This is a genomic window from Priestia sp. Y58 (genome assembly GCF_029522095.1).
Taxonomy (GTDB): Bacteria; Bacillota; Bacilli; order Bacillales; family Bacillaceae_H; genus Priestia; species Priestia megaterium_E.
Window position 1 is genome coordinate 568,057 of sequence record NZ_JAKWFL010000002.1, and the last position, 56,595, is coordinate 624,651.

Consider the following 56,595-nt stretch of genomic DNA (forward strand, 5'->3'; position numbering starts at 1 on the left):
AGTAAAAGGAGACTTTCTGATGAACAACTATCAAGAACTTACAAAAAAACAGCTTTCATTCTTTAATAGCGGTAAAACAAAAGAAGTTGCGTTCCGTATCGAAACGCTAAAGAAATTAAGAGAACTTGTTGTGCGTCATGAAGACGACATTTTAAAAGCAGTAAAAGCTGACCTTAACAAACCAGAATTTGAAGCAAAACGTGCGGAAGTTGGTCTTGTGCTAAGCGAAATCGACTTTGCAGTTGAGAATCTGGCAGAATGGGCAGCGCCAAAAGAAGTAGAAACACCATCTACTCACGCAGGAGCAAAAAGCTACATTTATCAAGAGCCATACGGTTTAGCTCTAGTGATTGCACCTTGGAACTATCCGTTCCAACTTGCTGTATCACCAGTAGTAGGCGCGATTGCTGCAGGTAACTGCGTGGTGTTAAAGCCTTCTGAATTAACACCTCATACGTCAAGCCTTCTTGCTAAGATGTTTAATGAAAACTTCCCTGAAGAATACTTGACGGTAGTCGAAGGTGAAGTGGAAACAAGCACGGCTTTATTAAAAGAAAACTTTGATTACATCTTCTTTACAGGAAGTACAATGGTCGGCAAAATTGTAGCAGAAGCTGCAGCTAAACATTTAACGCCTGTTACGCTAGAACTAGGCGGAAAAAGTCCTACAATTGTACACGAAGATGCTAATATTGAAGAAGCAGCCAAACGCATTGCGCGCGGTAAATTTGCAAATGCTGGTCAAACTTGCGTAGCGCCAGACTACATTCTTGTTCAGCGAAATGTAAAAGACGAGCTGCTAGCTAACCTAAAACAAGTCGTAACAAACACGTACGGCGAAGATGTTTCACAAAATCTAGACTTCCCTCACGTAGTGAGCGAAAAGCATTTTGATCGCCTTAACAGCTTCTTAACAAACGGAGATATCGTTTTTGGAGGCAAAACGGATCGTTCTCGTCTGTTTATTGAGCCAACTGTTCTTGACAACATCTCATGGGAAGACGATGTGATGCAAGATGAAATCTTTGGACCAATTCTTCCAGTCATCGTATACGATGAAATCTCAGAAGTAATCCAAGCAATCGTAAAACGTCCAAAACCATTGGCACTTTATCTTTTTTCTGAAGATGAAGCAGTCCAAGATCACATCTTAAACAGCGTGTCATTTGGCGGCGGTTCTATTAACGATACAATTAACCACATGACGTCTCACTACCTTCCATTTGGCGGCGTTGGTGACAGCGGAATGGGTGCGTATCACGGAAAAGCAAGCTTTGATACATTTTCACATGCAAAAAGCATCTTAAAGCGTTCAAATAAATAAAGAAAAAGCCGAAGTCAGCGCCTGACTTCGGCTTTTTTATTCCTTCATTTGTTTGGCGATTTGGTCATATTGCTCTTCTTTTTTTGTAGAAACCGCTAAATCACAAAGAATATGTAAAAAGTACTTTTTATCTTGAACAAATAAATACTCTTCTTCAAAGCCTTTAGAAATGTATACGGCAAACTCCCAAATATCGTCGTAATAAGCCGGTCCAATGGCCTCAGCGAGATTTCCGAGCGTTTTGAGCAGCTCCATCGTAATGATGATATTCCGTCTCGCATAGTGCCGGATATTAGCGAATCCATCATATAAAAAGTCCTCAAACTTTTTGTCAGGGATCACCATTCGTATCACGCCGCTGTCATCCACTAAATAAGAAGAAAATTGACTAGCTTCACAAATTTCCCGAAGAATATCGCTAATTTGATGAATGGAGTTAACCGCCGTTTTGAAATCATCATTCCCTAGTGATTTAACTGCCATCTCTACAAACTTCGTAATGATATACGTCGTGTCTTGAATATCAGTCTGAGATTTCCCTACATGGATATATTGGTGAAAGACGGTACAGTCCATTTCATCGTGCTCCGTCGAATCTCTATGCCAATAGTAAAACAATACGGTTCCGCTGAGCACATAATCCCCTACTTCACGCTCCATTTTTATCACTAAATTATGCTCTTTGGCACAGTGAATCAATTGGCTGTAGTTCAGCGTTTGAATATAGCCGGATGTTTGAATACATACCGGCTTTTTCTCTCCTTGTGGAAAGGAAAATTGTTCGCTATGACTAGACTGCGTTCGATGAATCTCCAGTTCCTCGCGAATCGTTGTTTTAATCGCTTTTATGGACGCTGTTTTCATCGATTGAGTCATATGATTTACTTGCAGCCACTTAACAGAATGATTAATGAAGTAGACAAACGTGCCCGCACTAAAAACAGACAGGGCTGTCGTCACAAACGGAATCGCAAAATATCCGTCTACTTGAGAGCTGTTTAAAAAAAGAAAGACAAAAAGTGTATACAAAAAACTCCCTATAAAAATACCTAAAATTCGCTGAGTAGACTTAGAAGAAGCAAAGTTTTTTAACACGCGAGGAGAAAACTGAGCTGCAAATGATGTAAACACAACAAGCATTAAATTAAAGGTAAATGTGGTAATCGATAGAATCCCGGGCATAATCGTACTCACTAACGTATTCGTTAAATCCATGTTGATTGAAAAAAATGACGGAACCTTCTCTCCTACTTTGCAATAATAGTCAAGAAACAGCGTCAGTGCAGCTAAAAGAACAGAAAAGAAAGCATAAATTAAGGGACTAAACCAGATTTGACTAGTTAACTCATCTTTAAACGCACGAGGAGAAAGCTGTTTCCTTGCAGCTATCCATCTAAATGTATTCATATAAAACCTTCCTTTTTATTTGTAAATCTCTAACTTTTTTCTTAGTTCCCTAATTTTTTTTGATTATGCTTATACAATGGAAAAAATCTATTTTTTAGCTATAAACATACAAACAAAAAATCCGAACGCGTTGGATTCTCAATCAAGAATCCATCTCGTTCGGATCTGCTTTCAACTAACCTAATTTTATCTCAGCCTCTTTTTACTCTTATCTGTTTACCAGCCCCGGTTCGCTCCGCCGCCTCCAGAGCTGCCGCCTCCACCTCCTCGAGGACCGCTTCCACTGCCGCCACCTCCGCCGCCTCTTCCTCCAAACATCACAAGGAAGTTTAGAAGAAATTGCGTAATTGCTCCTTTAAAAAAGACGAAGTCAATGATAAGTAAGCCCACAATAACGGCTGCAATCAGCAGCGTTTGAAGGGTTGTGAAATGAACACCGCTATCAGAAGGAGGAGCTGCTTTTGGCACTTTTTGTTCAAAATCTGTTCCTAAATCATACTCTTTTACGACTTGGTTATAAACAGCTTTGTATGTGCTTTCTAGCGCCGTATCGTATTTTCCGTTTTTTAAGTTAGGAATAGCATAAGAGTCAATGATTTCTCCAGATTTGATATCGGTGATAGCTCCTTCTAACCCATACCCTACTTCGATTCGAATTTTTCGTTCTTTTTTAGCGAGCAAAATAAGAACGCCATTGTTCAGCTTTTTATCACCAAGTTTGTACTTTCGAAACGCTTCATTTGCGTACTCTTCTACATCCGAATCACCTAATGAATTCACCGTAAGAATCGCTACTTGAGCTTTCGTTTCATCATCTAACTTTCTGCCCATTTGATTGATATCCGCTTTTTCCTGGTCATTTAACAGATGAGCAAAATCTTGAACGTAAATATCGCCTACCGGATTTGGGATATCAGGTGCAGCAAAAGCAACGCTTACCGTATTACATAAAAGAGATAATAATAAAGCAAACGAAGCAAGAAATTTCATCACTTATCGCTCCCGAAATCAACTTTCGGCGCTTGTTTTTCTTCATTTGTTACTTCAAAATATGATTTTTCATCAAACCCAAACGTGCGCGCGAACATGTTTTTAGGAAATCCCTTAACGGATTTATTATATTTTGCAACTTCATCATTATAGTCTTTACGCGCTACAGCGAGTCGATTTTCCGTTCCTTCTAAGCTATCCATCAAGCTTCTGAAGTTTTCATTTGCTTTTAAATCCGGATACTTTTCAACCACTACAAGCAGGCGATTTAATGCGCCGCTTAATTGCTGATCCGCATCAGCTTTATCTTGAGGCGTTTTCGCTCCCGCTAGCTGCGCTCTTGCCTGAGTGACTGAATCAATTGCTTCCTGTTCATGCTTAGCGTAGCCTTTTACCGTTTCCACTAAGTTAGGAATTAAATCAGATCGTCTTTTTAGTTGGTTATCCACTTGGGAAAATTTATTATCTACATCTTCCTCTGCGCTAACGAGGCCATTGTAAGAGCTTACTCCGTAAATTACAATGAGCACTAACACAACAATCGTAGCGATCAAACCTTTGTTTCTCAATGTATTACCTCTTTTCTTCATCAAAATTATGTATCTATTTACTAGTACGAATCATACCCTAAAAAGATTCATTTTTTGCCAATTTTATTAAGGTTAAACAGATGAACTAGCATTATAATGTGTCTAGAGCGCTTCTTTTTATAGTTTCTCCTCTTCCTTGCACATGTCATACCTTACCACCTTTTTATCACTAATATAAAGGAATTAGTTTTATCGTACAACAATGAAAAAGTTCAGAAGCTTGTCCAGTATGCGCCTAGAAAAAAGACAAGCTAACAAGCAGCTTATAACCTTATCTGGTATAAGCTGCTCATTTCTATATCTGATTGCCATATGCGTTATCAACATTCGCAACAGCGGTTTGATCAAATATATCTGCATCCATATTTGTGTTTTTCATTCGCGCACAAGCAGCTGAAATGTCTCCGTATGTTGAATTGATTCCAACAGATTTAACATCTGCCGTGTGTCCGTTGTGAAGCACTTCTCCAAAATTCATTGACCCGTTTCTTGCCATGCCATTAATTCTTGTGTTACAGATATTAATAACTCCTGCCATGACCATACCACCTTTTCTTCAAGTGAATTCGTACATCGTATGCTGTGACAAGCCTATGTGTGAAAAGTTTTCAAGAAGCGAATAGCAAGGTACAAATACTAGTGAAATTATTCAATTTCCCCTGCATCACCCAAAGTTTCCACATGTTTTTACGCTTTTTCTGTTACAATAAATGCATAAGTTATTTTTCATCCATATTGTTTGAAGGAGGATACGTAATATGGACGAACCAAAAGATATTCAACCTAAAGTAGAAAAGAGTTTTGAACTTATTGGAAAGAAGTGGACAGGATTAATCATTTATGTACTGATGAGCGGTCCTAAGCGCTTTAGTGAATTAAATGAAAGTATACCAGCCTTAAGCAGAAGGCTTTTGACAGAACGCATTAAAGAGCTTGAAGACCACGGAATTGTTGTCCGAAATGTCATTCCGGACCGCCCTATTCGTTCTGAATATTCGCTGACTCAAAAAGGAACAGAGCTAGGCAAAATATTAGGGCCGATTAGCCAGTGGGCAGAAAGCTGGGTCCAAGATTAATAAAACTACTCCATAGAAAGGATGAGCATCATGGCAAATGTTCTCTATATTACTGCACACCCTTTAGCTGAAGACGAATCACTTAGCATGGCTGTTGGGAAAGAATTTATTGACGTGTATAAACAAACACATCCAGAAGATGATGTGGTTCATTTAGATTTATATCAAGCAGATATTCCATACTTAGATGCAGACGTATTTAACGGCTGGAAAAAGCTTCGTTCTCACTCTTCCATCCAGGATTTATCAACGGATGAACGATTAAAAGTGGGACGATTAGCTGAACTAGGCGGACAGTTCGTACTCGCTGACAAATATATTTTTGTCACGCCAATGTGGAATTTCTCCGTTCCTGCGATTATGAAAACGTACATTGATGCGATTACCGTGTCAGGTAAAACCTTTACATATACAAAAGAAGGCGCTCAGGGATTGCTTAAAGGAAAAAAAGCGATTCACATTCAGTCTCGCGGAGACGTGTATTCCGAAGGCCCTGAAATGGCAAGAGAAATGGGTCATCGCTATTTAGAAATTATGATGGACTTCTTTGGAATTGAAGCCTTCGAAAGCATTATTATTGAAGGCCAAGTAAAGTTTCCAGATCAAGTTCCGCAAATCAAAGAAAACGCCATCCAAAAAGCCCATTCAATGGCCAAGACGTTTTAAATTCAATAGAAATCAAAAAGACCTCGAAGCAGATCGAGGTCTTTTTCTTTACCCTTCCCTCCTTTATATTTCCCTTGAAATAATCCTCTCCTTCCTGCTCGTTTCACGCTGAAAATAGGTTTAAAGGAAAGATGAAACGCTGCGTTTTTTTGTTACTATTCATAACGTAGGTTATGTAAATATATGTTTTCTTTTTTAAATTATTCACTTTCAAAAAAAGATATTTATTTTCAAATCATAACATTTAAAATCGTACCGCAAGACTTCTAAACCCTTTTTTTAAAAAGGGTTTAGGCATAAAAATAGAAAATATGTTATCAGCAAAAAAAGTTTTAAAAATGATAAAACCCAATAAAAAACCTTTGACTAAATTTATTACGTAAGTTACTATTAATAACGTAGTAGATGTTTTCGAACATATTATCTTTAATTCATGAAACAACATTTATATATTGAAGACGGAAAGGTGAAAAAAATTATGGCAAAAGTATTATATATTACAGCAAACCCTAACGATGCTACGCAATCATTCAGTATGGCTGCGGGAGACGCATTTATTAATGAGTATAAAGAAGTAAATCCAACGGATGAAGTAGTTCACGTTAATTTATATCAAGAACATATCCCTCACATCGACGGCGATGTATTCAGCGGATGGGGCAAACTTGGAAGCGGCGCAGAATTTGACGCGCTTACTCCTGAAGAACAGCGTAAAGTTGCTCGCTTAAACGAGTTAAGTGACCAATTTGCTCAAGCAGACAAATATGTATTTGTTACACCAATGTGGAACTTCTCATTCCCACCAGTGATGAAAGCATACTTAGATGCTGTAGCAGTAGCTGGAAAATCATTTAAATATACAGCAGAAGGTTCTGTTGGTCTATTAACAGATAAAAAAGCGTTCCATATTCAAGCAAACGGCGGTATTTATTCTCGCGGCCCTGCTGGTGAACTGGAAATGGGTCACCGCTATATGCGCATTATGATGAACTTCTTCGGCGTTCCATCTATCGGAAGCCTATTTGTAGAAGGACAGGCTGCAATGCCAGATAAAGCACAAGAAATTAAAGAAGACGGCATTGCTCGCGCTAAAGAAGCTGCACGTACGTTCTAATAACAAATATAAGCATAAAAAAAGGAACATCTCCCCGTGTTCCTTTTTTTATGCTTGCAATTATATCTTTGCTTCCTCGCGCAGCAGCGAATAAACATATGTATCAAACGGGATATTGTTTTGGTACAGGTACTCTCTTAACGTCCCTTCTTTTTTAAATCCTACTTTGCTTAACAAAGCGCTAGATCCGCTATTTTGCGGAAATACAATCGCTCATATACGATTTAATTGAAGTTCATGGAAGCCATAAGAAATCGCTTCATGAACGGCTTCTATTGCGTATCCTTTGTTCCAATACTCCGGAAAAAGAGCATAGCTTACGTTTGCTTTCTTATGCCCAGGAGACCACTATTGAAACCCTATTGTTCCAATCAGCTTCTCTTTTCCTTTTAGCTGAATCCCCCATTTAATTAATTGCTTTTCTTCGTATTCTTTGGAAAAATTCTTAATGATCTCCTTCACTTGGTTGATCGATTCTAAAGCTTCTTGCCCGTAATAGCGCAGCACCTCTTCATCAGAAAAGCATTCTAAAATTTCGCCCGCATCATCTTCTACAATTTTTCTTAATATCAGCCGTTTTGTCTCTAATTCCGGAAACATTTTCTTCCCTCTTTTCTGCGCAGCTTATCTATCTACTGTAAACCATACTATTCTCCTCTCAACTAGCAATATCCTGCTAAAACCTCATCCAGGAGGACTCATTTCCTATCCAAATAGTCGATTTACAGCGGAGATAGTGGTATTTTATATAGTGGGCATAAGTTGCTTTTTATCAACACAGAGGCGGTGAACTCAGAAATGAACCAAGATAAAGAATTGCTGTCTACGATACACGCTCTTCAAAAAGAGCTGCAGCAAGAAAAAGAAGACCGTGCGTATATGCAAAAAGATATGGACGAACTAAGAAGCGCTTTATTACAATCAGAACAAGTAAAACAAAACTTAATTGATCAGCTAGAAAAGAAAGTTGATTTGATTTTAACGTTGATTCAAAAAGGAGACGCATAAAGGAATGGATTTTTTTAAAAACAGCAAAATACTATACACTATTGTAGCACTTGTGATTGCCCTCATCGCTGTATTTACCAACAACTCGCCGATTTCCCTCATTCAGCAGCATGAAAATTCAAGCAGTACATCGAGTAGCACATCGGACGCTACATCAAGCAACGAGTGCTCAGCCGAGACTCAAAGCGACAGGTTATTTACCGGCAAAGAACTTGTTTTACAAGAAGGAAATGATAAATACGGATATTGTCACATCGTCGCTCATATGCAACAACCAGGCGCAGACAATTACCACGGTAAAAGCCAGTTCAGCAAATATTTAAATGAAAAACAAGCGATGTCGATTGCTGAAGAAGTGATCAATGAAGGTGACGACGGCACCAACAATAAATCTGGCAACTACGTTAAAGAAAAGTATATTAGTTCTTTAAACCAAGAAGTTAGAGTTGTGTATACCGACTACAGAGGTAAAGACTACGACTACAGCGTAACGACTATGTATCCAATTGGTCATTAATAATACTACAGTGAAAAAAAGCAGGCGCATGCCTGCTTTTTTTGATTTTACCTCTATTTAAGATTTACACCTTTAAAAAAGTCTCTGTAAATTTACAGTCGCACTTTTACCTCTTGGACATATTTTAAATATAAAAAAGAAACAGTCCCTTGCTTGTTTTTTTAGAAAGAGGTTAAAAAATGAGTAACAAATACAGAGTTAGAAAAAACGTATTGCATCTTACCGTCACGGAAAAAAGAGATTTTATTCGTGCTGTGCTAATACTAAAGGAAAAAGGAATATATGACCGCTATATAGCCTGGCATGGCGCAGCAGGTAAATTTCATACGCCTCCGGGCAGCGATCGAAATGCAGCACATATGAGTTCTGCTTTTTTGCCATGGCATCGTGAATACCTTTTACGATTTGAGCGTGACCTTCAGTCAATCAATCCAGAAGTAACGATTCCTTATTGGGAATGGGAAACGGATGCACAAATGCAAGATCCATCACAATCAAAAATTTGGAGCACAGATTTTATGGGCGGAAACGGAAATCCCAAAAAAGATTTTATCGTTGATACCGGTCCGTTTGCAGCTGGGCGCTGGACGACGATCGATGAGCAAGGAAATCCTGCTGGAGGGTTAAAACGTAATTTTGGCGCAACGAAAGAAGCACCTACACTCCCTACTCGAGATGATGTTCTTAATGCTTTAAAAATAACTCAATATGATACGCCGCCTTGGGATATGACGAGCCAAAACAGCTTTCGTAATCAGCTTGAAGGATTTATTAACGGGCCGCAGCTTCACAATCGTGTACATCGCTGGGTCGGCGGACAGATGGGCGTTGTTCCTACTGCTCCAAATGATCCGGTTTTCTTTTTACACCACGCAAATGTAGATCGTATTTGGGCTGTATGGCAAATTGTTCATCGCAATCAAAACTATCAGCCGATGAAAAACGGGCCTTTCGGTCAAAACTTTAGAGACTTCATGTATCCTTGGGATACAACTCCAAAAGATGTTATGGACCATCGAAAGCTTGGGTACGTATACGATATAGAATTAAGAAAATCAAAACGTTCATCATAAGCATTTCTAGAAACAGCGGTATACAATCAAAAACAGGTAACCCCCTTCCCTTCTAACATAGCTCCAAAAGCCACAAACACCGTAAAACTCACCGCTTTATCTCCCCATTCAGCATAAAATATAGTTAATTAACCATAATTGGGCTGTGAATAAGCTTCATATAAGGACCTTGGAACATATGAATAAGTTATCAAAGCTTTATAAAAGTTTTATAAACGAAGGGAAGATATTAAAATGCATAATAACGTAAACGCACCTTTTAGTTCTAATGAAAACATGCCGTTCTCACCTGCTATGGCTCACCACGCCTACACTGCTCCTGCTTATGATCATATGATTCCACACTGCGGATATACAATGCCGGACTATGGATATATGGTTCCTGAATGTGGATATAGCGTTCCTTGCCACAGAGGTAGTGGTTTTGCCATTATCATCGTACTGTTTATTTTACTCATTATTATTGGTGCATGTGGTTTCAATTTCTGCCACGATGAGTGTTAACCCAAAAAACTCCAGTACAAACACTGGAGTTTTTTCATATCTTAATCGCTGCAAACCTTATAGCGTTTCATCTAAATCTAGCGGTCTCAGCTTCTCTTCAATTTCTTTGCGCTTAGGTTCTAAAAATGGAGGCAGTGCTAATGTTTGCCCCATCGTTTCAAGCGGTTCATCGGTCGCAAACCCAGGTGTGTCGGTTGATAATTCAAATAAAATGCCGTTTGGTTCTCTAAAGTATAGTGCTTTGAAATAGTATCTCTCTACTTTACCGGAATTCGGCAGGCTGTTTTCGTTTAACCGACTTGCCCACTTGTCGTATTCTTCTTCATTTGGAACACGGAAGGCAACGTGATGAACGCCACCGCGCCCCAGACGAACTTTTGGCAAGTCAGGTCTTGTTTCAATATGAACTTCGGCTCCGCTTCCGCCTTCACCTGTTGCATAAACCAAAATATCCTCTTGATTTTCTACAAAAGATGGATAAGAGCTCACGTAGCGAAATCCCATAATGTTTGTCAGTACGTCAACCGTTGGGTCTGCCGCGCCTACCGTTAGCGTAACTGGCCCTAATCCGATAATCGCATGTTCTAACGGAATATCTTCACGCTTCCACGGGACGCCGGCTCTTACGCCTTTTTCACCGTTGTCTGCGACAAGAAGCAAGCGTGTGCCTTCAAAATCTTTAAATGCTAACGTGTCACGATTAGCTCTTTTAGCTATTTCTTCATATTCTACTCCGTACTGCTCAAAGCGCTCTTTCCAAAAGTATAAAGAATCCGTACTTTTAACACGAAGCGACACGGTTGAAATGTCAGATGCACCTTCATGTGTTCTTGCAAGCCCCGGGATATCAAAAAACGTTACTTCCGTTCCTGGCGTCCCTTCTCCATCTGCATAAAATAGGTGGTAAGACTGCGTGTTATCTTGATTCACCGTTTTTTTTACTAATCGCATGCCTAACACTTTGGTGAAAAACTGATAGTTTTTCTCAGCTTTCCCCGTCAAAATAGATACATGGTGCAATCCTAACAATTCCATTTTCTTCGCCTCTTTTCATAATATATACGCGTTTTAAATCCCAACGAAAATATCTTTAAATAAATCATCTTTAATTAAAGATAATTTTAAAGGATACACAGCCTATTTGTCAATAACAAGAAAATAGTTGTGAATATAATAAAAAAGAAACTAAACGCACCGTTAGCTTCTTTTTATTTTGCCTTAATGAGTGTATTATCTTTTCAAATAGATCTTACTTTTTAAGTACATGCTGCACATTTTGTTTCATCAGCTCGGCCACTTTTTGTTCATTCTCACGAGACGTCTGCTCTAACTTTTCGATGACTAGCTGCTGTCTTTCTACTGAATGATTTTGACTTAGCTTTTGCTTGCCTTCCATGTTTGTAATATCGATTTTAAATCCAACGATTCCTTTACTTAAACCATTTATATAAGCAGAATCAACTTCATTTACTGTATATGTACTCTTCGGGCTTTCATACTTCGCTACCATCTTGCTCAGCAGTCCAAGCAGCTCTTTAGGTTCTTCAATCATTTTCATCGTGCCATACACGTGAACAGCTTCGTAATTCCATGTCGGCACAGCTTGATTCGTTTCATACCAAGACGGTGAAATGTAGCAGTGAGGCCCTTGAAACACAACTAAAATTTCTTGATTTTCAGCATCTTTCCACTGCTGATTCGGACGTGCAAAATGCCCGGATAAAGTTCCTTCTTTACGGTTTAGCATCAGAGGCAAATGAGTAGCATAAGGCTTTTCGTGATGATACGAAAATAGAGTAGCAAATCCATTATCTTCAATAAAATCATACATGATTTGTTCATCATTCATTTTGAAATGCTTTGGAATATACATAGGCGCTTCTCCTTTATCTTTTATTTAATCAAAGATACACTACTTATACGTGTTTGCAACAGCGTCAGTTATGAACTTTTTAGGGAGGTCAGCAACTTATGAATCGATTTTTTATGAAGTTTATGCTACACTGCTGTGATGTAAACCGCTGATTTTTATACATTATTATTTAGCACATGATGCAATTAAATATCAGTTCACTGAACAAGGAATTGAGAAACAAAAAAAGAAGCGCTCGTTTAAAGCAGCTCCTTTTTTTGTTCATCTATATAATTGAGGATTTTTTTCTCTTTTAATAGGTCCACCTTTGGCCATATGCCACTCAATGACGCGGTCGGTTAAGCGATCATATACATCGTCTTCCAAATACGGATCTTCTGTAGAAGTGAGCAAGATGTGAATATCAGCTTTTATTTCTGCTAAAACAGCTGAGCTAAATACCGCAGGGTCATTTAATACGTCTAATATATATAACACCAGCATCTCAAATCCTTTATCCCAATTGGCATTTCCGTTGCCTTGGGCTTCACAGCGAAGCTTTTCAATAGCTCGAATGACCTCTCCTTCTACAACATCCGACTGCCCGCTTTTCGGAACATGTTTTAACCATATTTCCTTTGCTTCGTCAAAATATTTCATTCTCTACTCCTTTCTTCAGAACTTTATTCCTTTTTGCTTCTTTGATTCATTGCCGTTCCAAACACAACGCCTAATGATGTCCCAATCGCAATACCAAACCCGATATTATCCATTAACATTCCAAGAGAAGCCCCCATCGCAACGCCCAAGCCTAATCCTACTCCTAGATAATCAGTAGCTTTCTTTTCTTCAGACAAAAAATCACTCCTTTTTGCTACCATTTTATTTATACCTTTTATACGTAAAAAACACATGAAAAGTTTCATAAAAATGGAAACAAAAAAAGCAGTCACTTTAACTGCTTTTTACATAATTAGCTGATGAACAGCTTCTCCGAGCATTAAAATAGACCCCAGTATGCAGATTACCCGAATACATACATCGTTTTACGTGCAAACTGCTCAAACGATATGCCAAAGCATTTTTTAGCTATCCAGTACAGGTGGATAAGAAGCCCTCTAATCCGGACCGGCTTCATTGATTCATCAGATAATGATCGAGATAAAGAAAGGGTGATTAACCCTGCCATCATAAAAAAACTGCTATCGCTATGTGTAAAATAGAACTATCCATCCGTTCCCTTCTTTTTCCTTTTTTATACCTATTATTTTAGCATAAAGGCACGTGAAAATGGACGTGCAGAAAAATACAAACAACTCAACAGGGAAAGGTATCCAAACCTTAAGAAAAGGGCAGTTTAAAAATAAAAACACTTTTCTTACTTAAAAAGGATGGATCACGTTGACAACCAATCAAAAGGAATATCTTGAAAAAATACATAGCATACAGGAAAACCTCTCCAAAACGTGGATGGACTATTGGCACCACTACTCAAGTCCAAGCTCTTGGCAGTTTTGGGTGACCTTAGGCGCTTTTATCTTACCTTTAGTCATTCTCTATTTTTTAATTGACCGAAAAAAAGCCTTTCACTTAGGGTTTTATGGATTTAACGTACACGTTTGGTTTCACTATAGTGATACCGCTGGCGTTTATAACGGGCTTTGGACGTATCCTTATCAAATGAATACCGTTATACCCGTAAGCTTTAGCTTAGATGCTTCGCTTATTCCCGTTGCTTTTATGCTACTTTATCAATGGACACTCAATCATCATAAAAATTATTATTTATATGCAACTACTCTTTGTTTGTTTTTTGCTTTTATTTTTAAACCATTATTAACAGGAATTGGCTTTTTCCAGCTGCATGAATGGGCTACTTACGGTTATTTATTTGTATTTTATCTCGGTGTCATACTGCTATCAAAATGGATTACCAATCTGTTTCTTTATTTTGAAAAACAGCATTCAATAAGATAAGTGTCCTCAATAAAAAACGTAAGCATCTTCAAAAGACCTTACGTTTTTTGGCTTGTTTTCTTCACTAGTTGTCTGCTGCCTCAAAAACAGCGTGCTTTTCTTACTGTTAATTTAGAACATGCTGCATCTAGCAATCATAAAACTTCTTTTACTAAGGACGATTTTTCTAAGCTCTGCTTAAATTAGCGTTGTATAAGTCCATTAAACTGCTTAAATCATCTAACAGCGGGCAGTGACCTACACCTTTCATAATTTTTAACGTCGCATTTTCCCCTATTCCTTTTGCGATGTCAGATGCATCTCTTGTCGAAACCATCTTATCTTCATCTCCTTGAATAACCATCGTAGGAATCGTAATTTTTCCGACTTCTCCTGTCCCTTGAACGACACCGTTAAAATCGTTTGAAATATTAAATCTCATCAGTGCGTAATTGATATCAATTAAATTTCGCTGCTTGATCGTTCCTTCTAAATATTTTTCAAATTGATCAGCAGACGGCTTATTTTTTGTATATAAAAATTGACGCAGCATCATTTTTAAGAACCATGTGTTTTTTGTTTCTTTTGCGTTTTCGACCATTCTAAATGCTTCTTTTACTTCTTCTTTGGTTTGTATAAAGTTGTTAGGAATAGGCAGTTCTAAAAACGTTCTTCTTGGAATGGGGTAGCCTTTGATGTTGACGGAGCTTAAGAGAATTAATTTTTTGGCATCATTCGGATAATCAATCACATATTGCATAGCGACTGCTCCTCCTAATGACCACCCGCTTATTGTAAAAGCAGACAACTTTAAAGCATCTGCAAACAGTTTGACATCATCTGATAAGTCTTTAATCGTGTGGATAGGTGTATGATAAGTGGAGTCTCCAAATCCTCTTAAATCGATCGCATAAGCTGTGATATGTTCTGGAAGTTCGTTCATCAACACATCCCAGTTAAGGGAAGAATTCATGTTTCCGTGAATTAACAAAAGTACCTCTTTTCCGCCTTTTTTCATTCGGTAATTGAGTATTTCTCCATTCGGTAATTCTACTTTTGCTTGTTCTAAAGCAGATACGGTCATCGCTATTTTCCTCTTTTCTTATATAATTAGAACGATCGCTAGCATTTATTTTTTAATACCCTATTTATCAAGATTTAAGCAGTTAAAAAGAAGTTGTGCAAAAGCCAACATAATGCTATGTTATTCTGTTTGCTAAAAAAGACAGCCAAATACGCGATTTGGCTGCCTTTTTATAATGAAGAAATATACGAATGAGCAACAAGGCCATTACTTTTTCGGGGCGTCTAATGCTTGATAGGCAAGCTGATATTTCCCGCCTTCAGCCACTTCTGCATGGTATAAAGCTTTAAGAGCAAAGTTTTTTTCTAGACTGTGCTCTTTCATCAAACCGTTCAGCTTACCTTGCAGTTCCTGATTGTCTTTAATGAGCTGCTTCATCTGTGATTTTAAATATTTCATGGTGTTTTCCGCTCCTTTCACTTGATAAACCTTCATCAAGTATATCACTTAAGGATAGGATAATGGTAAAACAAGTTACGATTGAGCGATTAAATTTGTACCGCTCTATTCTTTAAGCGCGCTACAAGCGGAACAACGATGATACCCGCTATCACAACTTGCATCACATTTCCTGGTACAGAGCCAAGCGGAACGATCCAGTTACCGTAAAGAATCACTTCGGCAAAATAGTAGCCGACGACTTTTACAATCAGCGCTGCAACAACTGCCAGCGTGTTGACAAGCGCTCTTTTACCAGGTGCTTTTTCTGAGATAAGACCTGCTAAAAAGCCCATTGCCCCTACAATAATAAACGTAAACGGCGCCCATGCTGTCCAGCCGGAGATGAGGTCGAATAACCCCATTCCAAAAGCTCCTGCGATGGCTCCTGTTTTTTTACCGTAAAGAAAAGCTGCTATAAAAAGAGGAACGTTGCCTAAATGAATGAGGCCTCCGTTACCCATGATTGGAAGCTTGATGTTGATAAACATTGTCGCTACAAACGTCAGTGCGATAAAAAGCGCATGCATGGATAAAGCTTTGATTTTGGTTGATTCTCTTGGTGAGTATGTTGAATTCATCTGTTGACCTCTTTCTTTTTTTACTACTATCATACTCCTAATTACATACTTAATAAATACGTAAAACTATTTATTTAGTAAGATATATCATTCTAGCAGCACAAAGGGATCGTCCAACTTCAAAAATTATCCTATCCGTTCTGAAAAAATAAAGCTGACTCTGCTTCCTTTAGCAGACTGCGCCGCCTAATTTTGTTATGGTAAAGAGTCTGTTCGGGCATAATATGAGCAAATCGTTCTTTTTCAAGAGTTGACGAAGGCTGATAAATATGAGAAGTTATATGTTTGTAGAAATGAATGGAATAACCTAGAATTCCAGCGAAACCTGTTACTATAATTGTACTGATATTAACCAAGTTCGTTCAGATTGTGGCAGTCATGATTTTTACATACAGCAAGCAAGTTATAGGAGGAGCAAGAATGGATAATAACGATATTTTAATTAGATTACGATATGCCTTGGATTTAAAAAATACAGAAATGGTAGAGATCTTTCATCTTGGCGGAGTAGACGTAACAAAAGAAGACGTATTAAAGATCCTTACGAGAACACCGGACGAAGAAGATGAGGATGCAGTTCATGCGGACGAACACATCACGTGCAGTAACAGTATGTTAGATTCTTTTTTAAACGGTTTTATTACCTTTAAAAGAGGAAAACAAGACCCTAAACCAGGGCAAGCACCGCCAGCGCCGGTTCAAAGCAATCAAAATATGTATAACGTCTTATTAAAGAAAGTGAAAATTGCTTTGTCCCTAACCAGTGAAGAGATGTTAGAAGTATTTGATGACGGTGGCATCCGTGTATCTAAAGCAGAATTAGGTGCTTTATTACGAAAAAAAGGCCACAAAAATTACAAACCGTGCAAAGAAAATTTTGCACGAAAATTTCTAAGAGGCTTAACCGTACAATATAGAGGATAACATGATACACACTTTTTCAAATCAGAGTATCCATTACGAAATACGATATAAAAACCGAAGTTCTTTTGCGATTAAAGTAGACGGATACGGAACGGTCGAAGTCCTTGCTCCTAAAGGAACGTCTACTGAACAAGTACGTATGTTATTAGAGAACAACTGGGCATTGATTCAGCAAAAAATAAACGAAATGAAAGATAGAACGCATGGACCAAAGAAAAAAGTCTATGAACACGGAGAACGCTTTTTGTATGTAGGAAAAAACTATCCGATACAGATTCATCACGATTCGACCATTACAAAGGATTCTGTAGTGTTTGAAGCGAACACGCTTCAGATTTATGTCAATCAGCACAACGATGAAGCGATAAAACAAGCGCTCAAACGCTTTTACTATCAACAATGTAAAGCGCTAGTAACTAAGAGTATCTCCTCCTATCAAAAACATTTCAAAACAAAGCCGCGCTCCATTTCGATTTCCGATAGCAAAAAAGCGTGGGGCACGTGTGATTCCAAGCGTCAGCTAACCTTTAACTGGCGGCTGGCAATGGCACCGCAGCACGTCATTGATTACGTAGTCGTTCATGAAATGTGCCACATGGTTCACATGAACCATGACCGGTCTTTTTGGCGTCTTGTCGGGAAAATCATGCCCGATTATCGTGAACAAGAGAACTGGCTGGAAATGTCGAACTGGGAAATGACGGTGTAGTACCGCTAAATAAAAAAGAGCAGAAGCCCCAGAGGCATACTGCTCTTTTTTTATCTTTAACTATAGCGATATTTTCTTAAATCTTTTAAAATAGAAATTTCTTTTAATAATTCTTCTCCGACGTTTGTTTCTAAAACCATTTTTCTTTCTAGTTCTTTGTCAACCAATCGCTTTACGGATAAGACATCCGTTCCTTCTAATAAAATCTCTTCTTTTGAATTAAAGTGTTTGTGAGCGACTAGCTGCATGCCGTAAGAATTATATAATAATGTATATCCAGCAATCCCTGTTGTGGACTGATACGCTTTTGAAAAACCGCCGTCAATAACAATCATCTTTCCATTTGCTTTGACCGGGTTTTCTCCTTCAATTTCTTTAACTGGCGTATGGCCATTAATAATATGACCGTGCTCAGGATTCAGATTAAATTCTGCGAGGATGGTTTGGCAGACTTCCTCATTTTCCCGTAAATAGTAGTATGGATTCTTCTTCTCTTTATGCGTTGTTTTATCACTTATAAAATATCTTTCAAACGTCGTCATTGCACGTTTCCCAAAGAGCGATGAATATTCTCCTGTCCATAGGTACCAGACCATATCTGTTGCCAAATCATCCGTTTCTTCAGGATGTGCAAACGCCTCTTGCAAATAATGTTCAAACACATCAAGCAAGTTGCGGCCTGCATATGTTTTATCTTCAATCGTCATTTTTTCCATGTTTCCTTTTTCATCTAAAGGAATGCAGCCGTGTATTAATAAGTTTCCGTTGTATTTTAAATAAAGGCTGCCTTTTTTCATCAGAAACTTCATATGCCTCGCCAGCTTTTCCGAATGCTGTACAGAAAGCAGCAGTCTTTCCATTACCTGCTCTTCTTCTTCTAATAGCTGATCAGGCTGCGCCGGATTAACCGTTGCAAAGCAGCTGTTTTCCAGCGGATACGTGTTTCCGTATATCGTAATTTCATTTTTATCATAATCAATTTTTTCAAGCAACAGCCTTTCCGACATATTAAAGAAAGGACGTCTTTTTATAATCGGACTTTCAAGCTTGAACTGAATCATCGCAATGGCCTGATGAATTTTCGTAATTTGTAGTCGCTCGTGATCGGATAGTTTGTCACTCGAGCTTACTTTTGGTCTAAAAGCAGGATTATCATCGTAATATTTCTCCGCCAGGTTAAGCAGCGGTCTAAGGTTAATGCCATATACATCTTCAATAATATCTAGATTGTCGTATCTCGCGCAGATACGAATAATATTGGCAAGACACACTTTGGAACCCGCAAAAGCGCCTAGCCATAGCACATCGTGATTTCCCCACTGAATATCAACAGAGTGATAATTAATGAGCGTATCCATAATTTTATCCGGCTCAGGTCCACGGTCATAAATGTCCCCTACTACGTGCAGATGGTCCACAACCAGCCTTTGCGTCGTATAAGCAAGTCCTATAATAAGCTTATCGGCTTGTCCTAGAGAAATAATCTGCTGAACAATCTTTGTATAGTACTGTTCTTTATTTGTAAATTCATCCGTTTTATATAGCAGTTCTTCAATAATGTACACAAATTGAGCCGGCAATGCTTTACGCAGTTTAGAGCGCGTGTATTTAGAAGAAGCGTACGAAATGAGATTAAGCATGCGATCAATGATTTCTTTATACCATTGATAGAGTTCCTTTTTGTTTCGAAACTGCGCTTTAATCAACGGTAATTTTTCTTCAGGATAATACACTAATGTCGCAAATTCATTGATTTCTTTGTCAGATAATACATTTTTAAAAAGGTCTTTGATTTTCTCTTTTACATTTCCTGAACCATTTCGCAGCACGTGCTGAAAGGCTTGATATTCGCCGTGTAAATCACTGACAAAATGTTCGGTCCCCTTTGGCAGATGAAGAATAGCTTCAAGGTTAATAATTTCGGTTACCACTTTTTCTTCCGTATCATACTTTTGTGCAAGTAAATCTAGATATTTTGTGTTCAAAACTATGTATCCCCTTTCAACGTTCACCATTTAGTATAATCACCGTCATAACCCTGTAAGATAAATTGTGATTATAATGTTACGCACCTCTTATTTAACTCTTTTCTCTCCATGCCTCACCTCTTTATTTTAACCTATTTTACGTATAGGTAAAATGGTATAAAGTCTATTTGTCTATAAAGATTTCCCGTTCTTTCCCCTTACCTCATAGAGAAAGTTATACTATAAAAAACCTGCTGATCTCAGTCAGCAGGTTCGATACATATGAAAGAAGCGCACATAATCAAGAAAGTTTACTCCGACTTCTACACAATAACAGATTTTTTCTTTCCTAGCTGTGAGATATCTCACAGCGTTAAGACCTTGCTGGTGTTACAATAAAAATGACCTTTCTGAGACAGGAAAAGTCATCCTTTGTATTATATAAGAATCATCATTCTGTTGAATCTCTGTTCTTTTATGTTCAGAGATTTTTTCTGTTGGATGAAGAGAAAAATCCTCACATTAATGTCTGCTGATACCTTATCCACCTTAATTCTGACCGTTTCACTTTTTTAGCATATCTCGTTTTAAAACCCTCCGCTCACTAAACAATTTAGCTATACAACGAGCGCCTTGTACTAAATGGATTTTACGATATAAAAAAGCAGCGGATGTAAAACATCACGCTGCTTTTCTTATCTCTACACTCCAGCCTAAAAGTGAATTATTGTAGAGTGTTCGTACGAATGTAGTGATTTGTGAACTTAGTGAATATTATTCTTTCTGAAATTACCGCCTTTAACTTCCGCTACGTCATATACCGTAACAAAAGCCGTTGGGTCAATTTCATTGATAATTTCTTTCATTTTGCTTTCTTCCAAGCGGTTGATTACGCATGTGATTTCCTTAAATTTTTCATGAGAATAACCGCCGTAAGCTTCTTTGTATGTAGCGCTTCGACCTAAACGATCACGTATTGTCTCTACCATTAATGCAGGCTGAGAAGTGATAATCTGGAAGGTTTTCGATCCGCTTAACCCTACCTCTACGATGTGAATAACTTTGGATGCAATAAAGTATGCAATTGCAGAAAGAATCGCGCCTTGCAGACCAAATACTAATGAAACGAAAATAAATACAAATGCATTTAAGAACAAAATAAGATCACTTGTTCCAAACGGCAGTTTTCGAGAAAGCAGCACGGCCAGCATATCGATGCCATCTAAGGCCCCGCCGTTACGAAGTGCAATTCCCATTCCAAACCCAAGGATAATACCGCCAACAACGGTTACGAGTAGTGTATCTCCTTCAATAATTGCTGGAGTGTGATGCATGAGGCTAGTACCGACAGCTAATGAGACAATTCCGAGGATTGAAAATATGGCAAAGCTTTTCCCAATTTGTTGATACCCTAACCATACAAAAGGAATGTTGATAACGGCGATGAGCACCCCAAGTGGCAAGCCAAATAGGTTTGAAGCAACGATGCTAATGCCTGTTACCCCTCCATCTGAAACATGGTTTGGAATTAAGACAGTTTCTAAGCCGTAAGCTGCAATAATTCCTCCGATAATGACCATTAATGCTCGGAAAGCAATTTTTAGCCGCTTAGGCCTGTGATGTTTTTTAGTTGTGTTCATATAATTCCTCACTTTTAAATGTTTTTTACTATTCAAGTGTACCACAAACATTCTCTTTATTTGAACTAAGGAGGCTTACGTATCGTTTTTTAGCTCACATAGTGCAAACATAGATAAAAGAGAACTTCTAGCTGTACAGACTCTATCCTTGCAATAAGTCCCTATTTCTGTTAAGTTTAAGAAGAATTATTTTTGTTCGGTAAAGATTGATAAGTTACATAACTTTCGTCTATAGATTTGAGCAAGGATAGTAACACAATGTGTGCGTGTCACACTAGGAGGCAACAATTATGGAACAAGGTAAAGTAAAATGGTTTAACGCAGAAAAAGGTTTTGGATTCATCGAACGCGAAAACGGAGACGATGTATTTGTACATTTCTCAGCAATCCAAAGCGAAGGCTTCAAATCTTTAGACGAAGGTCAAGCAGTTACATTTGACGTAGAACAAGGTCAACGCGGCCCTCAAGCTTCTAACGTTCAAAAAGCGTAATCCATCATAAATATAAAAAGACAGACTCCATGGAGTCTGTCTTTTTCATTTCTTTTAAAATGTCATAATAAAACCCTATCCACTGAGGAATAGGGCTTATTAATACAAAAATAGTAATGGGTAATACAAATGGTAAATTCAGTATAGCACAGTATAGACAAAATCCAAACTATAAATCAATATTTATTCATGTTTCATTAATTCTTCTTCAAAGAAAAACGTACTTGGGTATTTATCCACTGTATAAGAGTATCTTTTCATATTTTTCACGTAATGGCTTTTTAAGATGATCACTCTTTCATTAGATGCTTTTATATTTACAATTTCTCCATTAGAAAATAAGCTTACACTCATATTCCTCATCCTCTCTCGTATCAAAAATAATCAAATTTTTAACTTTATTTATCGGGAAATATAATGTGTTAATCCAGCGAAGGATAGTTATTTTTGAGACCTTCAGGCGTATATGTACTCCTAAAGCATACAGCTCTATAACCATAAGGGGGTTTTTTCTATTTTTTTTGGGACACGGGATTTTACATATAGGTAGCTCTGCTTTAATAACATTTTGTCTTCCAATTTCTATACTTATTTTTTAAGTAATCTTTTTAAATTATTAAAATCCAAAGCAAAAAGACCCCTATGTGGAGTCTTTTTTAGTTTTAATTATGCTACTTTATGAACGTTAGCAGCTTGTGCTCCACGTTGGCCCTGTTCGATGTCAAACGTTACTTTTTGACCTTCTTCTAATGATTTAAAGCCTTCGCCTTGAATAGAGCTGAAATGTACGAATACATCGTCTCCGCCTTCAATTTCGATAAAGCCGAAGCCTTTGTCTGCATTAAACCATTTCACTGTACCTTGTTCCATAATTGTTGCCTCCTGGTGTGGAATACTCCACGCTTGTATTACTACCCTTGTCCAACCATACTATCTTAAGATAAAAAATTCTATGGAAGAGATTTCTCTTCTCTCAATCTTATACCGAACAAAAATAATTAACTTAATCGTAACATACAGAATCAAAGATAGCAAATACAGGGAATGGGATAAATGATTGAATGATAAAAAGAGCCTTCTCTATGCGATACAAGGAGAAGGCTCTTTTTCAGTGTTCATATTTTGCGCAGCAGTTAATGCAGCAGCTGCTGTTTATTTACTTTATTTTTCTGTTTGCTCTGTGTGCCACCATAATGAATCTTTTGGATTTTCGACCGCTTCATTGTACTCAGACTTAGAAGCAACTGTAGGGTATGAACCTTTCAGTGATTTTCCTGCCGTGTTCGTAAACAGGAACAAGATTACGAAAAATCCGATGATGCTCACAATCGTTAAATAGAACGCTGGAGCTAAATGATTGCCCGTTGCGTGAACTAACCATGTCGCAACTAATGGCGTCGTTCCACCAAAGATAGAAACTGAAACATTAAACGTAATCGCTAATGTTCGGTAGCGAATATCTGTGTAGAACATTGTTGGCAGCGTTCCTGGCATTGTTCCTTCGTACGTAGCAAGTAAAACACCTAGAATAAGAATACCGATTGAAACAAAGATTAAACCGTTTAGATTGATTAAATAGAACGAAAAGGCTGACAGTAAGCTCAATCCGCCTAAACCGATTAAGAAAACTTTCTTGTTTCCGATTTTGTCGCTCAGTTTTCCAAACATAAGAGCAAGCGGCACCATTAAAATCATAACTGCCGTAATTAATACCGTACCAACTGTGTTTGATAAACCAATAATTTCATTCAAATAAGAAGGCATGTACGATAATAGCATATAGTTTGTAATGTTAAAGAAAGCCACGGCTACGAAACAAACAAACACATCTTTTTTGTGATTTTTTAAAATAGAGAGGAAGCTTTCTTCTTCAACTTCGTCTTCGTTGGAAAGTTCATTTTCAAAAATAGGTGTTTCCCCTAAACTTCTTCGTAAATAAAAACCAATAAGTCCTAAAGGCAATCCTAATAAGAAGGGAATTCTCCAGCCCCATGAGGCCATCTGTTTATCCGAGAGAACAAAAAACAGTAAGCTGGCTAGTAGTGAAGCAAGAATATAGCCAACAAGTGTACCGATTTCTAGTCCACTTCCAAGCACATTTCGCTTATTGTCTGGAGACGATTCTGCAATATACACCATCGCACCAGCATATTCGCCACCAGTTGAAAAACCTTGAATGATTCGTGCAATTAATAAAAGGATGGGTGCCCATATACCGATTTGATCATATGTAGGTAACAACCCAATGAGTAATGTGGAAAAGGCCATTAAAATAATGGTGGTGGTTAAAACGACTTTCCTTCCTAACTTGTCCCCGATTTTACCGAATATAACACCGCCTAATGGACGCATTAAAAAGGCAATCGCAAATGTGGCAAATGTGAACACTAATTTGAGCTGATCATTTTCAACTGCGCTAAAAAAGTTTTGACTAATAATTACGGCTAAATATGAATACAAGCCAAAGTCAAACCATTCCATCGCGTTTCCTACCCCTGTAGCAAAGACGCTTTTTTTAGCTTTGTCAATATCTACGACGTTAATTTTTTTCTTGTTAAACTTCATTTCATTACGTCACCTCCGCGGTATACGATTATACAAGACTGAGTAGTAAAGTCAAATTTGACTTACTGTATTTCACACTTAAATGTGTTGGAACACTTCTTATTTTTAAGTAAAAAAAGAAAACTATTCATGTGATGTTAAATATTAAAAAAGGTTATGGCTAAGGGGGTTAGAGCCAAAAAAATGCTGAAGAATGAACGTTGATAAAGAAATTAATTAAAGCTAAAATAAATTTTTTTTATTTCAGCCCAAATCAAGTAGCAATTCACCTCCACTAAAGAAGCAATCTTTATCAAACATAGAAATCGCTTTCTACGGGGCTTCACTCGTCGAAATAGTACCTTATCGTTAAAAATAAAGTATTTAGTTTATAATGTGCTTGGCAGTAATTTTTAATCAGATTATCTTACAATTATTGTTATAACCTGTTAGATATTAGGATTCAAAACCTGACCGAGTTGTGTTGTAAGGATAGAATTCAACTTTTTTTCCCTATCACCGTTCATGACTTCGTATAGATCTTCTCTTGCAAAAGCAAGCTAGTGTCCAATGTGACTTTTGGCATATTCTTCAAGTAGTATGATATAGTAATTGCACTCAACTCCTTCATCAAGCTGTTTTTAGGGCTATAAAGATGCTATCTTTCTTCTTTCAAATACCCTCTTAGACGAACTTTAAACCTAAACGTATCCGTATAGTTTTGAATATAAAGATTCACAAATATTACAATTATTTACACAAAATAAATATTTGACATTTTATCTAAGATAAATGAAAACAATTTATAAGTCGTTTTTTCTCGTCTTCGTTCTAAAACGAAAGAGAAACTAGTGGCTACATTCTTGGGCTTTATCGCATTCTTAATGACAATAAATCACTTTTTATGATAGGTCACTTTTCTTTAACTGAAGTTACCTTTATACCTGTCAATTTGTGTAAAGACCCTAAGAAGGGACTTATAACATGTTATAAGTCCCTTCTTAGGGATCCCAACCTTTTATCTCACCTGCCTCTGCTTTCAAAGAAACTTACTGATACAAAATAGAACCCTATTTTTAGCTTTCTTTTTTACAAGTAATACTCGTTTGTCCTTCGATACTCACAGGCACTTCACCAACCAAGGTAACTCGTCTCATCACGCGGTGCTTTTCTCCGTAGTCATTAATTGCATAATGCTGGGTTGCCCGGTTATCCCAGATAGCAATATCACCCGCTTTCCAGTGCCACCGAACTGTGTTTTCTAATCTTGTTACATGATCTTGCAGAACCGAAAAAAGATGATTGGAATCCGAAGAAGATAGCCCTTTGATTTTTTTCACAAAATGTCCTAACACTAACGTACGCTCTCCCGTTTCGGGGTGAATTCTTACAACTGGATGTTCTGTTTCATAGACAGTAGAAGCGAATACTTTACGATGACGTTCCAAATCTTCTTGTGAACGATTAGGATGTCTTCCACCATAATCATAGTCATTCGTATGCACCGCCCAAAGTTGATCAGCTAGGTGACGAAGCTCCGAAGGGAGGTTTTGATAGGCAACTGCTGTATTTGCCCAAACTGTATCTCCTCCTGCTTCTGGGACAACTACGGCTCGAAGAATAGATGCCTTTGGGTATGTATCGATGAACGTTACATCGGTATGCCAAGAGTTAGCTCGTCCCCCTTGTTCAGAATCAAGTTCAAATAAATAATTGCTGCCTTCTTTTATAGGAACGGTAGGATGTGCTTCTGGTTCACCAAATAACGCAGCGAAAGCCTCTTGTTCAGCATCGTCAATATGCCCTTGTCCTCTAAAAAAGACCACTTTATGCTTTAGCAGAGCTTCGTTAATGGCGCTGACTGTCTCAGCATCTAAATTCGAAGATAAATGCACTCCTTTTATTTCTGCTCCAATGTGACCAGCGATAGGCTGTACTTCTAAAACTGAATTTTTTGCTGCGCTTTTGCTAACTGTACTCATGATACGTCCTCCTCGTAAGTTCCCTAGAAAGAGAGCTTTCATTTTTTAATAACAAATTTTTTTTCTTGAATATAGCCGTATTCCCAAAAAAGCAAAAAGGACCAGTCTATTCGCTTGAGCGATAGTCTGGCCCCAGTTGCCTGGTAGCATTCAGCTTCAATTCATAGTAAATCAATTTGTTTAATTGAATAATAGATTACCAGTTAAAATAAGTCAATATATTTAAAAAAGTCTAAATTTCACGTTTACTATTTCTTATATTGAATGAGTGAAAACAAAAAATAGACCCCCGATTAGACGGAGATCTATTTAGGTGTTTCTTGCTTTATTTTTTAGTAAGGCTGCCATTTCGCTCTAAAACAGGGACTTCGATGTCTACCGTATTTGGATATTTAACTCCAAGTCCTGTATTTAAAGCAACAACCGTTTCGTTTTCTTTAATCCATCCTTCTTCTCTCAAACGGCGTGCAGCTAAGAATGTAGCAGCGCCTTCTGGACAAATGAACGAACCTTCAAGCTGTGCAACCTTTTTTTGTTCCTCCACAATCTTATCTTCGTCCACTGCAATCGCACATCCATTTGTATTGTATACGGCTTCTAAAACTAAGAAGTCCCCAATCGCTTTTGGTACGTTGATACCAAAGGCAATGGTTGAAGAATCCGGCCAAAATTCAGATTCTTGTTTTCTTTCATTCCATGCTTTTACAATAGGCGCACAGTTTTCAGCTTGTACCGCAACTAGGCGAGGCAGATCACCTTTAACCCAGCCAAGCTCTTTTAATTCATTTAGCGCTTTATAGATTCCGATTAAACCAACTCCTCCTCCTGTTGGATATAAAATCACATCAGGAAGATTCCAAGAAAACTGTTCAGCCATTTCTAGGCCCATTGTTTTTTTACCTTCGATTCGGTACGGCTCTTTAAGCGTAGAAGCATCATAAAGACCCCATGATTTTATAGCCTCACCGACAATTTTGCCAGCATCACTGATGAGTCCATCTACTAAGTAAAGGTCAGCTCCAGCGACAGCACACTCATTTCTTGTAATAACAGGTGCATCTTTTGGCATCACAACGGTTGCTTTTATGTCAGCACGTGACGAATACAGCGACCAAGCAGCTCCGGCATTGCCATTTGTAGGCATCGCTAACTGTTCAACGCCCAGTTCTTTTGCTTTTGACACCCCTACAGCGGCGCCTCTAGCTTTAAATGATCCCGTTGGAATAATGCCTTCATCTTTCATATATAAGTTTGGAATGTTCATTTCTTTACCTAGCTTAGGCATTTTTATAAGCGGAGTCATCCCTTCGCCTAAGGAAACGACGTTTTTAGGATCTTCTACTGGAAGCAGCTCATGATATCTCCATAAATTTGGTTCTCTGCTTTGAACAGCTTCTGGAGTTAGGTTAGATTTCAGTCTCCCCAAATCATACGCTACCAATAGCGGTGAGCCACATTCACATAATTGATGTTTTTCTTTTGGACTATATTCTTTTTTACATTTAGGACAATATAAGTGAGAAACATAACTGAACGGCATCATACACACTCCTTTAAATTCTGTAAACATACTACCTACACACATTATAATTTATATTATTTTTATCAGAATTGTAAGGTATGATTTACCCATCATTTTATTGAATATTAATAAAAGCATAAAAACCCCTGTTATATTAGGGTTTTTATGCTTCTTTCCACTTTGTTTATATTACTTTTTCAAAATTTAACCCAGTAATTTTAGATAAAAAAAGAGAAGAAGAATCAAAAAAAACATAATAGAAATGAGCAAAGCAACTGGGATTTTATCCGCAGAATCTTTACCTAGTGATATAAAGAGATTCTATCTTCTACATTTGCATGTTTTATTTTCTTTAGACCATGCATGAGCTTCTTATTTTCCACGCCAAAATAGTCGTGAAGTTCCAAATAATACTTGTAAAGCTTTTCATAAATTTGTACATTTTGAGGAATCGGAATAAACGTTTCTTCTCTTACACGCGCCATGTTTTCGGCTGCCTCAATTATAGTGTCATATCCCCCTCTCTCTTTTCCTGCCGCAACAGCTGCATACATCGCTGCTCCAAGCGCTGTTGTTTGAGTTGAGTCAGCAATTTTAATTTCGCGGTTTGTAATATCCGCATAGATTTGCATCAGCAGCTTATTTTTTTGAGGCAGTCCCCCGCAGGCAAAGACTTCGTTTACTTCTATTCCTGCTTCTACAAAGTTATCAATGATTTTTCTTGTTCCAAAAGCAGTCGATTCTAATAACGCGCGATAAACCTCCTCCGGCTTTGTAGCTAATGATAATCCAACGATCAAACCTGACAGGGTGGCATCTACTAACACTGACCTGTTTCCGTTCCACCAGTCTAAGGCAATTAACCCAGACTCCCCAGGCTCATATGTTGCCGCTTCCTGCTCCAAAAACTGGTGTATATTCACGTTTTCTGCTTCCGCTTGTTTTTTGATATAGTCTGGGACTGCTTGATCCACATACCAGGCAAACGAATCTCCTACTGCAACTTGACCCGTTTCGTAGCTAAAATAACCAGGAATAATTCCATCTTCTACGACTCCACATACGCCTTTTACAGATCTCCCTTTATTCGAAATAAGCATATGACATGTGGACGTCCCCATCGCCATAACGAGTTGCCCAGGATGAACAGCTCCTACAGCCGGAACACCTGCATGCGCGTCAATTATACCTACTGCGACTGCAGTTCCAGGTAAAAGTCCTAAGCGTTGAGCCATACCTTCCGTTAGCTCACCTGCTTTTTCTCCGATTGAATAAACCGATCCGCGCATTTTTGTTTCTAAAATACGATCAAAACGAGGGTGTAAGGCCTTAAAAAATAAATGGTCTGGATATCCACTTCTTTTATTCCAAAGAGCTTTATACCCGCACGTATTACTACTGCGAACAAGATGATTGGTTAAGCAATATGTTACCCAGTCACAAGCTTCCATAAAAAGATCGGCGGCTTCAAACACCTCTGGAGCCTCATTGACAATTTGCAGGATTTTAGGAAACATCCATTCTGAAGAAATCTTTCCTCCGTAACGGCTTAAAAATTCCTCATTTCTCTCTTCAGCCACGCGAGTAAGCTCATCCGCTTCGTCTTGAGCGGCATGGTGCTTCCATAATTTCACCCAGCTATGAGGATTGTGCGCCCAGTCAGAATCAAAACATAACGGCATTCCTTTCTCGTCTAACGGTAAAATAGTGCATGCCGTAAAATCAATTCCTATTCCAATCACGTTTTTTGGGTCAACACCGCTTGCTTTCATAACTTCAGGAACCGATTGATAAAGAACGTCTAAGTAATCTTGCGGAGCTTGTAAGGCCCAGTCTGATTCAAGACGTTTTCCACCGGGGAGCGTTCCATCCATGACTCCGTGTGTATATACTGTGACATGAGTTGAAATTTCTTCACCTGTTTCTACATCTACCAACAATACTCTTCCTGATTCCGTACCATAATCAATTCCTATAACATACTTTCTTTCCACGATGTGTTTCCTCCTTTCGATAGTCCAACATTTTGTCTACATTAAAAATGGATGTTCTTTGTTCTGTTAGGCTAATAAACCAACCATTTTGAGACCATGCATGATGCCATCTCTATCAACGGGCCGCGTGATATATCTAGCAGCTTTTTTAGCGAGAGTATGAGAATTCCCCATAGCTACACTGTTAGGTATATTGGTTAACATTTCAATATCATTTAGGCCATCACCGAACGCAAAGACATGTTCTTGTTCAAATCCTAAGTTTTCAACGACTTTAGCGATTCCATTTGCTTTTGTTCCACCAGCTGGCACCACATCCACAGAAACAGGATGCCAGCGCACAAAGTCAAAATGTTTAAATTTTTCTTTGTACAGCGCTTCTTCATCTTCTTGACAAAATAGCAAAGATTGATAGGTTTCTCTTTCTTTAAAATAATGCGGATCGTACGTTGGAAAATGTTCTATTTTTAATGTGTTGATACTTTCTGTTATATAGTCGTGATGAGAAACATTCGCCTTCATATCTTCATGGTCCATATAGGCAATGGGATGATGATTTGAAACTGCTTCTTCCGTTAGGAGGTGCAGCGCTTCTTTATCTAATGGATTAGTATAAATAACTTTATTTTTTGAAACTACATACTGCCCGTTGTAACTGACAAACGTATCAATCTGCAGTTCTTTCCGTAACGTTTCAAACATAAACGGAGCTCTTCCGGTTGCAATTGCCACTTCATTTCCTTCTTTTTTTAACAAATGAATCGCTTCTCTTGTCGATTTAGGCAATTGCTTGTGATGGTCAAGTAACGTTCCGTCGATATCAAAAAAGATAATTTTTTTAGTCAATTTTACACCTCATTCTTAAATAAATAGCTTATACTGTGGTACGTCATGGGCTTCTCTACTAAATTGAATAGACTAGTAAACGTCTTGCTTTCATAAAAATACTTACTTCTTCATGCACAATTCTTTTTGTTTATTACGAAACGTAATGACATCTTTAATCGTAATCATCTTTAAACTAAATTTTTTTGCTAGTTTTATTAAATCCGGAACTCGTGCCATAGCTCCATCTTCTTTCATAATTTCGCAGATTACTCCTGCAGGCTTTCCTCCTGCTAATAAAGCTAAATCTACTGCTGCTTCTGTATGACCAGCTCGGCTCAGCACTCCTCCACTTTTAGCGATTAAAGGAAATACATGGCCTGGACGTTTAAAATCAGAAGCTGTCGTATCATCGTTTAGCAAGGTTTGAATCGTATATGAACGTTCGTACGCGCTAATGCCGGTTGTCGTTGTTTTGTGATCGATACTAATTGTAAAAGCCGTACCGTATTGATCGGTGTTATGAGTATGATTGACCATAGGAGGTAGGTTAAACTTTGTGGCAATTTCTTCAGAAACCGGAGTACATATTAGCCCCCGACCGTAAGTAGCCATAAAGTTAATGACTTCAGGTGTGGAGTATTCAGCAAGTGCTAAAAAATCACCTTCATTTTCTCGATCTTCATCATCACACACAATAATGATCTTTCCAGCTTTTAAGTCCGCTAGTGCTTCTTGGACCGTATGAAACATATTTGTCACCTCTATTTTTAAGTAGAAACCGATATTATGTAAAAAAGAGCAGATTCTCTCATCATGTATGAATGAAGGAAACCTGCTCAAAAACAAGAATAGTCTATTTAACGTATTAAACCGTTCTTTTTCCTTCGTAACGAAAACATTTCTGACTAGATATGTTTTCAATAAAAGTGTAGCTACTTTCTGAAATTTTGTTTTATATTAATGACGCGACTCCACAAACTGAAAATTATTCATTTTGCCTCCGATGGCAACAAAAGAGTGGGTTGACATGCATCCATTTTTTCGTTTAACCCCTCTTAATAGGGTTCCATCCGTAATTCCTGTAGCGACAAAAAAACAATTCGTCGACTTAACGATATCATCAATTGTTAAAACTTTTTGAGGATCTGTTAATCCCATCTCCTTACAGCGATCAAATTCTCCTTTGTTTTGAGGCATAAGTTTAGCTTGAAAGTCTCCCCCTAAGCATTTTAAAGCCGTCGCAGCAATTACCCCTTCTGGAGCACCTCCTGTACCTACTAACATATCTACGTCTATTTCATCAATAGCTGTGGCGACAGAACCGGTAATATCAACATCAGAAAATAATTTAACTCTAGCTCCTAGCTCAAATACTTGTTCGATGAGTTCAGTGTGACGCGGACGATCTTGAATCATAATGGTTAATTCGTTTACATCTTTCCCCAGTGCTTTCGCTACCGATTTCATGTTTTCCGTTAGGGATGCATTAATATCAATACAGCCTTTTGCTTTAGGTCCTACAGCCATTTTTTCCATATACATATCAGGAGCATGAAGCAAGCTTCCACTTTCAGCAACCGCAATGACAGCTAATGAATTATCCTGACCTTTTGCCATCAAGCTGGTTCCTTCAACTGGATCAACGGCAATATCTACGTGAGGACCTTTTCCAGTTCCAAGTTCTTCACCAATATAAAGCATAGGCGCCTCATCCATTTCACCTTCTCCAATTACGACTAACCCCTTCATATCGATAGCATTCATCTGATTGCGCATAGCTTGCGTACCGGCTCCATCCGCTTCATTTTTATTTCCTTTTCCTACCCACGGATAAGAAGCGATGGCTGCCTGTTGTGCTACCGTAAGAAAATCCATGGCTAACGTTTGAATATAGTCGCGATAAACAACATCTGCTTTTGTCGTCATTTTCTTCCCTCCTTTGAAATGTTCCAAACAGAATAATTATATAAAAATATACATAAATATACATTTATCATGATGAAATAGTTAACCCTTCATGGTGATAGGAGTCAAAAACATAAGAGAATCCACCTAACTATCAAACTAGTATTTAGATGGACTCCTTTAATTTTTCGTTATTTTCTATCACACTGTTTGAACAGAATTAATGGTCGTTAAAAACGAAGAAAGGATTAAAAAGGCTGATGTTGCCCCTGGATCTTGACAGCCTAGAGATCTTTCTCCTAAGCGGCTAGATCTTCCTCTTTTAGAAAGCAAATCTTTTGTTGATTTCATCCCTGCTTCTCCATCCGAAACCGCTTGCAAAAATGCTGATGGAAAATCGTTGGTTTTATCAAAATTACTCGTTAAGCTTTCTAATGCCGGCTGAAACGTATCAATCATTGTTTTGTCACCAACCTCGGCTTTTCCACGGTCCTTTACGCCTTCGATAAAAGCAACCCAAAAGTCTTTTAAATCTTTGTCTGTTAATTCAGACTTATTTTGAAATACTTTTCCTCCTCTTAAAAACCCCGTTGCATATAATGGACCAACGGAAGAACCTACAGCACTTAAGAAAGTCCGACCTGCGGTGATACAAATTTTCCCGCAATCCTGTTCGCTTTGCAATTCACCTTCTAACTTTTCGTTAATAGCTTGCCAGCCAATTGACATCGTCACGCCGTGATCTCCATCTCCTAATTTACGATCAAGCTCGGATAAATAATCTTTATTCTCTTCCATCACATTCACAACGTCTTTTAGAAAAGTTTTTAAATCTTCCGCCGTCAATTTCATTTTTACTACCTCCTTATTTTTGAACATACATTGGGCAATCAGCAGGATGGTCGACAAGTTCCATTAACTCATCATCTAACTTCATTAACGTAACGGAACTACCGCCCATTTCGAGTGAAGTACTATAATCTCCTACGTATGAATAGTGAATGTCAATACCTTTTTCACTAAGAATTTGCTCAACTCTTCTAAACATAATGTACAGTTCCATGCGTGTTGTAGAACCTAAGCCATTTACAAGAACCGCTACTTTTTCACCTTTTTCAATCGGCATGTCAGCAAGAATGCCGTTCACTAAGCGATCCGTTACTTCATCTGCTGGCTGAAGTTCTCCTTTCTCTACTCCAGGTTCACCGTGGTGGCCAAGACCAATTTCCATTTCGTTTTCTTCAAGTTCAAAGCTCGGTTTTCCCGTTTGAGGCAGCGAGCATGGAGTTAACCCAACGCCCATTGTACGCGTGTAATCGTTTGCTTTTTTAGCTACTCTTACAACATCCTCCAAACCGTAACCTTTTTCTGCAGCTGCACCCGCGGCTTTTGTAACAAAAAATTCACCGGCAATACCTCTGCGTTTTTCACTTTCTTCTTTTGGAGCTGAAGCTACATCATCCGTTACAAGTACCATGCCAACGTTCGTACCATACTCTAATTCAGCTAGCTCTGCTGCCATTCCAAAGTTCATGACGTCGCCAGCATAATTACCGTACACGTACACTACACCGGCTCCTTTATCTATCGCTTTAGTAACTTCTAAAATTGGGTCTGGAGGCGGAGAAGCAAAAATGTTACCTATTGCAACGCCATCTGCCATACCGTTACCTACATATCCCATAAAAGCAGGTTCGTGTCCTGAACCGCCTCCAATTAATACGCCTACTTTGCTTTCACGCGTTTCTTTTGCGGTAACAAGGGATCGTTTATTTTCAGGTAATTGTTTTACATGATGAGGATGCGCTTTAACGTATCCTTCTATCATTTCGTCTACAACATTATTAGGATTATTGATTAGTTTTTTCATAGTAAACTACCTGCCCCTTTTAAAAATTCCAGTTCCTTGTCGCTAATCTGTTTTACTTTTCTAGCGGAGTTGCCTCCAGGAAAGCTAGATTCCAAGTAAGCCTTTACAATTTGTTTCGCAGGCTCGATACCAATCACTTTTGCCCCCATCGTTAGAACTTGGGCATCATTACTTTTTTGAGCACGTTCTGCAGAATATGTATCATGGCATAGCGCTGCTCGAATACCAGGCACTTTTCCAGCTGCAATTGCCACGCCAATCCCTGTACCACAAACTAAAACACCTCGATCTAGCTTGTTTTCTTTTATATCCACAGCCACCTGAAATGCTACTTCCGGATAATCAACCTCAGTGCAAGAATCTGTACATCCATAATCATACACCTCATGACCTAAATCTTGTATATATTTTTTTAAATTTTCTTTCATATCAAACGCATTATGATCTGAACCCAATCCAATTTTCATTATAAACCCACCTTTTTTTTATTTACTTATATATCTTTTTATTATCTTTCATTTATAATATCATTTTTTCATCTTTATTGTTTTTTGTCAATTATTTATTTTTATTTGTTTTCATTTAATTTCGTTTTTTTATAATTTTTAGTGATTAAATCCTATTTTCAAATATAGAAAGATCAAAAAAAAGAACGTACAGGTTGGAACGTTCCCATCTAAACCAAAGATTATAGCTACTTTATTTAACAGCCTCAAGATTCTCTTTTTCAATCGTTTGACTTTGCACCTGCTGTTTAGGAAGTTTAACAAACTTCATTAAGAATGCGCTAAATAAGTATAATCCCGTATAAATCCAAATGATTCCCACTGTTCCTACCCCACCTATGAAAGCGCCTACAATAGCAGGTCCAACAAATGTACTTAAGCCTGCTCCAAGATTAAGAATCGACATAGCAGCACCTTTGTTCTCAGGAGCCAACGAAGGAATTAAAGCAGATAGCGGTACATATCCCGCCAAACAAGCACCAAACCCTGCTGCTACTGCTGTTGCCATCCAATAATTCGGTCCCATTACTAACGGCACATAGTAGAACGCCGCTGTAAAGATCGCACAACCTACGCCGCCAAACCACATAACGGTATTACGCCACCCAAGTTTATCTCCAACAATTCCAAATATAAGATTAAAAATAATATTACTTGTCCAAAGTGAACCATAGATTTGTAACCATTCCGTTCTTGAAAAACCAATTTCCATCATAAATGCTGGCATAAATACAACAAATCCATATGCTGCTGATGTATTTATTGTTCGTACAATACCACCTAGACCAATTTTTGGACGTTCAAATGCAATGGTAATTCCTTTTACTAAATATTTCATAGCTTCTTGTTTTGTTTGAAACTTTTGATTATGCGTATCTCCTTTATTTAAGAAAATGGCCACGGCCGCTCCTATCGTAACAAAAGCGATTGCGCTCCATAGCGTTCCCATTTCACCTAAAACTGGTAAAGCAAAACTTGAATAGTAAGATCCTAGCACACTTAAACCACCGCTATAAGCGAACCAAAACCACCCTACAGCTGTACCAAGCTTATCGCTTGGCGCATAGTACGTTAACCAAACCAAGAAAGAATAAGCAAAAAGCGGATAGCCTAATCCTCTTAACGAATAAGTCGGGATCATAATAGCAAGATTCATCGTTGGTAAACCGACAGTTAAAAAGACTGCAGAACCTATTATAAATAGAGAAAATCCTAATATCATTGCTTTTCGCGGGCCTAAAATTTCTGCAAGTACTCCTGAGAGCCAGGCTGCGACCGCAGCTGCTAAACCATAAACCGAGAATAATAGTGCTGATTGTTGAACCGTTAAACCGTGATCCATTAAATAGGAAGAAAGCCATCCTTGTTCAAGTCCATCTCCCATCATAAAGATCAAGACACCAAAGTATCCTAACGCCATCTTTGAATCCATGCCGAGTTTACCCAATACCCCTTGCTTCACGCTTTTTTCCCCCTTATTATTTAGGCCATTTATGCACATACAAGAAATAGGTTCTTACCATTTTTAATAAGAACCTATTTTCCTAATTACTTATATTGACAGGTTATTTACAAATTAGGATTAAGAACGACTTTTAATGATTCAGCTCCATTTTTGACAAGCTGGAACCCCTTCTCGAATTCTTCTAACGGCAGTTGATGCGTAACGACGCCTTCTGTTGGAAGATCTCCGTCTGTAATTCCTTTAATGACAGGTTCATAACAGTACGGACCTAAGTGTGAACCTAAAACATCCAGCTCTTTTCGATCACTAATAATACTCCAATCCACTGTAACAGGCTCTTTAAACACGCTGAATTCCACGAACGTACCTAATTTACGAATCATAGTCAAGCCTTGTTCAACCGACTTTTGAGCCCCCGTTGCTTCAATGTACACATCACATCCATACCCATCGGTTAAGTCTTTTACAATCGAAATAACATCTTCTTTTGCTGGGTTTAGCACCATATCTGCACCAAACTTTTTAGCTAATTCTAACCGATCTTCAAATAAGTCTAATACAATTAGTTTTCCTGGTCCGGATTTTTTAATCGCGCCAATCATTCCAAGACCTAACGTGCCTGCCCCCGCTAATACTACTACATCCCCAAGCTCAATTTTGGCACGCTGCACCGCATGATAAGAACAAGCATAAGGCTCAATCAAAATGGCTTTTTCAATCGGTAGTTCATCCGGTACTCGATAGTTAATTCCTTCTTTCGGGAATTTCATGTATTCAGCCATTGCTCCATTTACGTTATTTTGGAAGCCGTATAGGTCATGTTTTTCACACATCCAGTATTGACCGCGCTTACAGAAACGACATTTTTCACACGGAACAATTTGTTCAGAAATGATTCGATCACCAATTTCAAATTCTTCTACACCTTCTCCTAAAGCAACAACATGACCGATAAATTCATGTCCTGGTATCACTGGCGCTTTAATATAGGCCGGCTGAGTTTCGTCTCCCCAGAAGCTAGGAGCTCCATCAAACGCTTTCAAATCTCCTGCACAAATTCCGCATGCTTCTACCTTTACTAAGATTTCCCCTTCTCCAATCTCAGGAACTCGTACTTCTTCTAGACGATAATCCCCTGGCTCGTAAGCTACTACTGCTTTCATTGTTTTAGGGATACTCACGTTATCAAGTTTTTGAATTGTCTTCGTATTTGTACTCATAAAATACCTCTCCTCATCCTATATAATAAAATTTGTTTAGGTCTATGTAAGCCATGATTTTGGTTTATCTATCATGGACGACATACTAGATAAAAGATCCAATCGCTTCTTTAATCCTCTCTTACTAAATATAGCGCTTACATAAAGGTGATAGATAATCTACTAATGTATACACTCTTAAAAAATGAATCGTTTGTCTAAATGAGGTACTTTTTGTCTTATTCTCCTGCTGAAATTAATTGTTTTTTTTCATTGTATTACGTTTATTATCGATTAGTCAATTTATTTTTTTATTTTTTTGTTTTTGTTATCATTTATTTTTATTTAATAAAAATTTTACATTGTTCTTAATAAATGTTGTAATATTATTAGCATAAACGATAATTTTTTTTTGTTTTTTTGCTCAATCTTTCAAAATCTTTAATATGTAAGCATAAATAGAAAACAACAAAAAAACTCAACTACGTAGGTGATATGATGGAAAAAATGTTTGCTCCAGAAAGAAGAAAAATCATTTTAGAGAAATTAAACGAAAAGCAAAGAGTAACGATAAAAGAGCTTTCGAAAGAAATAAAAGTATCCGAGGCTACTTTGCGAACAGATTTAACAAAAATGGAAGGAGAAGGTCTACTTCAACGAACACATGGTGGAGCCATGCTCGTAGAACATGTTGATACGGAAACGAGTTTTTCCACGCGAGAAAGAAAAAACAGAAATGAAAAATATTCAATCGCTAAAAAAGCAATGGAATTAATCTCAGACGGTCAATGCATCACGCTAGACGCAAGTTCGACAGCTCTTGAACTCGCACGAATTTTAAAAGAAACGTCCATCCGCCTAACGGTTGTTACAAGCGGCATTAATACCGCTCTTGAACTGCACGATCATCCGGATATTACGGTAATTCTACTAGGAGGAATCGTAAAAAAAGGTTCTTATTCTCTAGAAGGAAGCCTTGGAATCAATATTTTAAATCAAATTCATATCGATTTAATGTTTACTTCAGCGAACGGCTTCTCTTTAGAATCAGGATTAACGGACTTTAGTGTGTATGAAGTAGAGTTAAAAAAAGCAATGGTTAACGCTTCAAAAAAGGTAGTGGCTTTACTCGATCATAGTAAAATTCATAAAAATTCGATTGCCTCCTTTGCCTCATTAGATCAGATTGATACGCTAGTTACGAATTATGCTCTTGAGGATAGTGAAGTGAAAAAGTTAGAAGAAAAAGATATTACAACCATACTTGTTTCGACAAACGAAAATATCCATTAACGTAATGAACTTTACGTTCTATATATCTAAGGGGTGCGGTGAATCTTTCACAGCACCCCTTTAAAGCATCTCTCCTTCTGTTAATTTGACATCGGTCACAAATAAACAATAAAAAATGATAATAAAAAAAGATAAAAGAAAATAAAAAATATTGAAAAAACGATAAAACTTGTATTAAAATAAACGTTATTAACAAAAAATGAATACGTTTTCAAAAAATAGAGAATAAGGGAGAGAAACGTAATGGCTTTTCAAGGATTTGATAAAAATTTTAATATTACAGATAAAGTGGCGATTATTACAGGTGGGGCAAGTGGAATTGGAAAGGCTATAGCAGAGCTATACTTAGAAAAAGGTGCTAAAGTTGCCATCTTTGATCAAAAAGACTTCGTACAAGCAGCAGCTGAAGAGCTAAGCGCTACACATGCGATTGGTTTACAGTGCGACGTGACAAAAAGTGAAAGCATGGATCATGCAGTTCAAGAGACGAAGAACCACTTTGGAAAGATTGATATTTTAGTAAACTGCGCTGGAATTGCTTTATTGGATGATGCTGAAACAATATCGGATGATTACTGGCAAAAGACCCTTGATATCAATTTAACTGGCTCTTTTAAAATGTGCCAAAAAGTAGGCAGTGTCATGATTGAACAAGGTACTGGCGGGAAAATAATTAACCTCGCCTCCCAAGCGGCTCTTATCGCTCTCGATAACCACGTAGCTTATGCTGCAAGTAAAGCTGGAATTCTTGGAATGACTAAAGTGCTTGCTTACGAGTGGGCGCAATTTAATATTAACGTAAACGCAATTTCCCCCACTGTCATTTTAACTGAGTTAGGAGAAAAAGCGTGGGCTGGTGAAAAAGGCGAACAGGCTAAAAAAGAAATTCCACTCGGACGCTTTGGGTACCCTGAAGAAGTTGCGGCTATTGCTTTATTTCTAGCGAGTGATGCAACCAGTTTAATTACGGGAGAAAATATGGTAATTGACGGAGGTAATACAATTAAGTAATCATCATGCTTCTGTTTCTGCCTCTTAACACAAAAAAAGGAGAAACGTTCTACTAGTAGAGCGTTTCTCCTTTTCATCATCAAAATCTTTAACAATACTTCAATAATACCTTTCTTAAACTGTTTGACAATGCGTCTACTTGCAGGACTTTTGTAGGCTTGTTCATTTCTCCCTATTCCTAAACAGATTTATTCACATTTTCTTTCTTAAAGACTCCGATTAACAACGTAACGAGTCCTACTAAAAAGAAAAACGGAAACAATAACATCATTAATGCAACTCCCGCAAAACCTTCTTCCTGGCTAATCGCAAACAAAATTGAAACGACCCATGAAAAGAATGGAGCTATAATCAATATGATTGTTGTTCCCCACACTATATATTTTCTTTTAGCTGATTTCCCTTGGCATAGTCCGCTTGCAAACATAAGACCTAATACTAAAATCGTTAATGCAACTCCAATTGCCATTTCATCACCGCCTCTAGCAGCCATTTTCTCTTTTACTTTACATCGTTTTCTTTTTTGTCTCTTGGACGGAAATAAATACGCTTGTAATAACGAGTAAAAGTAACCCTTCTCCAATAATTATTATCCCTTTTATCTGAATATCTAGCGCATCAAGCCCGCTTATTTTAGCAAAAGAATAAAACAGTAAAAATAAACCAAATAACATAGTGAGAAAGGAAATAGCTAGGGAAGCTATTCTTTTGTTAAATGCGATACTTCCAAAAAGGATTATCACAAATATGATACTAATGGCCATGCAATTATTAAGAATGAAAGACATAAGCATCCCCTTAAATACCTTTTTATTTCATTAATCTTACTCAAACCTAAACCCAATCCCACCGTCTACAATAATATTTTGCCCTGTAACAAAAGATGCGTCGTCCGAAAGAAGCCACTTTACTGCTTTTGCCGCTTCAAGCGGATCACCAATTCTGCCTAGCGCATTGAGCTTTTGATAGGATTCATTGAGCTTTACTTTTTCCTCTGAAGATAAATCTGAAAATCTTTCTTCTAACATAGGCGTACGAAATGCACCTGGGCAAAAAGAGTTAATTCTTATATTTTGATGACCATATTCCTGAGCAACTGATTTTGTTAAAGCGATCACACCGCTTTTCCCAGCCGCATATACGCCAGTCCCTGCTGAACATAAAATAGCGTCCATTGACGACGTATTCACAATGACCCCGCTATTTTGTTTGGTCATTACCTGCAGCTGATATTTCATACAAAGCCATACACTTTTTAACGTAACGTTTATTAAATGGTCAAAGTCTTCTTCTTTGAATTCATGGGTAGCATTAGAAGCTGCCTCCGTGTTAGCCGCATTATTAAAGCCCACATCAATTTTTCCAAATGTAGAGTATGTTTGGCACACGAGATTTTTGACATCTTGACTATTCGTTACATCCGTTTTGATAAAAAGAGAGTGAGGAGCCCACTTTCTTAATACAGAAAGAGCTTCTTCTCCCTTTTCACTATTTCTAGAAGCAATCACGATATGCATGCCCTCTTTTGCAAGTAATTCCGCTGTAGCTAAGCCAATCCCCGACGTTCCACCCGTAATGATCCCTACTTTTTCTTCAAACATATAGTTCTCCCCTTTTGCGTTTAATGAAGTCCCAACAAATTAAATTTAGTAGCATTAGCCATAGAAGTTATTCAGCTTTGGGTAGATTAATACCTGCTTCGAAACACTAAAAAGAGAGTGGGACACAACTAAAGCAATTCAATCTAAAGGCGAGCGAATTGGATACATGAGCTAGTTTGGGGCACTCGCTACATCGCTGTTGATTTCCATGCAAGGCTTCGCTTTCCGTGGGCGCCCGCTGAGCCTCCTCGTCGCTTACGTTCCTGCGAGGTCTCACCTATTCCGCTTTTCCTGCAGGAGTCTTCGCCTTGCCCTCCAATCAACCGCTAGAAGCACCTACTCACATAAACGAAACCTACGTTCATCACAATAACAAAAAATCCGAACGAGTTTGATTCTCCATCAAGAATCTCCATTCATCGTTCAGATGTTTCTTCAACTAAAATACTGTTGTTGAAGTCTCTTTTGATTAGCTACTAATCTGATGTTGAGAAACAGATAAAGTAGATTTTCGATTCCATAAATAGAAGGCATATCCGCTTAAAAATAGAAGCAGCGCGTAATTAACAAGGAAAGAATCATTAGCGTTGACAGGGCTTGTAAACTGGAGAAAATTATTTAAGCCGTGGAATACAATCGTAATTCCAATCGATTGACCGTGAACGATTAGCAAAGCGAGCACCAATCCAATAACAAATGCAAATACAATTTGAAAAATTGTATTTGCTACGGATTGACCGCTTAGCATATTCAAACTGTGCGTAAAGGCAAATAGAAACGATGATAGAAGAACCGCCACTTTATAGCTTTTTGATAGCAGCAAATTAAGGATAAATCCTCTAAATACCATCTCTTCTACAAATGCTATGACTAGAGTTTGGGTAAGCAAAATAAGAACAAGATCTGCAATGGAATTTCCGTGTACACCTTTGTTACCAATGAGGATAATAAGCAAATACAAAAGAAGCGGAGAAAGAAACGGGATTCTCGTTCTAAACGACATGTTTTGTTGAAAGAAGAAAAAATGCGGCCACTTTTTTGTTTTTGTTAGATAAAATACTATTCCAATCGCTAGAGGCACGATTCCTAAAAACTGAAGATAATGTGTAGTAGGATGCGTCATGCTTACGTATGCACCGTTTACCACAAACCAAAAGATAACTAAGATTTCTAGGCCAATAACTTTCCATAAAAGCTTTGACTTGATCATCACTACACCACCTTTCTGCTTTAGGCTTCATTGATAACCTATATTGGTTTTAAGGATTTTATATGTTTTCACCCTTTTATCCTTGTTCATAAAAATCCTTTTTGATATCTTGCAAAAGTTTTAAGATACCTTTATAAAAACAAGCAATTAGCATTCCAGCGATGTTGGTCACCATCGTGATTGTAAGATTGCCGATGATCAGGCTAAGTAAAGTACCAAGAAACATGATGCCTATTCCAATATAAAAACCTGGGTGAAACAGTTCATCGTCATCTTCTTTTTCTTCTTCAATAATGTTTATTCTACTCTGTAATGTAGCATCCTTTTTAATAAATTCATTAATAGTTGTTCCATAGATGTCGCTTAAGTTTAAAAGTTGTTGGATATCAGGGTAGCTTTTATTATCTTCCCATTTATGTATGTTTTGTATAGGTACACCCACCTGCGTAGCAACCTCTTCTTGAGACATTTTTTGTTCTTCTCTTAATTTTTTTAATTGATTTCCTAACCTCAACTCATTCACCTCTATAACTGTGGAAGCTTGTAAACAAAATCTGCTTGCACTACGTTTTCTCGTTTTCTACAATTCTAACATATTGTGGTAAAAAAGAAAGAAACAGTAATGAGACGTATAAACCATAAAACGACACCACTAAAAAATAGTGAGAATTCTCATGTGTAAAAAATGAAAGAATGCACTTTTATCTCCCTCCTTTCATTGTTTATACTAAATAGTGGATTGTACGAACGTAGAAATAAAAAAGGAGGCAAAATTACGATGGAAATGCTGCTTATTTATCTATTTGTTATTGCCCTTATTGGACTCATTATTTGGAGAAAGATGAAAAAGAAAAATAAGCCCATTAAAAAGAATGGACTTGGTATATTAGCACCTATTTTTTTCATATTGATTGCATTTTCCCTTAGTCTAAGTCAGCTGATGCACATACCGGGCCAGCCCTTTCACTTACCTCCCTACTGGGAAATGCTGATTGCTGGTGTATTAGGTGTTATATTCGGACTCATTATGCTTAGCCAAACGGACTATGAAGTAAGAGAAGACGGCTTCATTTATTCAAAGCCAAATAAAAATTTTAAATATGTGATTATTGCTATCATCTTCATAAGAATGGCTTTGAGCCAGTACTTTAAAGGCTTAGATTCCATAGACTTCGCGGTCTTAACGATGACATTAGCTTTTATATATATTGTCATTTGGCGAGTTGGCAGCTATTTAAAATTCCGTAAACTAAATGGTGATAATTACAGTGTAAATGCTGGGTAATTATCAATATAACTAGTCCTTCTTCCTGTTTGGAAAGAAGGATTTTTTGTCATAGTGAGTAAAAGGCCCGCCTGTTGTGTAAGACAACATATATATTGTATAATGCAATATGTGTTTTTTATAACAGAAGTCTATATATAAAAACAGATTATATTAAAACTGTACCTAATCACCCGCTGTTTGATTTACAGGTATATGATGAAAGGAATCATACTATGACATTTATCAATTCTGTAACAGGCCCAGTCCATACGTCCGAACTAGGGCTAACGTTAATCCATGAACATATGCGCGTTCGTTCTGAATCTGTTCACGCACAGTTTCCTCATTTATATGATGAAGAACAAGAAGTTGCAAAAGCAGTCGAACAAGTAAATCGTGCGAAGAAGCTTGGAGTTAACACAATCTGTGATCCTACGGTGATGGAACAAGGACGTGATATTCGTTTTATTGAAAAAATTGCCCGTGAAACGGACACTCAAATCATCGCAGCCACAGGAATTTATACGTATAACTACATCCCTACTCACTTTCAAACTCGTGGCATTGACTACATGGCAGATCTGTTTGTTCGAGACATCGAAGTTGGCATTCAAAACACGTCGATTAAAGCAGGTTTTCTAAAATGCGCCACAGATGCACCTGGCGTAACGGCTGATGTAGAAAAAGTAATGCGTGCCGTAGCACGAGCTCATAAAAAAACGGGCGTGCCAATTATGACCCATTCACATCCTGCAAGCGGCACAGGCTTAAAGCAGCTCGATATCTTACTTGAAGAAGGCGCTAATCCAAATCAAATTCTGATTGGACATACGGGAGATACGGATAATCTCGAGTATATTTCAAACATATTAAGTCAAGGTGCCTTTATCGGTATGGACCGCTACGGCCTGACTAGAGAATGTTCAACTGAAAATAGAAATAATACGGTCATCCAGTTAGCTAAACAAGGCTATTCAAACCGCATGTTTCTCTCACAAGACTACTGCTGTACAATGGACTGGTTTCCAGAAGGCGTAATTGAAGAACGTTTTCCAAAATGGTCAATGAGCTTTGTGTTAGAAGAAGTCGTGCCGGAATTAAAAAGAAAAGGCGTAACCGAACAGCAGATTCAGCACATGCTTTTTGATAACGCCCGCTGCTGGTTTGAAGGAAAGTAATTGAGATAGTCTTTTTCATTACTACTAAAACCCCCACTGTCTAAACATACAGCGGGGGTTTTTCGCGTATTATTCTACCTTACGTTAACCTGTTTTTCTTAATAGCTTTTGTTTTTCGCGGCTCTTTTTCACCATAAAGTGTATACCACATAAGCACAACCCGACGGCTATTCCAATTGTCAAGTTTGTAAACACCGTTAACGAAAATGTCGTAAGTAAAACCAGTGAATGAAATGATTTTTCTTTTATCACCTTTGCAAACTGTTCTTTTTTACTGATATTCCATGCTACGACCATCAAAACTGGCGCAAGACTAGCAAGCGCAACGTATGAAGCGTACGGCGCAAGCACCAGGAGCACAATCAAAACAAAGATAGCATGCGTGATGCCTGCGATAGGAGAGGAAGCGCCGTTTTTAATATTGGTAACGGTTCTTGCAATCTCTCCTGCTGCGGGAATACCTGAAAACATCGGCGTCACCATGTTTACGATTCCCTGGCCAATCAGTTCTTTTTTGCTGCTGTGCTTTGATTTTGTCATTTCATCCGCAACGCGAGCTGTCAGTAAAGACTGTAACCCTACAAGTATAGCAATCACAAACGCAGAAGGTAAAAGAGTGACAACCCTCTCCACTGTTATATCTGGAAACGCTGGCGCCGGGAAATGACGAGGTATCTCTCCGTAAATGGAACCAATGGTTTCAAACTGATTGGAAAAGAAAAAAGATGCCAAGCCCGTTGATACAATGATTCCAAGTAAATAAGACATTCCCAGCGACTTAGGTGAAAAATAAAGAACAATTAAAATCGTAGCTAAGCACAATCCTGCTGTAGCGATACTATAGATGTTGATGAAGTGTAAATTACCAAAGATCTCTTTTATATTTAAATGAAAATACTGATATTTTTCAATGGCGTGCAGCCCAAGGAAGTTTGGAATCTGCCCGCTAAAGATAATCAGCGCAATCCCTGACTGAAATCCTACAATAATAGATGACGGAAAATACTTGATTAAAGCTCCTACTTTGCATAGCGCAAAGATAATGAGGAGAATCCCTGACATAAAGCCGGCAATTAATAAGTTTTCATAACCATATTGCAACACAATTCCTAATAAAACAGGAACAAACGCACCAGTAGGTCCGGCAATTTGAAACCTACATCCACCTAAAATAGCAATTAGCAAGCCCGCTACAATCGTTGTATAAAGTCCTGTAACAGGCGATATTCCAGAAGCTATCGCAAATCCTAACCCTAAAGGTATAGCTATAATGCCAACAACAATACCCGATAGTATATCTTTCTTCAAATGCTGCAAGGAGTAATTTCGAAAAACCTCTAGATTCATAAGTGTACATCAGCCTCCATTTTAAGTAGTGAGGTTACCCATTCGTATTTTGGTCATACAACCTTATTTAGCTTTGATCTATTTAAAATAAGGTGGGCTACTCGATTACTTTTATCTTAAAGGAGACAACTTACAAAAAAATAAAGAGGAAATTAGAAGTTTCTTAGCAAGTTATTAAAATTTTCTTAAAAATTCTTGCTATTTATTCTTTTAGTTATTTTTCAGATAAACTGTGGTTCTTAATTATAAATAAAGCAAGATAACTAGACCCTATAGTAACTATAGAGTCTATGTGGGCGGGCGATGAGCCTCCTCGTCGCTTGCGCTCCTGCGGGGTCTCATCTGTCCCGCTCTTCCCGCAGGAGTCTTCGCCTTGCTCTTCAATCAACTGCTAGAATAATAATACTTTAAAAAATTCATGATAGATAACAGGATGACTAACATAATTAAAAATCCTTCTATTAATATCCTTCTCCCTTCTTTTGGGGATTTCTTTTGTTTGTTATGGGCATAAAAAATCAGTTTTCGAAAGGCAACGTGCAGTAAAATGATAAAAAACAACATACCAATCTTTAAGAGAATTAACAGGTCATCACATCCTTTTTAACAAACAAAATAAAGAACGAACGGCCAATTGGTAAATAACTCAGCTATGAAACTTTTTATGTTCTTTGTTCTTTTGATACTCTACAAAAAATGAGACTGGGACTGCTCCAATACCTATTCCTATGGAAATAAACAGCGCCTGGTTTAGCTGAAGACTCGTATTTGCTGCTGCTTTACTATAAATCATAAAACATACGAAGCTTAAAAAGCCTATAGCTAAAGGAATGAGCGCGTGCTTGTACCATTTCATTTTAGTAGCCTCCTCTCTTTTTCAACCCGCCTAGCTTGATAGTGGCAGCATTCTTTTAGATTGAGGGATACACTCAACATTATGTATCAATCATCTTTTATAAAAAGTGACTTCCTAAAATAAAGCTGACTAAAAGAACGATTACAGCTACTCCTCTCAACATATAACTTTGACTTTCACTCAAAGGTTTACCCCTTCTTCCACTTATAACAAGGTGAATGTAAAAAAGATAAAAAGAGAAAAGAAATCCCATGCCTGCTGCCATAGCTATGACCATTTCCAAATTATCACATATCCTTTTTCTTCCTTTTCCTTCTTTTCTTCTTGTTAAACAAGTTTAGCCAAATAGTCAGCATTGCCTCCCTAGAACATACGAGTCCTCTTGAAATCATACAAAAATAAAAAAGGCAGGATTTCTCCTGCCTTTTTGCATATGTAATTCCTCTTCACTATGTCAACTCGGCGCTTTTAGCGAGCATAAAAGCAGAGATACTAAACAAAACAATCAATAAAGAAGCGACATGTAACAGTAAAAAAAGAAATTTTTGACCGCCTCTAATGAAGAGCGAATAAATCATTCCTAGGATTGTTACTAAGATTAAAAGTGCTGCTGCTATTTTAATTACTATAGCAAAGAAAGCTCCCGCAAATACAATTGACGGAATAAAAGACGCTACAATAATGATATACAAAATCAGTGTAGCAATAAAAGCGTTTTTTGATACGTTTGAAGCCTGTTTAAACGAATTCCCCATATAATCTCCTTTCTCATTTTAAAACTGCATCTTTTACTATAATACAAGTGTATAGAGGACACAATTAACTTTTGTGAAAACCTTAATAAGTTAAGCTTGATCACCAATAATATGGGCTATATTTTTGAGATCTTGTTTGCTTAGTTTATCAAATGTTGTGGCTGTTTTGTTGTTTGAATTATTTGTTGACAAATAGCCTTGAAGAACGCTTTGTAGTCTTTACTTTAAAATCAATTCATACTAAAACTCTCTCTTCCGATAGATAGACAGCGCAATAAAGTAAGAAGCAATATACATTACCATCCCAAAGAGAGTATATAAGATAGGAACATGCAAAGAAGAAGCGATCGGTAAGCTTGATGCTGCTAATATTTCAACTATATACCCAACAGCTCCCTGTAAAGCAATCGCAACGAAGAGGCCTCCCATGCCCCCTCCAAGTACTATTCCATCAGATTTCTCTGCTCCGAATACGTAAAGAAGCGGATAAGCAAGTGCACCGGCAAAAAGTACGATAAATGTACCAAACGAAACGATATTTGCTATATCCTCTACTTCACTTTGAGAAATAAGCGAATACATTGAGAAAACACCATAAGATAGGATGGTTCCGCTGACGACAATTAAAAAGTAAAAAACATAGTGGCTTTGCACCACATTTTTTCGACTAATCGGAAGAGTAAGCACGTATTTGTCATAGCCGGTTTTACTTTCTAATTTGATCACTTCAAGCGCTGGCATTGCCATTAATAAAATAATTAACATCGCTATAATACGGTAAAATGAAGGATCCGCAAAATAAAAGATGACCGCAGAAATAACTATGGCGAGCGCTGTGTAAGTCAAAAAGCTTCGGTGAATGAGGTAGTAGTTCGTTAACAATAGACCTCTCATTTACGTTTCACTCCTCGTTAAAAGCACGCTTAGTTCTTCCATAGACATCGGTTCAGTTATAGTTTCATCTGGCAGCTGATGCTTATCTGATACGAGTACACGGACAGATTTATCATACGTTCTTTTTGCCACTACTACATCTTTAGGAAGTAAGTTCAGCTGTTCTTCATTCATAACGGCAATTGCATACTCTTGAAAAACTTTCTCTTTTTCTTCATTTAATAAGATTTCACCGTTTTTAATCACAACAAGATGGCTCGCGATTTTTTCGACGTCGCTCATAATATGAGATGAAAGCAGTATTCCGCTGTTCCCATCGCTGACAAAAGCTTTTAATTCATCTAATATCTGCTCTCTAGACGAAGGATCCAATCCTCCTGTCGCTTCATCTAACAGCAATAGTTTAGCACCGTGAGACAGCGCTACCGCTAGAGATAATTTCATAGACATGCCGCGTGAAAACGTATGTATTTTTTTATCTTCTGGCAATGAAAAAGAATGAATCAACCGGTGAAAATTAGCTTCTTCCCAAGAATTAAATAGTTTCTTAAAAACGTTGTTTAACTGTTTTATCGTTAAAGAAACCGGCAGATTAATCGCATCAAACACGACTCCAATGTCTTCTTTAATCGTCGCATCTTTATTTAAATTGTCTTCACCAAATATTTCGACCGTACCGCTATCTCTCGAAATTAATCCTAGTACTGCTTTAAACGTCGTCGATTTCCCTGCTCCGTTATCACCAATAAATCCAACAATCGATCCAGGAGGTACATTAAATGAAACATCTTTTAAAACCTCATTTTGGCCAAACGATTTTGCCATGTTTCTAACTTCTAAAAGATTTGTCATTTGCTCACTTCACTTTCTCTATTGGTAGAGTTAGGTGTAATCTTAGAAAGTAACTGATTTAGTTATTTTGACGGCACTTTAAATCACCTTTTATTTACAAAAATGACTATTTAATACCAATTATAGCTAGTAAACTAGAAAAAGTCGATGATAACATAAAGGTTTGCTGCCCCTTCGTTTGTTTTTGATGACCGTAATATGTATGACAACATCTGCCTGTACTATTCTTGCCTGAGCTATTTAGCAAAATCACAAATAAAAAAAGGATCTGCTATAAAAGATCCTTTTTTCTTCACTATAATTGATGACCCTGCTTTTTTTCTTTTTCACTTAATACATAGTCGGTTATAAAACCAAGAATAAGTCCGATGGCTACCGGTATCAAACCGCCTTGTGCTTCCATTTGAAAATTTTCCGGTTCATTTACATAAATCCATTGAACTGAAAGCAACGAAATATGAAATGTATTTCCGATGAAAAATAAAAGTGCTATCGTTCCAAGCGTTACGCCGAATGAAATGATGTATTTCTTCACTGTACCCCTCCTTTCATTAAAAGGCTGCTCCAAGCAAAGCAACCTTTTAATTTCTTTATTTTGCTTCAAGCACTGCCTTTTCTTGAAAAACCTTTTTTAATACAAGAGATTGAAAGATCATAAACAAACTGCCCGTCATCCAATACAAGACGAGACCTGACGGTGAAAATATCCCAAAAGAAAGGACCATGACAGGCGAAAGAATTTGGGCTAGCAGTGCGTGGGATGAATTCATTCCTTCTACGCCTGTTTGCATAACTCTTCCCTGTAAGTACGTAGCAACCGCTGCAACGATTGGAAGAATAAAATACGGATCCGAGTGCCCTAAATCTAGCCATAAAAAGGACGATGCGCTAATCTCATCTATTCGTCTAATCGCATAGTACACGATTGAAAAGACAGGAAGCTGAACAAGTAAAGGAAGGCATCCCATAAGAGGATTGGCTCCATTTTCTTTAAGCAGTTTCATCATTTCACGCTGATATTGCTGCTGACTCTCAGGATCTTTATTTTTGTACTTCTCTTTTAGCTCTTGAAGCTGAGGCTGTATACGTTTATTGCTCAGCTGATTTTTATATTGAAGAATGTTTAAAGGCGCCAGCAGCATACGCACGCCCACCGTCACAAGCATAATTGAAAAGCCAATACTTTGATGAAGCCACGTATTTCCTATAAACAAAATGAGTAGTGAAAAAGGATAAATAAAATAGTGATCAAAAAAGTGAGTGTGCGAACTTTGAATAACGTTTGATGAATCACAGCCGGCAAGTAGAAAAATGGAAACAAAAATAAAGAAAAGCTTCTTTTTATGTTTTAACATTTATATTCCTCCAGTATTTTTTTAGTTAAACGAAAAAAATACTGGCGAATGCGGACCTTCATCATCTTGTTCACCTATTGCTTCTTGTCTGTGAACAGAATATATAAATTTAAATTTGTAATACACGCAGCATATGAGATCCTGAGCGCATAAAAGATTCACGTTTTGTATAAGATACATATCCTTTTGCTGCAGACAAACATGCTTATGTATTGTTTGAAATGTAGCTAGTTTAATAGCAGCATGCACAAAGAATGCCGTCATAATCGCAAATGATAAATACACTAAAGCATCCGGTATAAACAATTCCATTTATTCACATCCTTATGGATTATTGTATCATATTTTCCTTTATTTAGGTTAAATGTTTTATGAAGCAGATTTAATCTAAGGTAGCCCGCAAAACCAATTTACTTATAGGAGTCAAAAAATAAGTTTCTTTTTGTAGCTGTCATTATACGGTTGATGAAATGACGTATAGACAATATACCGGGACACATATAATTCTAAAAATTTCTATTTTTATTAGTAAAAAGGATATTATTCCTTTTTATGTTATAATCAAAAAATATAATTTATAGGGAGTGAATCTATTGGAAACTAATACAAAACCTCAAGTAAACACCAACTCTATTGTTTCTCTAACTCTAGGTATCCTATCCATTTTTATTCCAATCATCGGGTTTATTACAGGTATTATCGGCATTATCCTCTACAAAAAAGCATCAAACGAAATAGCTGCTTCCAATCAAGGCGGTAAAGGACTCGCAATTGCCGGGCTGATTTGCAGTATAGTGGGCGTGATTTCTCAGCTGTTCTTTGTATTGGGGATTATTACGTTTATGTTTGCGGGAACGACGGTTGGCTATGAATAAAACAGGTAAATTAAAACAGGTAAGAAAATTGGGGTTTAGATAAGATTATTCAAATTTCTACATGAAAGAATAAAAGCTTGATTTTCGACTATCCGAAGATCAAGCTCTTAAAATTTAAACGTTAACTATGACTCATTCTTACTAGACCTATAGCTTTTAATGTAAATTGCAAAGGAGAATACAAAATTAAATCTATCGTTGAATCTAGAATAAAAGAAATAGTGATTGTTCTACTTACTTTACTGCTAGTCATCTCTGTGTTGATTAACTGTTCTAGCTATTTTAATAGTTCAGAGATAAAAACTTTGACCTCAAAATGTTATGATAACGGGGGAGAAGCCATAGTAGAAATACATAATTCAATTACCAATGACTATTCTTTTGAATGTAAATAAAAAGGAATCAAAAGTCCTGTAAGGGTTCTAGATGTAAAACAAACGCTGACAAATGAATGTTAGCGTTTGTTTTGTTTGTCTTTACAAAGTAAATAATTAATTATTTGTTTATAAAAGAGTCTATCGATTTATACTTTATTGCTGATTAGCATGCAAGGTGTTTTTAGACAGTAAATCCTTACGTCTATAAATACTCAACACAATTCCAATTAAGAAAGCATTTAACAAGATCGGCATCAATCCATAGCTAATAAAGGGCAGTGACATGTTTGTCATAGGAAAGAATCCGACAATCATTCCTACATGACCAACAAGTTGTATCGTATAAATTATCATAACTCCTACTAGCAGCAGTTTAGTATACAAATCACCAATTCTTTTAGCAACAAACGCGATTCTGACGACAACTAAAGAAAGAACTAGAAAAAGAATCGCTGCAAATAACCACCCATAATAATACGTAAAGCTTAAGAAGACAAAATTCGTGTTAGCTTGAGGAATCATCTGATCTATAAATGAATGTTTCCCAAACCATCCTGCATCCATAAATAAATGATGAACCTTGGAAAGACCGAAGTACTCTTCTGAATTATAAGGGTCTATAAATGAAAGCAGTCGTTTCTTCTGATAATAAGCAACGGTCATCCATCCAATTACTCCCCAAGTAGCAACTAATGCAAAGCCCGTTCCTAAGACAATGACTATCTTCTTTTTATTTAACTTACTCCACCAGATCATCGTAAAGGTCATAATTACATATATAAAGAGGGTTGTAAGGTCACACTCCAAAAAGAAATACAGTGACAGAAGAAACAAAAGAAGGAATTTCCACATTTTAAAGCGATTGCTTTGAAAGAACCCCGTCCATGCCAAAAAGAAAAAAGGAATGGCCATTAAACCTTCGATTTTTAGAGGCCCTACTTTGAAAACAGATTGACCTTCTGTAAATGTGTTAAAATTCTTTGTTAGAAATAATAAAAGTAAGGTACCTAATAAATAGAATAACCACCCTTTATTGGCTAACTTTCTATAGTCTATAAACATCATAATTAAAGCTAGCATCGCTCCCAAGATAACAAAGACAACCTTATATGTAGAGAAGTGATTGTCGACCATACCATCTTGAAACAATAGTGGTAGGAACCCTAAAAGGAGAGCGGCAGCAAATAAAATTAAGGTCATCCAGTCTACTTTCGGTCGATGAATACGGTTAAGGCTTTGACCAATACTGATGGGATTTCCCATTTGAGTAACAGCCTTTTCTTCTGCTTGGTCTTCGCTTATCCCTTTTTGCAGCCAATAGCTTTTTACTTCGTTTAAATGATGATGCAATTCCGCAGAAACAAATGCCTTGGCTTCTTTTGATTTAATTTGCGATTGCACTTGTTCTAAAAATGACTTTCTTTGTTCGTTCATATACTCCTTCACCCCTCTAGTATTTCTTTAAAACTTATGTGGTTAGATAACGGCTGCTCTTCCACTTTTTTGAGCAGTTTGCGCCCCTTTTTATTTAATTGATAAAACTTAGCTCCGTCTTCTTGCCAACTGCTCGTCAATATACCTTTTAGCTCTAGTCGATGGAGGATGACATATAAAGCCCCTTCGTTTTCTTTAAAGTTTAAAATCCCTCGGCTTTGCAGTAAGCTGACTAAATGATATCCTGTTTTTTCTTGTACAAGCAGCTGCATAATAGCGATTAAAATTTCTTCGTCGCTATGAGTCGCTTGCTTTATTTTTTCTCGAATGCTTTTCTTATGACTTTCCGTAAATTTTAGCTGAGCAAACACTTCACGATCCATTGTTTTTCTAAGATTTTTAAGACGTTTATCCATGACTCATTCCTCCAGCATTTCTTTTAAAAGTGATTTTGCACGCCTCAGTCTTGTTTTTACTGTATTCGTTCCAGTTTTGGTTACGAGCGCAATGTCTTTAATTAATAATTCTTCATAGTAAAAGAGGTAAATCACTTCTTTATATTTAGTCGGCAGCTTCATAACAGCTGACATCAGCTCGTGGTCTTCTTCGTGTTGAATAACAGCTTCCTCTATGTTTTCTTTTTCACTTATATGATTTGGAAAATAGTCTGTCGCCGGTATAATGTTTTTGTTGTACCAGCTTTTTAAAAAGTCTTTACAGTGGTTAATTGCGATTTGCCATAACCACGTCCGAAACTTGGATCTACCGCTGTACTTGTAAAGATTTTTGTAGCATTTAATAAAAATCTCCTGCGTCAAATCCTCCGCAACCGCTACGCTGTTTACATATGAGTAAGCCAGCTGCAAGATTTCCTGTCCATATCGATCCATAATTTCATCTATCACTAGTTCTTTGTCTTGCACGTGTATCCATTCTACGGTTAGTTCTTTCACTTCTGCCTCTCCTTTCTTGTTCTTAGACGAAGCGTTTTATAAAAAGGTTTTTATATTTTCATTTTTATTTTCTAGATAATTGCATGTACATAAAAAAAGATTCTCTACACGAGAACCTTTCCTTGTACCTCTTATGTATGTGCTATGAAAAAAGATTGCCGATGAAGATAATAAATCCCGTCACTAGAGTTAATCCAGCACTAATTACTACTGTCAAAATACTTCTCACAGCCGATACCCAATTGTTTATTCCAAAGAACCCCGCGATGCCGGTAAAAAATAGAATAATCGCTACACAAAAATTTATATTTAATAATGAAGGGTGATTAAAAGCGAAGAAAAATAAACCAACCCACAGTAACGACAAAATAAATGACCAAAAGTTAATGATTCGTGCCACTCCAATTAGCCTTCTTTCTATTTGAAATCTCTCTGTTTAAAACAGCTTAGATTATTTATTTCAAATTTGTTTTTAAACGCTGCAAGAAAAAGTCACACACTTCCATTTGAATACACTGCTTCTTTAAACTGCACAATAAATATTCTAGTTCAAATTCCTGATAAAAGATCTTAGCAACAACCGATTTTAATTCCTCTAAAGTTGGTTGTTCTGACGCATATAGTTTATCCAACGGAAGATTAAATTGAGAGAATAGCTGATCATTTTGATACCATACGGAAATGTCTTCGCCATATATTCGGCAGCTAAACACACCTAGTATCTTCAAGAATGCCTTCACTTGATTTTCTTCAAATTCATGATCAATCGCAAACATAAAAAAAGGATGTTCCTCTGCATTAATCATGTGCTTCATGAGACTCATTTGATATTTTAATAGCTTTACTTCTTTTACTACGTCCAACTTCTTCCCATCCTTCTTAAAAAATGATTATATTATACTCTGTGAATTTTACCATAATCTAGTAGTGCCAATAAACCGTTTGTAGGAGATCACTTTGTAATGAATGGAATAATAAGGTATATTATAATAAATGGGAATAATTTCATAAATTGAAAGCGAGGATACATATGGTTCTATTAATGATTGCTGCTATTATTACTTTATCTGTTATCTTGGACTACTTTATTTTTGACTATGATGATAAACACTGGGGCTGGCTAAAAAAAGCTTCTAAACCAGTTAGAAGAAGTGTTATTGGGTGTTACTTGCTTATGTCGTTTGTTATTTATTTTGGTTTGAGCCTACCGTATATTAAGCCTTTTTTGTAAATATCAGTGCGGTTAGCCTATAACTCTTATCTAAAAGTTATAGGCTAACCAACTCATTTAACCACCACTACAAATTGTTTATCTTCAAATGCAAACACTTCCCCTAATTCATCGATGTACTTCTTTCTATCTAATTTATAATGCTTTCCAAAATACAAGGTTTTCAAGTTAATACTCATGTCTAAACTAGAATCTTTTTCTGTCGCTTCATCACCGTCTAAGCATGAATATAATTCAATGTGACAGCCCTCTATCAGCTGTTCTTCAATATAAGTAAACAGCTCTCTTATTGATTTAGGATGTGGATCACAAGATAATTCGTATACATAAGGCAAGGTGAATACATGCTTGATGTCGCTATACCCGTCAGTTAAACGATT

General features: G+C 37.3%; 64 protein-coding genes and 2 pseudogenes (1 of these 66 only partly in view). 18 read left to right on the plus strand and 48 right to left on the minus strand.

What is annotated here, in order from left to right; all coding sequences use genetic code 11:
* Positions 1-19 precede the first annotated feature (19 nt).
* Entirely contained in the window at positions 20-1,324 is a 1,305-nt protein-coding gene (locus tag MMB68_RS08920) for an aldehyde dehydrogenase (protein ID WP_277548594.1), read from the plus strand.
* A 36-nt stretch (positions 1,325-1,360) separates the two neighbouring features.
* Here MMB68_RS08920 and MMB68_RS08925 read toward each other — a convergent pair whose 3' ends face one another.
* From MMB68_RS08925 to MMB68_RS08940, 4 genes are all read right to left on the minus strand, one after another.
* Complete coding sequence (locus MMB68_RS08925) at positions 1,361-2,731, minus strand: DUF2254 domain-containing protein (protein WP_277548596.1); 1,371 nt, start codon at positions 2,729-2,731, stop codon at positions 1,361-1,363.
* A 216-nt stretch (positions 2,732-2,947) separates the two neighbouring features.
* Positions 2,948-3,721 (minus strand): TPM domain-containing protein, encoded by a 774-nt coding sequence (locus tag MMB68_RS08930; RefSeq protein WP_277548597.1) that lies wholly within the window; start codon positions 3,719-3,721, stop codon positions 2,948-2,950.
* Positions 3,721-4,290 carry a LemA family protein gene (locus MMB68_RS08935; protein ID WP_221785459.1) on the minus strand — a complete coding sequence of 190 codons (570 nt, stop codon included), beginning with the start codon at positions 4,288-4,290 and terminating at the stop codon, positions 3,721-3,723. The genes MMB68_RS08930 and MMB68_RS08935 overlap by 1 nt, the downstream gene beginning before the upstream one ends.
* 316 nt (positions 4,291-4,606) lie before the next feature.
* Positions 4,607-4,849, minus strand: a complete 243-nt coding sequence (locus MMB68_RS08940) for a spore germination protein (protein ID WP_221812748.1) — start codon at positions 4,847-4,849, stop codon at positions 4,607-4,609.
* A 220-nt stretch (positions 4,850-5,069) separates the two neighbouring features.
* On the opposite strand from MMB68_RS08940, the gene MMB68_RS08945 reads away from it, so the two are divergent.
* The 3 genes from MMB68_RS08945 (at position 5,070) to MMB68_RS08955 (ending at position 7,167) form a co-directional block, all read left to right on the plus strand.
* Positions 5,070-5,387 (plus strand): winged helix-turn-helix transcriptional regulator, encoded by a 318-nt coding sequence (locus tag MMB68_RS08945; RefSeq protein WP_013058076.1) that lies wholly within the window; start codon positions 5,070-5,072, stop codon positions 5,385-5,387.
* A 30-nt stretch (positions 5,388-5,417) separates the two neighbouring features.
* Entirely contained in the window at positions 5,418-6,053 is a 636-nt protein-coding gene (locus tag MMB68_RS08950; protein ID WP_221812749.1) for an FMN-dependent NADH-azoreductase, read from the plus strand.
* A 478-nt stretch (positions 6,054-6,531) separates the two neighbouring features.
* Positions 6,532-7,167 (plus strand): FMN-dependent NADH-azoreductase, encoded by a 636-nt coding sequence (locus MMB68_RS08955; RefSeq protein ID WP_221812750.1) that lies wholly within the window; start codon positions 6,532-6,534, stop codon positions 7,165-7,167.
* Between the two features lie 60 nt (positions 7,168-7,227).
* Here the strand turns inward: MMB68_RS08955 and MMB68_RS08960 are convergent.
* A pseudogene (locus tag MMB68_RS08960) lies at positions 7,228-7,767 on the minus strand (GNAT family N-acetyltransferase).
* A gap of 198 nt (positions 7,768-7,965) precedes the next feature.
* Here MMB68_RS08960 and MMB68_RS08965 point away from each other — a divergent pair.
* The 4 genes from MMB68_RS08965 to MMB68_RS08980 all read left to right on the plus strand — a co-directional run bounded on the left by MMB68_RS08965 (position 7,966) and on the right by MMB68_RS08980 (position 10,269).
* Positions 7,966-8,175, plus strand: coding sequence for a hypothetical protein (locus tag MMB68_RS08965; protein ID WP_221812751.1), 210 nt, complete (start codon positions 7,966-7,968; stop codon positions 8,173-8,175).
* A 4-nt stretch (positions 8,176-8,179) separates the two neighbouring features.
* Positions 8,180-8,692 carry an LPS export ABC transporter periplasmic protein LptC gene (gene lptC, locus MMB68_RS08970; RefSeq protein WP_221812752.1) on the plus strand — a complete coding sequence of 171 codons (513 nt, stop codon included), beginning with the start codon at positions 8,180-8,182 and terminating at the stop codon, positions 8,690-8,692.
* A gap of 179 nt (positions 8,693-8,871) precedes the next feature.
* Positions 8,872-9,765, plus strand: a complete 894-nt coding sequence (locus MMB68_RS08975; RefSeq protein WP_221812753.1) for a tyrosinase family protein — start codon at positions 8,872-8,874, stop codon at positions 9,763-9,765.
* Positions 9,766-10,059: 294 nt separating this feature from the next.
* Positions 10,060-10,269, plus strand: coding sequence for a YjcZ family sporulation protein (locus tag MMB68_RS08980; RefSeq protein ID WP_372452358.1), 210 nt, complete (start codon positions 10,060-10,062; stop codon positions 10,267-10,269).
* 57 nt (positions 10,270-10,326) lie between these two features.
* Here the strand turns inward: MMB68_RS08980 and MMB68_RS08985 are convergent, their stop codons facing one another.
* From MMB68_RS08985 to MMB68_RS09005, 5 genes are all read right to left on the minus strand, one after another.
* Complete coding sequence (locus MMB68_RS08985) at positions 10,327-11,304, minus strand: ring-cleaving dioxygenase (RefSeq protein WP_221812754.1); 978 nt, start codon at positions 11,302-11,304, stop codon at positions 10,327-10,329.
* A 214-nt stretch (positions 11,305-11,518) separates the two neighbouring features.
* Positions 11,519-12,142, minus strand: coding sequence for an FMN-binding negative transcriptional regulator (locus tag MMB68_RS08990; protein WP_277447515.1), 624 nt, complete (start codon positions 12,140-12,142; stop codon positions 11,519-11,521).
* A gap of 261 nt (positions 12,143-12,403) precedes the next feature.
* Positions 12,404-12,781, minus strand: a complete 378-nt coding sequence (locus tag MMB68_RS08995) for a hypothetical protein (RefSeq protein WP_277548631.1) — start codon at positions 12,779-12,781, stop codon at positions 12,404-12,406.
* 23 nt (positions 12,782-12,804) lie between these two features.
* Positions 12,805-12,978, minus strand: a complete 174-nt coding sequence (locus tag MMB68_RS09000; RefSeq protein WP_221785451.1) for a glycine zipper domain-containing protein — start codon at positions 12,976-12,978, stop codon at positions 12,805-12,807.
* A gap of 167 nt (positions 12,979-13,145) precedes the next feature.
* Positions 13,146-13,313, minus strand: a complete 168-nt coding sequence (locus MMB68_RS09005) for a hypothetical protein (RefSeq protein ID WP_277447512.1) — start codon at positions 13,311-13,313, stop codon at positions 13,146-13,148.
* A 209-nt stretch (positions 13,314-13,522) separates the two neighbouring features.
* Here MMB68_RS09005 and MMB68_RS09010 point away from each other — a divergent pair, with 209 nt between their 5' ends.
* Positions 13,523-14,098, plus strand: a complete 576-nt coding sequence (locus MMB68_RS09010; RefSeq protein WP_277447511.1) for a CBO0543 family protein — start codon at positions 13,523-13,525, stop codon at positions 14,096-14,098.
* A gap of 166 nt (positions 14,099-14,264) precedes the next feature.
* Here the strand turns inward: MMB68_RS09010 and phaZ are convergent, their stop codons facing one another.
* From phaZ to MMB68_RS09025, 3 genes are all read right to left on the minus strand, one after another.
* On the minus strand, positions 14,265-15,161 hold the full coding sequence (gene phaZ / locus MMB68_RS09015; protein WP_221785448.1) for an intracellular short-chain-length polyhydroxyalkanoate depolymerase: 897 nt from the start codon (positions 15,159-15,161) through the stop codon (positions 14,265-14,267).
* 207 nt (positions 15,162-15,368) lie between these two features.
* Positions 15,369-15,560, minus strand: a complete 192-nt coding sequence (locus MMB68_RS09020) for a hypothetical protein (RefSeq protein ID WP_013058089.1) — start codon at positions 15,558-15,560, stop codon at positions 15,369-15,371.
* An 89-nt stretch (positions 15,561-15,649) separates the two neighbouring features.
* Positions 15,650-16,180: an ECF transporter S component gene (locus MMB68_RS09025; protein WP_221785447.1), complete on the minus strand. Its 531-nt coding sequence runs from the start codon at positions 16,178-16,180 to the stop codon at positions 15,650-15,652.
* A 420-nt stretch (positions 16,181-16,600) separates the two neighbouring features.
* On the opposite strand from MMB68_RS09025, the gene MMB68_RS09030 reads away from it, so the two are divergent.
* A complete protein-coding gene (locus MMB68_RS09030; protein ID WP_221785446.1) occupies positions 16,601-17,104 on the plus strand; it encodes a YehS family protein in 504 nt (167 codons plus the stop codon).
* Between the two features lies 1 nt (position 17,105).
* Positions 17,106-17,813, plus strand: a complete 708-nt coding sequence (locus MMB68_RS09035) for a M48 family metallopeptidase (RefSeq protein ID WP_221785445.1) — start codon at positions 17,106-17,108, stop codon at positions 17,811-17,813.
* A 56-nt stretch (positions 17,814-17,869) separates the two neighbouring features.
* Here the strand turns inward: MMB68_RS09035 and fbp are convergent, their stop codons facing one another.
* Positions 17,870-19,798, minus strand: a complete 1,929-nt coding sequence (gene fbp, locus MMB68_RS09040) for a fructose-1,6-bisphosphatase (protein WP_277548633.1) — start codon at positions 19,796-19,798, stop codon at positions 17,870-17,872.
* A gap of 746 nt (positions 19,799-20,544) precedes the next feature.
* The gene (locus MMB68_RS09045) at positions 20,545-21,420 is read right to left on the minus strand and encodes a YitT family protein (RefSeq protein ID WP_013058095.1); all 876 of its coding nucleotides are present in this window, start codon (positions 21,418-21,420) and stop codon (positions 20,545-20,547) included.
* A 290-nt stretch (positions 21,421-21,710) separates the two neighbouring features.
* On the opposite strand from MMB68_RS09045, the gene MMB68_RS09050 reads away from it, so the two are divergent.
* Positions 21,711-21,911 (plus strand): cold-shock protein, encoded by a 201-nt coding sequence (locus MMB68_RS09050; protein WP_013058096.1) that lies wholly within the window; start codon positions 21,711-21,713, stop codon positions 21,909-21,911.
* Between the two features lie 183 nt (positions 21,912-22,094).
* On the opposite strand, the gene MMB68_RS09055 is transcribed toward MMB68_RS09050, so the two are convergent.
* The 14 genes and pseudogenes from MMB68_RS09055 to MMB68_RS09120 form a co-directional block, all read right to left on the minus strand.
* Entirely contained in the window at positions 22,095-22,265 is a 171-nt protein-coding gene (locus MMB68_RS09055; RefSeq protein ID WP_221785443.1) for a hypothetical protein, read from the minus strand.
* Positions 22,266-22,577: 312 nt separating this feature from the next.
* Positions 22,578-22,781, minus strand: a complete 204-nt coding sequence (locus MMB68_RS09060) for a cold-shock protein (protein WP_013056405.1) — start codon at positions 22,779-22,781, stop codon at positions 22,578-22,580.
* Positions 22,782-23,072: 291 nt separating this feature from the next.
* Complete coding sequence (locus tag MMB68_RS09065; RefSeq protein WP_221785442.1) at positions 23,073-24,476, minus strand: MFS transporter; 1,404 nt, start codon at positions 24,474-24,476, stop codon at positions 23,073-23,075.
* Between the two features lie 1,055 nt (positions 24,477-25,531).
* Positions 25,532-26,437 (minus strand): TauD/TfdA dioxygenase family protein, encoded by a 906-nt coding sequence (locus tag MMB68_RS09070; RefSeq protein WP_277548635.1) that lies wholly within the window; start codon positions 26,435-26,437, stop codon positions 25,532-25,534.
* A gap of 325 nt (positions 26,438-26,762) precedes the next feature.
* Positions 26,763-27,977: a threonine synthase gene (locus MMB68_RS09075; RefSeq protein WP_277548785.1), complete on the minus strand. Its 1,215-nt coding sequence runs from the start codon at positions 27,975-27,977 to the stop codon at positions 26,763-26,765.
* A 284-nt stretch (positions 27,978-28,261) separates the two neighbouring features.
* The gene (locus MMB68_RS09080; protein WP_277548636.1) at positions 28,262-29,953 is read right to left on the minus strand and encodes a ribulokinase; all 1,692 of its coding nucleotides are present in this window, start codon (positions 29,951-29,953) and stop codon (positions 28,262-28,264) included.
* 66 nt (positions 29,954-30,019) lie between these two features.
* Positions 30,020-30,799, minus strand: a complete 780-nt coding sequence (locus MMB68_RS09085; protein ID WP_277548637.1) for a Cof-type HAD-IIB family hydrolase — start codon at positions 30,797-30,799, stop codon at positions 30,020-30,022.
* A 105-nt stretch (positions 30,800-30,904) separates the two neighbouring features.
* Positions 30,905-31,531, minus strand: a pseudogene (gene ribB, locus MMB68_RS09090) (3,4-dihydroxy-2-butanone-4-phosphate synthase); the annotation flags it as partial.
* Between the two features lie 207 nt (positions 31,532-31,738).
* Positions 31,739-32,707, minus strand: coding sequence for a class II fructose-bisphosphatase (glpX, locus tag MMB68_RS09095; RefSeq protein WP_277548638.1), 969 nt, complete (start codon positions 32,705-32,707; stop codon positions 31,739-31,741).
* Positions 32,708-32,887: 180 nt separating this feature from the next.
* Positions 32,888-33,538: a dihydroxyacetone kinase subunit DhaL gene (gene dhaL, locus MMB68_RS09100; RefSeq protein WP_277548639.1), complete on the minus strand. Its 651-nt coding sequence runs from the start codon at positions 33,536-33,538 to the stop codon at positions 32,888-32,890.
* A gap of 13 nt (positions 33,539-33,551) precedes the next feature.
* Positions 33,552-34,556, minus strand: a complete 1,005-nt coding sequence (locus tag MMB68_RS09105; protein WP_277548640.1) for a dihydroxyacetone kinase subunit DhaK — start codon at positions 34,554-34,556, stop codon at positions 33,552-33,554.
* Entirely contained in the window at positions 34,553-35,023 is a 471-nt protein-coding gene (gene rpiB, locus MMB68_RS09110; RefSeq protein ID WP_098965301.1) for a ribose 5-phosphate isomerase B, read from the minus strand. Before rpiB ends, MMB68_RS09105 begins: the two co-directional genes overlap by 4 nt.
* Positions 35,024-35,255: 232 nt before the next feature.
* Complete coding sequence (locus MMB68_RS09115; protein ID WP_277548643.1) at positions 35,256-36,563, minus strand: MFS transporter; 1,308 nt, start codon at positions 36,561-36,563, stop codon at positions 35,256-35,258.
* Between the two features lie 68 nt (positions 36,564-36,631).
* Positions 36,632-37,747 (minus strand): MDR/zinc-dependent alcohol dehydrogenase-like family protein, encoded by a 1,116-nt coding sequence (locus MMB68_RS09120; RefSeq protein WP_153253695.1) that lies wholly within the window; start codon positions 37,745-37,747, stop codon positions 36,632-36,634.
* Positions 37,748-38,224: 477 nt separating this feature from the next.
* On the opposite strand from MMB68_RS09120, the gene MMB68_RS09125 reads away from it, so the two are divergent.
* Together MMB68_RS09125 and MMB68_RS09130 are read left to right on the plus strand one after the other, a co-directional pair.
* Positions 38,225-39,019, plus strand: coding sequence for a DeoR/GlpR family DNA-binding transcription regulator (locus tag MMB68_RS09125; protein WP_277548787.1), 795 nt, complete (start codon positions 38,225-38,227; stop codon positions 39,017-39,019).
* Between the two features lie 243 nt (positions 39,020-39,262).
* A complete protein-coding gene (locus tag MMB68_RS09130; RefSeq protein WP_277548646.1) occupies positions 39,263-40,030 on the plus strand; it encodes an SDR family oxidoreductase in 768 nt (255 codons plus the stop codon).
* Positions 40,031-40,208: 178 nt separating this feature from the next.
* Here MMB68_RS09130 and MMB68_RS09135 read toward each other — a convergent pair whose 3' ends face one another.
* The 5 genes from MMB68_RS09135 to MMB68_RS09155 all read right to left on the minus strand — a co-directional run bounded on the left by MMB68_RS09135 (position 40,209) and on the right by MMB68_RS09155 (position 43,355).
* On the minus strand, positions 40,209-40,613 hold the full coding sequence (locus tag MMB68_RS09135; protein ID WP_277548649.1) for a hypothetical protein: 405 nt from the start codon (positions 40,611-40,613) through the stop codon (positions 40,209-40,211).
* A gap of 241 nt (positions 40,614-40,854) precedes the next feature.
* Positions 40,855-41,631 (minus strand): SDR family NAD(P)-dependent oxidoreductase, encoded by a 777-nt coding sequence (locus MMB68_RS09140; protein WP_277548650.1) that lies wholly within the window; start codon positions 41,629-41,631, stop codon positions 40,855-40,857.
* 188 nt (positions 41,632-41,819) lie between these two features.
* Positions 41,820-41,954 carry a hypothetical protein gene (locus tag MMB68_RS09145; protein ID WP_277548651.1) on the minus strand — a complete coding sequence of 45 codons (135 nt, stop codon included), beginning with the start codon at positions 41,952-41,954 and terminating at the stop codon, positions 41,820-41,822.
* A 146-nt stretch (positions 41,955-42,100) separates the two neighbouring features.
* Positions 42,101-42,841 (minus strand): CPBP family intramembrane glutamic endopeptidase, encoded by a 741-nt coding sequence (locus MMB68_RS09150; protein ID WP_277548653.1) that lies wholly within the window; start codon positions 42,839-42,841, stop codon positions 42,101-42,103.
* A 76-nt stretch (positions 42,842-42,917) separates the two neighbouring features.
* Positions 42,918-43,355 (minus strand): helix-turn-helix domain-containing protein, encoded by a 438-nt coding sequence (locus MMB68_RS09155; protein WP_277548654.1) that lies wholly within the window; start codon positions 43,353-43,355, stop codon positions 42,918-42,920.
* 264 nt (positions 43,356-43,619) lie between these two features.
* On the opposite strand from MMB68_RS09155, the gene MMB68_RS09160 reads away from it, so the two are divergent.
* Together MMB68_RS09160 and MMB68_RS09165 are read left to right on the plus strand one after the other, a co-directional pair.
* Positions 43,620-44,126, plus strand: a complete 507-nt coding sequence (locus tag MMB68_RS09160) for a CcdC protein domain-containing protein (protein WP_269871241.1) — start codon at positions 43,620-43,622, stop codon at positions 44,124-44,126.
* Positions 44,127-44,341: 215 nt separating this feature from the next.
* Entirely contained in the window at positions 44,342-45,286 is a 945-nt protein-coding gene (locus MMB68_RS09165; RefSeq protein WP_277548655.1) for a phosphotriesterase family protein, read from the plus strand.
* A gap of 84 nt (positions 45,287-45,370) precedes the next feature.
* On the opposite strand, the gene MMB68_RS09170 is transcribed toward MMB68_RS09165, so the two are convergent.
* The 8 genes from MMB68_RS09170 to MMB68_RS09205 all read right to left on the minus strand — a co-directional run bounded on the left by MMB68_RS09170 (position 45,371) and on the right by MMB68_RS09205 (position 51,657).
* Complete coding sequence (locus MMB68_RS09170; RefSeq protein WP_277548656.1) at positions 45,371-46,633, minus strand: SulP family inorganic anion transporter; 1,263 nt, start codon at positions 46,631-46,633, stop codon at positions 45,371-45,373.
* Between the two features lie 646 nt (positions 46,634-47,279).
* Positions 47,280-47,489: a hypothetical protein gene (locus MMB68_RS09175; protein WP_221785432.1), complete on the minus strand. Its 210-nt coding sequence runs from the start codon at positions 47,487-47,489 to the stop codon at positions 47,280-47,282.
* A gap of 449 nt (positions 47,490-47,938) precedes the next feature.
* Entirely contained in the window at positions 47,939-48,244 is a 306-nt protein-coding gene (locus MMB68_RS09180; protein ID WP_277548657.1) for a hypothetical protein, read from the minus strand.
* A gap of 240 nt (positions 48,245-48,484) precedes the next feature.
* Positions 48,485-49,138: an ABC-2 transporter permease gene (locus MMB68_RS09185; RefSeq protein ID WP_221785430.1), complete on the minus strand. Its 654-nt coding sequence runs from the start codon at positions 49,136-49,138 to the stop codon at positions 48,485-48,487.
* Entirely contained in the window at positions 49,139-49,990 is an 852-nt protein-coding gene (locus MMB68_RS09190; RefSeq protein WP_221785429.1) for an ABC transporter ATP-binding protein, read from the minus strand. It lies immediately after the preceding gene.
* A 295-nt stretch (positions 49,991-50,285) separates the two neighbouring features.
* Positions 50,286-50,525 carry a hypothetical protein gene (locus MMB68_RS09195; RefSeq protein ID WP_277447496.1) on the minus strand — a complete coding sequence of 80 codons (240 nt, stop codon included), beginning with the start codon at positions 50,523-50,525 and terminating at the stop codon, positions 50,286-50,288.
* A gap of 55 nt (positions 50,526-50,580) precedes the next feature.
* Positions 50,581-51,345, minus strand: a complete 765-nt coding sequence (gene yidC / locus MMB68_RS09200; protein ID WP_277548658.1) for a membrane protein insertase YidC — start codon at positions 51,343-51,345, stop codon at positions 50,581-50,583.
* Positions 51,346-51,366: 21 nt separating this feature from the next.
* Entirely contained in the window at positions 51,367-51,657 is a 291-nt protein-coding gene (locus tag MMB68_RS09205; RefSeq protein ID WP_264408118.1) for a hypothetical protein, read from the minus strand.
* A gap of 281 nt (positions 51,658-51,938) precedes the next feature.
* On the opposite strand from MMB68_RS09205, the gene MMB68_RS09210 reads away from it, so the two are divergent.
* On the plus strand, positions 51,939-52,220 hold the full coding sequence (locus MMB68_RS09210) for a DUF4190 domain-containing protein (RefSeq protein ID WP_097822890.1): 282 nt from the start codon (positions 51,939-51,941) through the stop codon (positions 52,218-52,220).
* Positions 52,221-52,750: 530 nt separating this feature from the next.
* On the opposite strand, the gene MMB68_RS09215 is transcribed toward MMB68_RS09210, so the two are convergent.
* The 5 genes from MMB68_RS09215 to MMB68_RS09235 form a co-directional block, all read right to left on the minus strand.
* The gene (locus tag MMB68_RS09215) at positions 52,751-54,031 is read right to left on the minus strand and encodes an FtsW/RodA/SpoVE family cell cycle protein (protein ID WP_277548660.1); all 1,281 of its coding nucleotides are present in this window, start codon (positions 54,029-54,031) and stop codon (positions 52,751-52,753) included.
* Positions 54,032-54,039: 8 nt separating this feature from the next.
* Positions 54,040-54,447: a PadR family transcriptional regulator gene (locus MMB68_RS09220; RefSeq protein WP_277548662.1), complete on the minus strand. Its 408-nt coding sequence runs from the start codon at positions 54,445-54,447 to the stop codon at positions 54,040-54,042.
* Positions 54,448-54,450: 3 nt separating this feature from the next.
* Positions 54,451-54,984 carry a sigma-70 family RNA polymerase sigma factor gene (locus tag MMB68_RS09225; RefSeq protein WP_028414648.1) on the minus strand — a complete coding sequence of 178 codons (534 nt, stop codon included), beginning with the start codon at positions 54,982-54,984 and terminating at the stop codon, positions 54,451-54,453.
* Between the two features lie 142 nt (positions 54,985-55,126).
* A complete protein-coding gene (locus MMB68_RS09230) occupies positions 55,127-55,384 on the minus strand; it encodes a hypothetical protein (protein WP_098113676.1) in 258 nt (85 codons plus the stop codon).
* A gap of 55 nt (positions 55,385-55,439) precedes the next feature.
* A complete protein-coding gene (locus MMB68_RS09235) occupies positions 55,440-55,847 on the minus strand; it encodes a DUF1878 family protein (protein WP_277548664.1) in 408 nt (135 codons plus the stop codon).
* A gap of 167 nt (positions 55,848-56,014) precedes the next feature.
* Between MMB68_RS09235 and MMB68_RS09240 the strand changes: the two genes are divergently transcribed.
* Positions 56,015-56,215, plus strand: a complete 201-nt coding sequence (locus MMB68_RS09240; RefSeq protein WP_221785423.1) for a hypothetical protein — start codon at positions 56,015-56,017, stop codon at positions 56,213-56,215.
* 53 nt (positions 56,216-56,268) lie between these two features.
* Here MMB68_RS09240 and MMB68_RS09245 read toward each other — a convergent pair whose 3' ends face one another.
* A protein-coding gene (locus MMB68_RS09245) for a hypothetical protein (protein WP_014459059.1) crosses the window boundary here: on the minus strand, positions 56,269-56,595 show its 3' portion. 117 nt of this gene lie beyond the right edge of the window; the window shows 327 of its 444 coding nt (coding positions 118-444); the start codon falls outside the window, past its right edge; its stop codon occupies positions 56,269-56,271.

What these genes read in the sequence shown, in the direction of transcription:
- MMB68_RS09140 (WP_277548650.1), bottom strand. Translation starts at nt 41,631, where the DNA reads ATGTTTGAAGAAAAAGTAGGGATCATTACGGGTGGAACGTCGGGGATT.
- MMB68_RS09115 (WP_277548643.1), bottom strand. Translation starts at nt 36,563, where the DNA reads ATGTGCATAAATGGCCTAAATAATAAGGGGGAAAAAAGCGTGAAGCAA.
- MMB68_RS09060 (WP_013056405.1), bottom strand. Translation starts at nt 22,781, where the DNA reads ATGGAACAAGGTACAGTGAAATGGTTTAATGCAGACAAAGGCTTCGGC.
- MMB68_RS09125 (WP_277548787.1), top strand. Translation starts at nt 38,225, where the DNA reads ATGGAAAAAATGTTTGCTCCAGAAAGAAGAAAAATCATTTTAGAGAAA.
- MMB68_RS09165 (WP_277548655.1), top strand. Translation starts at nt 44,342, where the DNA reads ATGACATTTATCAATTCTGTAACAGGCCCAGTCCATACGTCCGAACTA.
- MMB68_RS09065 (WP_221785442.1), bottom strand. Translation starts at nt 24,476, where the DNA reads ATGAAGTTTAACAAGAAAAAAATTAACGTCGTAGATATTGACAAAGCT.
- MMB68_RS09175 (WP_221785432.1), bottom strand. Translation starts at nt 47,489, where the DNA reads ATGAAATGGTACAAGCACGCGCTCATTCCTTTAGCTATAGGCTTTTTA.
- MMB68_RS09005 (WP_277447512.1), bottom strand. Translation starts at nt 13,313, where the DNA reads ATGATGGCAGGGTTAATCACCCTTTCTTTATCTCGATCATTATCTGAT.
- MMB68_RS08940 (WP_221812748.1), bottom strand. Translation starts at nt 4,849, where the DNA reads ATGGCAGGAGTTATTAATATCTGTAACACAAGAATTAATGGCATGGCA.
- MMB68_RS09035 (WP_221785445.1), top strand. Translation starts at nt 17,106, where the DNA reads ATGATACACACTTTTTCAAATCAGAGTATCCATTACGAAATACGATAT.
- MMB68_RS09190 (WP_221785429.1), bottom strand. Translation starts at nt 49,990, where the DNA reads ATGACAAATCTTTTAGAAGTTAGAAACATGGCAAAATCGTTTGGCCAA.
- MMB68_RS09050 (WP_013058096.1), top strand. Translation starts at nt 21,711, where the DNA reads ATGGAACAAGGTAAAGTAAAATGGTTTAACGCAGAAAAAGGTTTTGGA.
- MMB68_RS09055 (WP_221785443.1), bottom strand. Translation starts at nt 22,265, where the DNA reads ATGAGTGTAAGCTTATTTTCTAATGGAGAAATTGTAAATATAAAAGCA.
- MMB68_RS08950 (WP_221812749.1), top strand. Translation starts at nt 5,418, where the DNA reads ATGGCAAATGTTCTCTATATTACTGCACACCCTTTAGCTGAAGACGAA.
- MMB68_RS08975 (WP_221812753.1), top strand. Translation starts at nt 8,872, where the DNA reads ATGAGTAACAAATACAGAGTTAGAAAAAACGTATTGCATCTTACCGTC.
- MMB68_RS09160 (WP_269871241.1), top strand. Translation starts at nt 43,620, where the DNA reads ATGGAAATGCTGCTTATTTATCTATTTGTTATTGCCCTTATTGGACTC.
- yidC (WP_277548658.1), bottom strand. Translation starts at nt 51,345, where the DNA reads ATGTTAAAACATAAAAAGAAGCTTTTCTTTATTTTTGTTTCCATTTTT.
- rpiB (WP_098965301.1), bottom strand. Translation starts at nt 35,023, where the DNA reads ATGAAAATTGGATTGGGTTCAGATCATAATGCGTTTGATATGAAAGAA.
- MMB68_RS08990 (WP_277447515.1), bottom strand. Translation starts at nt 12,142, where the DNA reads ATGTATATTCCAAAGCATTTCAAAATGAATGATGAACAAATCATGTAT.
- MMB68_RS09120 (WP_153253695.1), bottom strand. Translation starts at nt 37,747, where the DNA reads ATGAGTACAAATACGAAGACAATTCAAAAACTTGATAACGTGAGTATC.
- phaZ (WP_221785448.1), bottom strand. Translation starts at nt 15,161, where the DNA reads ATGACCGTATCTGCTTTAGAACAAGCAAAAGTAGAATTACCGAATGGA.
- MMB68_RS09215 (WP_277548660.1), bottom strand. Translation starts at nt 54,031, where the DNA reads ATGAACGAACAAAGAAAGTCATTTTTAGAACAAGTGCAATCGCAAATT.
- MMB68_RS09105 (WP_277548640.1), bottom strand. Translation starts at nt 34,556, where the DNA reads ATGAAAAAACTAATCAATAATCCTAATAATGTTGTAGACGAAATGATA.
- MMB68_RS09185 (WP_221785430.1), bottom strand. Translation starts at nt 49,138, where the DNA reads ATGAGAGGTCTATTGTTAACGAACTACTACCTCATTCACCGAAGCTTT.
- MMB68_RS08920 (WP_277548594.1), top strand. Translation starts at nt 20, where the DNA reads ATGAACAACTATCAAGAACTTACAAAAAAACAGCTTTCATTCTTTAAT.
- MMB68_RS09025 (WP_221785447.1), bottom strand. Translation starts at nt 16,180, where the DNA reads ATGAATTCAACATACTCACCAAGAGAATCAACCAAAATCAAAGCTTTA.
- MMB68_RS09130 (WP_277548646.1), top strand. Translation starts at nt 39,263, where the DNA reads ATGGCTTTTCAAGGATTTGATAAAAATTTTAATATTACAGATAAAGTG.
- MMB68_RS09240 (WP_221785423.1), top strand. Translation starts at nt 56,015, where the DNA reads ATGGTTCTATTAATGATTGCTGCTATTATTACTTTATCTGTTATCTTG.
- MMB68_RS09030 (WP_221785446.1), top strand. Translation starts at nt 16,601, where the DNA reads ATGGATAATAACGATATTTTAATTAGATTACGATATGCCTTGGATTTA.
- MMB68_RS09070 (WP_277548635.1), bottom strand. Translation starts at nt 26,437, where the DNA reads ATGAGTACAGTTAGCAAAAGCGCAGCAAAAAATTCAGTTTTAGAAGTA.
- MMB68_RS08980 (WP_372452358.1), top strand. Translation starts at nt 10,060, where the DNA reads ATGGCTCACCACGCCTACACTGCTCCTGCTTATGATCATATGATTCCA.
- MMB68_RS09075 (WP_277548785.1), bottom strand. Translation starts at nt 27,977, where the DNA reads ATGCCGTTCAGTTATGTTTCTCACTTATATTGTCCTAAATGTAAAAAA.
- MMB68_RS08945 (WP_013058076.1), top strand. Translation starts at nt 5,070, where the DNA reads ATGGACGAACCAAAAGATATTCAACCTAAAGTAGAAAAGAGTTTTGAA.
- MMB68_RS08995 (WP_277548631.1), bottom strand. Translation starts at nt 12,781, where the DNA reads ATGAAATATTTTGACGAAGCAAAGGAAATATGGTTAAAACATGTTCCG.
- MMB68_RS08930 (WP_277548597.1), bottom strand. Translation starts at nt 3,721, where the DNA reads ATGAAATTTCTTGCTTCGTTTGCTTTATTATTATCTCTTTTATGTAAT.
- MMB68_RS08955 (WP_221812750.1), top strand. Translation starts at nt 6,532, where the DNA reads ATGGCAAAAGTATTATATATTACAGCAAACCCTAACGATGCTACGCAA.
- MMB68_RS09170 (WP_277548656.1), bottom strand. Translation starts at nt 46,633, where the DNA reads ATGAATCTAGAGGTTTTTCGAAATTACTCCTTGCAGCATTTGAAGAAA.
- MMB68_RS09220 (WP_277548662.1), bottom strand. Translation starts at nt 54,447, where the DNA reads ATGGATAAACGTCTTAAAAATCTTAGAAAAACAATGGATCGTGAAGTG.
- MMB68_RS09205 (WP_264408118.1), bottom strand. Translation starts at nt 51,657, where the DNA reads ATGGAATTGTTTATACCGGATGCTTTAGTGTATTTATCATTTGCGATT.
- lptC (WP_221812752.1), top strand. Translation starts at nt 8,180, where the DNA reads ATGGATTTTTTTAAAAACAGCAAAATACTATACACTATTGTAGCACTT.
- MMB68_RS08925 (WP_277548596.1), bottom strand. Translation starts at nt 2,731, where the DNA reads ATGAATACATTTAGATGGATAGCTGCAAGGAAACAGCTTTCTCCTCGT.
- MMB68_RS08985 (WP_221812754.1), bottom strand. Translation starts at nt 11,304, where the DNA reads ATGGAATTGTTAGGATTGCACCATGTATCTATTTTGACGGGGAAAGCT.
- dhaL (WP_277548639.1), bottom strand. Translation starts at nt 33,538, where the DNA reads ATGAAATTGACGGCGGAAGATTTAAAAACTTTTCTAAAAGACGTTGTG.
- MMB68_RS09150 (WP_277548653.1), bottom strand. Translation starts at nt 42,841, where the DNA reads ATGATCAAGTCAAAGCTTTTATGGAAAGTTATTGGCCTAGAAATCTTA.
- MMB68_RS09045 (WP_013058095.1), bottom strand. Translation starts at nt 21,420, where the DNA reads ATGAACACAACTAAAAAACATCACAGGCCTAAGCGGCTAAAAATTGCT.
- MMB68_RS09020 (WP_013058089.1), bottom strand. Translation starts at nt 15,560, where the DNA reads ATGAAATATTTAAAATCACAGATGAAGCAGCTCATTAAAGACAATCAG.
- MMB68_RS08965 (WP_221812751.1), top strand. Translation starts at nt 7,966, where the DNA reads ATGAACCAAGATAAAGAATTGCTGTCTACGATACACGCTCTTCAAAAA.
- glpX (WP_277548638.1), bottom strand. Translation starts at nt 32,707, where the DNA reads ATGACGACAAAAGCAGATGTTGTTTATCGCGACTATATTCAAACGTTA.
- MMB68_RS09180 (WP_277548657.1), bottom strand. Translation starts at nt 48,244, where the DNA reads ATGGGGAATTCGTTTAAACAGGCTTCAAACGTATCAAAAAACGCTTTT.